The organism is Arthrobacter sp. NPDC080073 (assembly GCF_040686575.1).
Lineage (GTDB): Bacteria > Actinomycetota > Actinomycetes > Actinomycetales > Micrococcaceae > Arthrobacter.
Genome location: NZ_JBFBKR010000014.1, coordinates 28311 through 85041 on the forward strand (window position 1 = coordinate 28311; position 56731 = coordinate 85041).

At 64.7% G+C, this 56731-nt stretch carries 53 protein-coding genes, 1 tRNA gene and 2 riboswitches (1 of these 56 running past the window's edge); of the genes, 23 read left to right on the forward strand and 31 right to left on the reverse strand.

The genetic code is table 11. The features are described 5' to 3' along the window. Positions 1–112 precede the first annotated feature (112 nt). Positions 113–955 (reverse strand): inositol monophosphatase, encoded by an 843-nt coding sequence (locus AB0O52_RS15865; RefSeq protein WP_364539233.1) that lies wholly within the window; start codon positions 953–955, stop codon positions 113–115. A 33-nt stretch (positions 956–988) separates the two neighbouring features. Here AB0O52_RS15865 and AB0O52_RS15870 point away from each other — a divergent pair, with 33 nt between their 5' ends. Beyond that, a complete protein-coding gene (locus tag AB0O52_RS15870; protein ID WP_364539234.1) occupies positions 989–1615 on the forward strand; it encodes a hypothetical protein in 627 nt (208 codons plus the stop codon). A gap of 47 nt (positions 1616–1662) precedes the next feature. Here AB0O52_RS15870 and AB0O52_RS15875 read toward each other — a convergent pair whose 3' ends face one another. Next, the gene (locus AB0O52_RS15875) at positions 1663–2697 is read right to left on the reverse strand and encodes a hypothetical protein (protein WP_364539236.1); all 1035 of its coding nucleotides are present in this window, start codon (positions 2695–2697) and stop codon (positions 1663–1665) included. Positions 2698–2868: 171 nt separating this feature from the next. Here AB0O52_RS15875 and AB0O52_RS15880 point away from each other — a divergent pair, with 171 nt between their 5' ends. Beyond that, positions 2869–3165, forward strand: a complete 297-nt coding sequence (locus AB0O52_RS15880; protein WP_364539238.1) for a hypothetical protein — start codon at positions 2869–2871, stop codon at positions 3163–3165. A 76-nt stretch (positions 3166–3241) separates the two neighbouring features. Here AB0O52_RS15880 and AB0O52_RS15885 read toward each other — a convergent pair whose 3' ends face one another. The 4 genes from AB0O52_RS15885 to AB0O52_RS15900 form a co-directional block, all read right to left on the reverse strand. Further along, positions 3242–4762, reverse strand: a complete 1521-nt coding sequence (locus tag AB0O52_RS15885; protein ID WP_364539241.1) for an EAL domain-containing protein — start codon at positions 4760–4762, stop codon at positions 3242–3244. Continuing rightward, a complete protein-coding gene (locus AB0O52_RS15890; protein WP_364539243.1) occupies positions 4752–5198 on the reverse strand; it encodes a hypothetical protein in 447 nt (148 codons plus the stop codon). Before AB0O52_RS15890 ends, AB0O52_RS15885 begins: the two co-directional genes overlap by 11 nt. A 277-nt stretch (positions 5199–5475) precedes the next feature. Continuing rightward, a complete protein-coding gene (locus AB0O52_RS15895) occupies positions 5476–6240 on the reverse strand; it encodes a hypothetical protein (RefSeq protein WP_364539246.1) in 765 nt (254 codons plus the stop codon). A 10-nt stretch (positions 6241–6250) separates the two neighbouring features. After that, a complete protein-coding gene (locus AB0O52_RS15900) occupies positions 6251–6421 on the reverse strand; it encodes a hypothetical protein (protein ID WP_364539249.1) in 171 nt (56 codons plus the stop codon). On the opposite strand from AB0O52_RS15900, the gene AB0O52_RS15905 reads away from it, so the two are divergent. The 6 genes from AB0O52_RS15905 to AB0O52_RS15930 all read left to right on the forward strand — a co-directional run bounded on the left by AB0O52_RS15905 (position 6395) and on the right by AB0O52_RS15930 (position 13748). Next, positions 6395–6467 (forward strand) — tRNA-Arg (locus tag AB0O52_RS15905). The two genes, AB0O52_RS15900 and AB0O52_RS15905, sit on opposite strands and share 27 nt — an antisense overlap. A gap of 1 nt (position 6468) precedes the next feature. After that, positions 6469–6924 (forward strand): DUF6314 family protein, encoded by a 456-nt coding sequence (locus tag AB0O52_RS15910; protein WP_364539251.1) that lies wholly within the window; start codon positions 6469–6471, stop codon positions 6922–6924. Beyond that, positions 6921–7337: an NUDIX domain-containing protein gene (locus AB0O52_RS15915; RefSeq protein ID WP_364539254.1), complete on the forward strand. Its 417-nt coding sequence runs from the start codon at positions 6921–6923 to the stop codon at positions 7335–7337. Before AB0O52_RS15910 ends, AB0O52_RS15915 begins: the two co-directional genes overlap by 4 nt. 149 nt (positions 7338–7486) lie before the next feature. Continuing rightward, positions 7487–9508, forward strand: a complete 2022-nt coding sequence (locus AB0O52_RS15920) for a glycosyltransferase family 2 protein (protein ID WP_364539257.1) — start codon at positions 7487–7489, stop codon at positions 9506–9508. Further along, the gene (locus tag AB0O52_RS15925; RefSeq protein WP_364539260.1) at positions 9505–12819 is read left to right on the forward strand and encodes a response regulator; all 3315 of its coding nucleotides are present in this window, start codon (positions 9505–9507) and stop codon (positions 12817–12819) included. Before AB0O52_RS15920 ends, AB0O52_RS15925 begins: the two co-directional genes overlap by 4 nt. After that, on the forward strand, positions 12816–13748 hold the full coding sequence (locus tag AB0O52_RS15930) for a diguanylate cyclase (RefSeq protein ID WP_364539262.1): 933 nt from the start codon (positions 12816–12818) through the stop codon (positions 13746–13748). Before AB0O52_RS15925 ends, AB0O52_RS15930 begins: the two co-directional genes overlap by 4 nt. Before the next feature lie 131 nt (positions 13749–13879). Here the strand turns inward: AB0O52_RS15930 and AB0O52_RS15935 are convergent, their stop codons facing one another. Both AB0O52_RS15935 and AB0O52_RS15940 read right to left on the reverse strand, forming a co-directional pair. Further along, positions 13880–15793 carry an ABC transporter ATP-binding protein gene (locus AB0O52_RS15935; protein ID WP_364539265.1) on the reverse strand — a complete coding sequence of 638 codons (1914 nt, stop codon included), beginning with the start codon at positions 15791–15793 and terminating at the stop codon, positions 13880–13882. Next, the gene (locus AB0O52_RS15940) at positions 15790–17460 is read right to left on the reverse strand and encodes an ABC-F family ATP-binding cassette domain-containing protein (RefSeq protein ID WP_364539267.1); all 1671 of its coding nucleotides are present in this window, start codon (positions 17458–17460) and stop codon (positions 15790–15792) included. Before AB0O52_RS15940 ends, AB0O52_RS15935 begins: the two co-directional genes overlap by 4 nt. 212 nt (positions 17461–17672) lie before the next feature. Here AB0O52_RS15940 and AB0O52_RS15945 point away from each other — a divergent pair, with 212 nt between their 5' ends. The 5 genes from AB0O52_RS15945 (at position 17673) to AB0O52_RS15965 (ending at position 21662) form a co-directional block, all read left to right on the forward strand. Further along, entirely contained in the window at positions 17673–18398 is a 726-nt protein-coding gene (locus AB0O52_RS15945; protein ID WP_364539270.1) for a hypothetical protein, read from the forward strand. Continuing rightward, positions 18395–19102: a hypothetical protein gene (locus AB0O52_RS15950; RefSeq protein WP_364539273.1), complete on the forward strand. Its 708-nt coding sequence runs from the start codon at positions 18395–18397 to the stop codon at positions 19100–19102. Before AB0O52_RS15945 ends, AB0O52_RS15950 begins: the two co-directional genes overlap by 4 nt. A gap of 246 nt (positions 19103–19348) precedes the next feature. Beyond that, complete coding sequence (locus AB0O52_RS15955) at positions 19349–20167, forward strand: amino acid ABC transporter substrate-binding protein (RefSeq protein WP_364539275.1); 819 nt, start codon at positions 19349–19351, stop codon at positions 20165–20167. A 15-nt stretch (positions 20168–20182) separates the two neighbouring features. After that, complete coding sequence (locus AB0O52_RS15960) at positions 20183–20848, forward strand: amino acid ABC transporter permease (protein ID WP_364539278.1); 666 nt, start codon at positions 20183–20185, stop codon at positions 20846–20848. Continuing rightward, positions 20835–21662, forward strand: a complete 828-nt coding sequence (locus AB0O52_RS15965) for an amino acid ABC transporter ATP-binding protein (RefSeq protein ID WP_364539281.1) — start codon at positions 20835–20837, stop codon at positions 21660–21662. Before AB0O52_RS15960 ends, AB0O52_RS15965 begins: the two co-directional genes overlap by 14 nt. Before the next feature lie 26 nt (positions 21663–21688). Here AB0O52_RS15965 and AB0O52_RS15970 read toward each other — a convergent pair whose 3' ends face one another. The 10 genes from AB0O52_RS15970 to AB0O52_RS16015 all read right to left on the reverse strand — a co-directional run bounded on the left by AB0O52_RS15970 (position 21689) and on the right by AB0O52_RS16015 (position 34207). Then, positions 21689–24715: a glycoside hydrolase family 38 C-terminal domain-containing protein gene (locus AB0O52_RS15970; protein ID WP_364539284.1), complete on the reverse strand. Its 3027-nt coding sequence runs from the start codon at positions 24713–24715 to the stop codon at positions 21689–21691. Between the two features lie 145 nt (positions 24716–24860). Continuing rightward, positions 24861–25751: a formate dehydrogenase accessory sulfurtransferase FdhD gene (fdhD, locus tag AB0O52_RS15975; RefSeq protein ID WP_364539286.1), complete on the reverse strand. Its 891-nt coding sequence runs from the start codon at positions 25749–25751 to the stop codon at positions 24861–24863. A 1-nt stretch (position 25752) separates the two neighbouring features. Further along, on the reverse strand, positions 25753–28089 hold the full coding sequence (locus AB0O52_RS15980) for an FdhF/YdeP family oxidoreductase (RefSeq protein WP_364539289.1): 2337 nt from the start codon (positions 28087–28089) through the stop codon (positions 25753–25755). Positions 28090–28151: 62 nt separating this feature from the next. Next, positions 28152–29477 (reverse strand): molybdopterin molybdotransferase MoeA, encoded by a 1326-nt coding sequence (locus tag AB0O52_RS15985; protein WP_364539292.1) that lies wholly within the window; start codon positions 29475–29477, stop codon positions 28152–28154. Further along, on the reverse strand, positions 29474–29761 hold the full coding sequence (locus AB0O52_RS15990) for a DUF6457 domain-containing protein (protein ID WP_364539295.1): 288 nt from the start codon (positions 29759–29761) through the stop codon (positions 29474–29476). Before AB0O52_RS15990 ends, AB0O52_RS15985 begins: the two co-directional genes overlap by 4 nt. A gap of 31 nt (positions 29762–29792) precedes the next feature. Then, complete coding sequence (locus tag AB0O52_RS15995; RefSeq protein WP_364539297.1) at positions 29793–30485, reverse strand: NTP transferase domain-containing protein; 693 nt, start codon at positions 30483–30485, stop codon at positions 29793–29795. 37 nt (positions 30486–30522) lie between these two features. Beyond that, positions 30523–31023 (reverse strand): HNH endonuclease, encoded by a 501-nt coding sequence (locus AB0O52_RS16000; protein WP_028266173.1) that lies wholly within the window; start codon positions 31021–31023, stop codon positions 30523–30525. Positions 31024–31272: 249 nt separating this feature from the next. Further along, positions 31273–32037: an NlpC/P60 family protein gene (locus AB0O52_RS16005; protein ID WP_364539300.1), complete on the reverse strand. Its 765-nt coding sequence runs from the start codon at positions 32035–32037 to the stop codon at positions 31273–31275. Between the two features lie 4 nt (positions 32038–32041). Next, positions 32042–32224, reverse strand: a riboswitch (cyclic di-AMP (ydaO/yuaA leader). Positions 32225–32354: 130 nt separating this feature from the next. Continuing rightward, on the reverse strand, positions 32355–33173 hold the full coding sequence (locus AB0O52_RS16010) for a M23 family metallopeptidase (RefSeq protein ID WP_364539303.1): 819 nt from the start codon (positions 33171–33173) through the stop codon (positions 32355–32357). A 2-nt stretch (positions 33174–33175) separates the two neighbouring features. Further along, positions 33176–33385, reverse strand: a riboswitch (cyclic di-AMP (ydaO/yuaA leader). Positions 33386–33511: 126 nt separating this feature from the next. Then, a complete protein-coding gene (locus AB0O52_RS16015) occupies positions 33512–34207 on the reverse strand; it encodes a metal-dependent transcriptional regulator (RefSeq protein ID WP_364539305.1) in 696 nt (231 codons plus the stop codon). Positions 34208–34455: 248 nt separating this feature from the next. Between AB0O52_RS16015 and serC the strand changes: the two genes are divergently transcribed. Next, positions 34456–35586 carry a phosphoserine transaminase gene (serC, locus tag AB0O52_RS16020; RefSeq protein ID WP_364539308.1) on the forward strand — a complete coding sequence of 377 codons (1131 nt, stop codon included), beginning with the start codon at positions 34456–34458 and terminating at the stop codon, positions 35584–35586. A gap of 21 nt (positions 35587–35607) precedes the next feature. Here serC and AB0O52_RS16025 read toward each other — a convergent pair whose 3' ends face one another. The 3 genes from AB0O52_RS16025 to AB0O52_RS16035 are packed head-to-tail and all read right to left on the reverse strand — an operon-like array spanning position 35608 to position 37911. Then, positions 35608–36897 carry an MFS transporter gene (locus AB0O52_RS16025; RefSeq protein WP_364539444.1) on the reverse strand — a complete coding sequence of 430 codons (1290 nt, stop codon included), beginning with the start codon at positions 36895–36897 and terminating at the stop codon, positions 35608–35610. Between the two features lie 44 nt (positions 36898–36941). After that, positions 36942–37520 (reverse strand): DUF3027 domain-containing protein, encoded by a 579-nt coding sequence (locus AB0O52_RS16030; RefSeq protein ID WP_364539311.1) that lies wholly within the window; start codon positions 37518–37520, stop codon positions 36942–36944. A 7-nt stretch (positions 37521–37527) separates the two neighbouring features. Then, the gene (locus tag AB0O52_RS16035; protein WP_059388199.1) at positions 37528–37911 is read right to left on the reverse strand and encodes a cold-shock protein; all 384 of its coding nucleotides are present in this window, start codon (positions 37909–37911) and stop codon (positions 37528–37530) included. 242 nt (positions 37912–38153) lie between these two features. Here AB0O52_RS16035 and AB0O52_RS16040 point away from each other — a divergent pair, with 242 nt between their 5' ends. Genes AB0O52_RS16040 through AB0O52_RS16050 form a run of 3 tightly spaced genes read left to right on the forward strand, consistent with a single transcriptional unit; the run spans position 38154 to position 42535 of the window. Continuing rightward, positions 38154–38369, forward strand: a complete 216-nt coding sequence (locus AB0O52_RS16040) for a hypothetical protein (RefSeq protein WP_364539314.1) — start codon at positions 38154–38156, stop codon at positions 38367–38369. Positions 38370–38418: 49 nt separating this feature from the next. Beyond that, entirely contained in the window at positions 38419–40881 is a 2463-nt protein-coding gene (locus AB0O52_RS16045) for a helicase-associated domain-containing protein (protein WP_364539317.1), read from the forward strand. Positions 40882–40891: 10 nt separating this feature from the next. Continuing rightward, complete coding sequence (locus tag AB0O52_RS16050; RefSeq protein WP_364539320.1) at positions 40892–42535, forward strand: DNA repair helicase XPB; 1644 nt, start codon at positions 40892–40894, stop codon at positions 42533–42535. Between the two features lie 2 nt (positions 42536–42537). On the opposite strand, the gene AB0O52_RS16055 is transcribed toward AB0O52_RS16050, so the two are convergent. Both AB0O52_RS16055 and AB0O52_RS16060 read right to left on the reverse strand, forming a co-directional pair. Then, positions 42538–42765 (reverse strand): hypothetical protein, encoded by a 228-nt coding sequence (locus tag AB0O52_RS16055; protein ID WP_364539322.1) that lies wholly within the window; start codon positions 42763–42765, stop codon positions 42538–42540. A gap of 91 nt (positions 42766–42856) precedes the next feature. Next, a complete protein-coding gene (locus tag AB0O52_RS16060) occupies positions 42857–43765 on the reverse strand; it encodes a LysR family transcriptional regulator ArgP (protein WP_364539324.1) in 909 nt (302 codons plus the stop codon). 69 nt (positions 43766–43834) lie between these two features. Between AB0O52_RS16060 and AB0O52_RS16065 the strand changes: the two genes are divergently transcribed. From AB0O52_RS16065 to AB0O52_RS16080, 4 genes are all read left to right on the forward strand, one after another. Further along, a complete protein-coding gene (locus AB0O52_RS16065; RefSeq protein WP_364539327.1) occupies positions 43835–44470 on the forward strand; it encodes a LysE/ArgO family amino acid transporter in 636 nt (211 codons plus the stop codon). 81 nt (positions 44471–44551) lie between these two features. Beyond that, on the forward strand, positions 44552–45262 hold the full coding sequence (locus tag AB0O52_RS16070; protein WP_364539329.1) for a response regulator transcription factor: 711 nt from the start codon (positions 44552–44554) through the stop codon (positions 45260–45262). Positions 45263–45264: 2 nt separating this feature from the next. After that, on the forward strand, positions 45265–46746 hold the full coding sequence (locus tag AB0O52_RS16075; protein ID WP_364539331.1) for a HAMP domain-containing sensor histidine kinase: 1482 nt from the start codon (positions 45265–45267) through the stop codon (positions 46744–46746). Positions 46747–46896: 150 nt separating this feature from the next. Further along, positions 46897–47187 carry a WXG100 family type VII secretion target gene (locus AB0O52_RS16080; RefSeq protein ID WP_364539334.1) on the forward strand — a complete coding sequence of 97 codons (291 nt, stop codon included), beginning with the start codon at positions 46897–46899 and terminating at the stop codon, positions 47185–47187. 79 nt (positions 47188–47266) lie between these two features. On the opposite strand, the gene AB0O52_RS16085 is transcribed toward AB0O52_RS16080, so the two are convergent. The 6 genes from AB0O52_RS16085 to AB0O52_RS16110 all read right to left on the reverse strand — a co-directional run bounded on the left by AB0O52_RS16085 (position 47267) and on the right by AB0O52_RS16110 (position 53235). Then, entirely contained in the window at positions 47267–48346 is a 1080-nt protein-coding gene (locus AB0O52_RS16085; RefSeq protein WP_364539336.1) for a ribonuclease HI family protein, read from the reverse strand. 232 nt (positions 48347–48578) lie between these two features. Further along, positions 48579–50207 (reverse strand): chaperonin GroEL, encoded by a 1629-nt coding sequence (gene groL / locus AB0O52_RS16090; protein ID WP_364539338.1) that lies wholly within the window; start codon positions 50205–50207, stop codon positions 48579–48581. Between the two features lie 297 nt (positions 50208–50504). Next, entirely contained in the window at positions 50505–51773 is a 1269-nt protein-coding gene (locus AB0O52_RS16095; RefSeq protein WP_364539341.1) for an ABC transporter substrate-binding protein, read from the reverse strand. Positions 51774–51886: 113 nt separating this feature from the next. Further along, positions 51887–52090, reverse strand: coding sequence for a cold-shock protein (locus AB0O52_RS16100; protein ID WP_059388209.1), 204 nt, complete (start codon positions 52088–52090; stop codon positions 51887–51889). Positions 52091–52229: 139 nt separating this feature from the next. Continuing rightward, complete coding sequence (locus AB0O52_RS16105) at positions 52230–52850, reverse strand: LytR C-terminal domain-containing protein (RefSeq protein ID WP_364539344.1); 621 nt, start codon at positions 52848–52850, stop codon at positions 52230–52232. Between the two features lie 49 nt (positions 52851–52899). Then, complete coding sequence (locus tag AB0O52_RS16110) at positions 52900–53235, reverse strand: DUF3263 domain-containing protein (protein WP_028266152.1); 336 nt, start codon at positions 53233–53235, stop codon at positions 52900–52902. A 152-nt stretch (positions 53236–53387) separates the two neighbouring features. Here AB0O52_RS16110 and AB0O52_RS16115 point away from each other — a divergent pair, with 152 nt between their 5' ends. Both AB0O52_RS16115 and AB0O52_RS16120 read left to right on the forward strand, forming a co-directional pair. Beyond that, positions 53388–54155 (forward strand): uracil-DNA glycosylase, encoded by a 768-nt coding sequence (locus AB0O52_RS16115; protein ID WP_364539347.1) that lies wholly within the window; start codon positions 53388–53390, stop codon positions 54153–54155. A 15-nt stretch (positions 54156–54170) separates the two neighbouring features. Beyond that, positions 54171–55010: a siderophore-interacting protein gene (locus AB0O52_RS16120; RefSeq protein WP_364539350.1), complete on the forward strand. Its 840-nt coding sequence runs from the start codon at positions 54171–54173 to the stop codon at positions 55008–55010. A gap of 34 nt (positions 55011–55044) precedes the next feature. On the opposite strand, the gene AB0O52_RS16125 is transcribed toward AB0O52_RS16120, so the two are convergent. Together AB0O52_RS16125 and AB0O52_RS16130 are read right to left on the reverse strand one after the other, a co-directional pair. After that, positions 55045–56523, reverse strand: a complete 1479-nt coding sequence (locus AB0O52_RS16125; RefSeq protein WP_364539353.1) for a threonine/serine exporter family protein — start codon at positions 56521–56523, stop codon at positions 55045–55047. A gap of 78 nt (positions 56524–56601) precedes the next feature. Next, positions 56602–56731, reverse strand: partial view of a peptidoglycan bridge formation glycyltransferase FemA/FemB family protein gene (locus tag AB0O52_RS16130; RefSeq protein WP_364539356.1) — the end only. 944 nt of this gene lie beyond the right edge of the window; the window shows 130 of its 1074 coding nt (coding positions 945–1074); its start codon lies beyond the right edge, outside the window; the stop codon is at positions 56602–56604.

Here is a 56731-nt window from a genome sequence, read left to right on the forward strand (position 1 = left end):
GCGCATGCTCACCGGAACCCGAGCACTATGTCCACCCTTAGCACCAAGAAGAGCGCATGCTCAGCGGAACCCGAGCACTATGTCCACCCCTAGCACCGAGGACAGCGCATGCTCAGGCGAACTGCGGCACCGAGGTGAGTGCCGCGCGCAACTCGCGGACCGCCGTCGGGCCTCCCGCAAGGAACCAGTCCAGGCCGTTGACGCGTACGACGTCGGTGTCCCCGCCGGCCGCGCGGACGATCGCTTTGCCGGGGAGCCAGTCCCACTCCGGGCAGCTGTGCTGGAACCAGCAGCCCAGTTCGCCGTCGGCGACCCGGCCGAGATCGCAGGAGCCGGAACCGAACATGCGCAGGGACGCTGCGGACACCGCCGCCGCGTGCCAGGGCATGGCAGCGCGGGGATCGGCAAGCCAGGTGGGGTGGATGTAGGTCGCGGCACCGAGTTGGCCGAGGGCTGCCCCCGACGGTCCCGGGATCCGTTCGTCGTTGAGTGTCGCGGGGCGGCCTTCGCCTCCGGTCCAGAGCTTGTCCAGCTCCGGCTGATAGATGGCCCCGAGCACGACGTCGGCATCCGAAGCGGCCCCGGGTGATGCCGTGCCCTCGTGCTTCAAGGCGATCGCAGAGCACCAATACGTGGAGCCATGCAGGAAATTGTAGGTACCGTCCACGGGGTCGATCACCCAGGTACGGCCACTGCTTCCTGCCACCGAGCTTCCTTCTTCACCCACGATTCCGTCGTCCGGGCGGCAACGGCGCAGTTGCTCGAGGACGTAGGCTTCAGCCGCATGGTCCGCGGCGGTCACCACGTCCGAAACCGAGGTCTTCCGTTCTCCCTGCAAGCCGCCCATCCGCATCAGCAGGGCAAGCTGCCCGGCTTCGCGGACCAGGGCCGCAGCGAGTTCGTAGTCGTCGAGCGAAGGATCAAGTTCTGTGGCGGAGTGCCTGCCAGTGGTCATAGGTCCAGCTTATGTGGCGGGATAATGAATGACATGGCCAAGACCCCAGCCCAACGCATCAAGAAGCATGGCGCCAATGCCTCCGTCCCCCAGCACCACTTGCCGTCGGTGATCAATCCCACCACCCAGCGGTCCCCTGAGAAGGCGCAGAACAACGGCCGCCTCATAGTGATTGCCGGGGTGGTGGCCAGCCTTTTCCTGTTCTGGTACGTGCACCTGCTGACGCTGAACCAGATGACCCAGTTGTCCGGCGGCATGGCCATGCCCGATTCCCTCATCGGCGGGTTCTCCACCGACTACGTCCATCAATTGCATGGCGCCATGACGGACGACGCCCGCGGACAGCTCAGCTACATCCACAAAACCGCGGGAACCTTGTTTCCGCTGATCTTCGGCTTCACCTGGCTTCTGCTGATCGGCACCAATGTGGCCGGAAAGGCACTGCGCTGGGCCTTGTGGGCTGCTCCCCTGCTGTTCGCGGTGGTCCGTTTGTGGAGCAACGTGGCGGTTGACGCTGCGCTGGGATCCGCAACGCCCGACGCCGGCCAGGTGGCTTTGGCTTCCACGCTCACCGTTGTGGGCTGGGTGCTGTTCCTGCTGAGCCTTGTGGCTGGCGGCGCGGCTGTGTTCCTGGGGCGGCGTTCCAAGAAGAGCGCCTAACTAGATCGCACAACTAGAGCGCCTAACGAGGCCAGCGCCCCCGCGCCCTATTCAGTATCGGCCCCCGGCGCGAGCATCTCCCGGGCTTGGAGGGCCCGCTGGTGGGCGCCGGCTTTGTCGAAGCGGTCCGCCGCCTCGACCAGGCTTTCCTTCGCCGCCTCCGGGCTCCCGGTATCGGCTTGGGCGCGCGCCATCAAAAGAAATATTTCGCCCGCGATCTGCGAAGGCAACTGGCCGGCGCTGCGGCTGATTTCCTCCAGCAGCTCAAGTGCCGCCCGGGCGTCTCCTGCCAGATAGTTCCAATGCGCGCGGTTGAGGCGAAGCAGGAGAATTTCCTCTTCGCTGCCCCCGACGACATCCGTGGCAAGTTCGGCACGTTCGATGCACCGCAGGGTTGCGGCATCTGCCACTTCCGCGGCCAGCCTCATCGCTGCCGATGCCTTGTTGAATTTGGCCCAGACATCAAGGTTCCGCGAAGGGGAGAAGGTTTCCGCGGCAAGCTCATGGTAGCGGAGGCCCTCATCGATCTTGTCGCAAAGGAAGGCCACATTGCCGATGACCCAGTACGCCTTGCCGGCCAACTGGTCATCCATTTCATCGGAGATTCTTTCCGAGAGGGACAGGCATTCCTCCCATGCCTCCTCAAGTTTTCCGGATTCGCCGAACGCCGCGATCAATGCCTGCCGTGCATGGACGTCGATTTCCATGTCTGCGTCGTCGTCAACCAAGCCGACTGCCGACGCCGCAGCCTCCGTTGCCATCTCCAAGAGTCCCTCACTCCGCAGGGAGTTCGCCATCAGGATGAGTGCCCGGGCCCTGTGCTGGGGTGAGGCTGCAGCCAACGAAGCCTCGGAAAGGGATCTCGCCAGGGCAGTGCACTCAGCGAAATCCCCGGCGTCGAGAAGGTTCTCGGCCTGAAGGAAAGTCATGTTCCACCACCCCGTGGAATCACCCTCGTCGCGGGCAATATCGGCGGCAGAACGTGCGCCGTCGGCGGCCTTGGTGAACTCATGGCTGGCGCGGTGCCCCCTCGCCTCAAGCTCCACGGCAGCGTATGACGGCGCAACCTTCTTTTCTCCCATGGCTCCATTATGTCTCCGGGAACCACGTCAAAGGTGCGGGCGGACGAATAGCACGATTTTCGGAGATGTTGACAAAGGATTGATGACACGGCGTGTCGTTACTCTTATAATGAGCATGCTTCACTTCGTTCACTCCAGTCGCATCAGTCACACACCACCAGGAGCTTTCGCATGAAAAGAACTCTCGCCGCCCTCCTCGCGGCAGCAGCAATCTTGCTCGCAGGAATTACCGGCTCGGCAGCAGTGTCTGCCAGCAGCCAGAGCCCCTCGCAGGATTCGTCCATAGCCATTGGCTGGTGGCCGAACTTTGCTCAGGATTCGGCCCAGGCCATTGGCTGGTGGCCCAACGCCACCACCCAGGGTTCACCTGAGGCCATCGGCTGGTGGCCCAACGCCACCACCCAGGGTTCACCTCAGGCCATCGGCTGGTGGCCCAACGCCACCACCAACTCCACACCCTCCAACTAGCTACACCTGAAAGGCACCGGACCTGAGGTCCGGTGCCTTTCCGTTGCCTGCCTTTCCCTTACCAGGGGAGGCATGCTCAGGTGGTGCGCAGCAGTTCCGCGAATTTTTCCGCTGCCATGGGCCGGCCAAAGTAATACCCCTGGCCACTGGCGCAGCCCAGTCGGGCAAGCTCAGCCGCCTGCTCCGCTGTTTCGATTCCCTCGGCAACGGCCTGCATTCCACATGCATGAATGAGCTGGAGAACAGCCGCCACAAAGTCCCGCTCCTTGTCGTCCGCGCCCAGGCCTTGGATGAGCGAGCGGTCGATCTTGACCACGTTGACGGGAAGGTTGCGCAGATAGCTGATGGACGAATAGCCGGTGCCGAAATCGTCGATTTCCAAGCGGATACCCAGGCGCCGGAGGCCGGTCAGAGAGTATTTGTCGATGTCGCTGCCGTTCACCGCCATTGACTCCGTCAGCTCGATGACCAGTTTGGAAGCCTCTACTCCGGTTTCGGCGAGCACTTCGCGCACATGCTCGATCAATTCCAGGCTTTGCAGTTCGGTTGTCGAAATATTGACGCGCATGCTGAAGTCTTCGTCCACGCCCGGGCCGTCCTGCCACTCGCGCAATTGCTGCATCGCCCGCCGAAGAACCCAATAGCCGAGATCGATGATGATTCCGGTTTCCTCAGCCAGGGGGATGAATGCATCCGGCATCAACAATCCCCGGTCAGGGTGGTTCCACCGCACCAGCGCTTCAGCGCCTTCAATCCGGCCCGAAGCCAACTCGACAACAGGCTGGAAGTGGAGGACCAGCTGATCTGTCCGGATGGCTTCACGCAGCTCGGAGATCATGAGTCCTTGGAGTCGGCGCGCGTACAACAGGGCCGGCTCGAAAACCCTGACGCTGCTCCCCGGCTCGGCCTTGGCCGCATACATTGCCGTATCGGCTTCCATCACGAGGTCGTCCACGGACTGTCCTGGCTCGGCAACCCGGAGCCCGATGCTGGTTCCACAGATGATCCGGACTTCGCCGATGTCGATGCTCTCACCGACGGCCCGGAGGATCCGCTTGGCAACGCCCCGCGCGTGAGCCGCATTGGATTTGGGCAGCATGACGGCAAATTCGTCCCCGCCGAGCCTGGCCACCATGTCAGTGTCGCGGACCGAGGCGAGCAGGCGCCTGGCAGTGACCTTCAAGACCGTGTCCCCTGCGCCGTGCCCCAACGTGTCGTTGATCCCCTTGAATGAGTTCAAGTCCAACACGAGCAATGCGGGTGGGAGCTCGCCCCGTTCGGATTCGACGAGTTCATGGTTCAGCGCCCTTTCGAGCGCCGTGCGGTTGGCCAACTGGGTCAGCGGATCAGTGAGCGCCATCCGTTCGAGTTCGATCTGGGCCTCACGCAGCATGGCAGTTCGGCTTTCGACCCGTTCCTCGAGCTCCTGGTAGATGGCTTGGAGATCGTCTGCCATGAGGTTGATCCCGGTAATGACAGCGGCCACTTCGTCCCGCGGGCCGGAGACCGGGATCCTCGTGCTGAGGTCGCCGTCCGCGATCCGGACCACCCCTTCGACAAGGGCAAGGAGCCGAGGGTCCTGGGGCTCACGATTCACGGTGGTGCTCTCTCAACCAGTTACGGGCTTCCGCCTCGGACGTGAAGAACTGCCCCGGAAGGGAGCCCGGCTTCGCGCGCAGGAGAAAATGCGCGATCACCCGGTCCACAGGGCTCTCCCCCACGAGGGCACAGGCTGAAACGACCACGGAATTCGAGTACGTCAGGCGCGCGTCATCGGTGACGGACAGTACTCCGGTCACCCTGAGCAGGAGCGGAAGCCTTCGTCCGTCCGCAAACATGCGAACGGCCGCTGCGGCCTCACGGGCTTCCGGCGAGCGGACTACGGTGTTCGGCGGCAGGGTGACTTCGACAATCCCATCCTCCGCCAAGTCGACGGTGATCTGATCGGCAAGGGCCGGCACGTCTTCGGATGAAGCCTCCAAGGCATCATCCGGAAGCCGGGAATCCCAGGCGGGCAGGGTCTGGGCGCTCATCGCGGCGTGGCCTGCCGCCGTCGGACGATCGGCCCGTGGGGGTTCATAAGGGCGCCACCCGAGAGCTCGGAAGCTGCCCTTATCGGGAATATATCGCCTGCGTGTCCCGGACGACGCAGAACAAACTGATGAGTCATGGGTCCTATGTTCTGCCGTGTCGATCAATCTAGTCTGCGCCAAGACTGCGTGGAACCCTCAGCCCGGCGCCATTCCGGTGAGTGCACTCATGATAGTGCAAAGATTGCCCGCCCGCTGACATGAAGCTACCCGCGAAAACTCAGCGTTTTGCAAGCCGCGCCGCCGTTCGCCGTACTTCCCGGACCCTTTGCGCCACCACTAGCCCGGCGGCGGAAAATCCGATCGTGACCGGATAGGCCATCAGGCGTTCCAAGGTTCCAGGCTCGGGGACTTCCATCCTTGTCAGGCCACCGGCCACGAGGGCGCCCAGCGTCAACGTTCCGCACGCCATGATGAACCAGCTCATGGACGTGTGAGGCAGCCAGAGAAGCCCGAGGAGCAACAGCGCGAATGCTCCACCGATGAAGAACATGAGGGCGCCCGCAAGGTGGAAGGGAGAACCTAGGTCTTCCGGCACAAAACCAACAACCACAGTTCCCAGCCCGGAGATACCTGCCAGGACCCGGACCGCGACGGCGGTGGGCCACGCTTTGCGGTAGGCGGGGCCATGCAGGATGCGCACGCCAGGACGGGCAGCTATGCAGAGGAGCGCCGAACTGAGCAGCAGCGCCCCGAAAAGCATGCCGAGGCCCTGCACCACAAAAGAGGCATTCATGAGCAGATGCAAGGGCGAACAGACGTAGCGGTGCTCGTAGATCCCGCACCTAAGCGCGCCCAGATCGCTGATGAAACCGATCCGGCGATCGTAGGGCTCGGGACCGCGCCAGGCTTCGATCACCGCCGATTCGGCCACGAAATACTGCACCACGCTCAGCTGGGCCCAGCCGCCGATGTTCGAGCGGATGGTGCCCAGGTCCGGGAGGTGGTCGCCGAAGGCGGCCGGCGCCGTCATCTGCTCTCTCATGCGGGCCAGCCTAGCGCCAGCACACCCACGTGCCGTGCCGCATCCGTCGCCATGCCTGTGTTGCTGCGTCGGTGTTCGAGGGCTGCCCCGGCAGCTTGTATGCTTGTATGCGTGCCCGGCCGGCGGCTCCCAGGAGCTTCCAGCACGCGCACAGGCCCTCGTAGCTCAGTGGATAGAGCACGGCTCTCCTAAAGCCGGTGTCGTTGGTTCGATTCCAATCGAGGGCACTTGAAAGACCAGCTGCGCGAATCGTCTCCGACGCAAGACCTGCGGGCCTACCTGCTGGGCAGCTGGACCGTGGAACGGTCCCTGTGGGACCGGGCGGGCGGCACCCGCGGTACGTTCACCGGCGTCGTGCGCTATTCAGGAACTCCCGACGGCGGACTCCTCCTTCGCGAGGACGGCACCATGACCTGGCCCACGCACACGGGCCCTGCCTTCCGCGAATACCTCCTGCGCCCCTCGGACTCTCCTGCTGCCATGGATGTCTTCTTCCCTGACGGGAAACCGTTCCACCGCATGAGCTTCTCCGATCACGCCAACGAGGACAGCCACTGGTGCGATCCCGATGACTACAAAGTCAATTACCTCTGGGGCGGACAGGATGCGTTCAGCTACGCCTGGGACGTCCACGGACCCGCCAAGGATTTGCTGCTCGAATCCCGGCTCAGGAGAGAGCAATGACCCGAGACAACCCGGCCAAGGACCTGATAGTCGTCAGCGCGGTCTGCGTGTACGACGACGCCGGACGGCTGCTGACCGTGCGCAAGCGTGGCACGGACAAGTTCATGCACCCCGGCGGCAAGCCCGAACCAGGTGAAACCGCGGCAGAGACGGCATCCCGCGAGCTGGCCGAGGAAGTCGGAATCAACGTCGACGCGGCCGATCTGGAGCCCTTGGGGAGCTGGCTCGCCGTCGCCGCCAACGAGGCCGCCACGGACATCGAGGCTACCGTCTTCACCGCACCGGGCACGTGGGAAGCGCATCCTTCGGCCGAGATCGCAGAGATCCGCTGGTTGGATCTCTCGGCTGAGTTTCCGGACGATTTGGCTCCGCTCCTGACGGACCATGTCCTGCCCCTGCTCGCGAAAAAGTAGGGCCTCCCCTAACCGAAACAAAGCGGTTGGTAAACACCGCCTGAACTCCCTGTTTTCCCATGAAAATCGGTCGAGAACTGGCTATAGTGATCGCACAGTTTGTTTTAACTTGATACAGGCTGCATTGTCAGATCCAGCTGGGGGATCGCATGCAATCTCTTGAACAGCGCCGACACGCCTGGGGAGACGTCGGCGCGGAAGTCCGCGGAGTACAGCCGCAGTTCCGTGACACTCCTGCGGAGGTCAGGGCCTTCTCGACGGCGGGATTGGCCGGCTGGGCGGCGCAATTGGGTTCTCCCGCGCCCGAGGCTCCGCGTTCCCGCAGAATGGCCAGGACCGGCGGGATAGCTGCGATCGCAGCGTTGTTGCTCTACCTGACGTGGCGGATCGCATTTACCATGCCGCTTGGCGGCGGGGATCTTGTCATTGCGTGGACGCTGGTGACGTTCGAGGCCCTTCCTCTGACGGGGCTGGTCCTGAAGTCCATCACGCTGTGGAACATCGACTGTTATGCGCCGGAGCCGGTTGCCGAAGCACCCAATGGCATGAGGGTCGCCGTGTTGATCCCCACGTACAACGAACCCGTTGAGGTCCTTGCCCCCACCATCGCCGCGGCCTGCGCCCTTCAGCCGAGCCACGAAACATGGGTGCTGGATGACGGAAGCCGCCCATGGGTTGCCCAGATGTGCGCATCCTTCGGTGCAAGGGTCGTCACCCGCACCGAGCATGACCACGCCAAGGCGGGCAACATGAACCACGCATTGGAGCTCATGGCCGCAGAGGAAGCCGCCGGCAAGGACGCAATAGACATCATTGCCGTGCTGGACTGCGACCACGTACCGCTGCCGACGTTCCTGACAGCCACGCTGGGATGGTTCGCCGACGAAAAGATTGCCCTCATCCAGGGCCCGCAAGCGTTCTACAACTCCGGAGCCTTCGACGACGACGGCATCTCAGGCGAACAGGGCTTGTTCTTCAACGTCCTGATGCCTTCGCGCAACGTTCCCGGCGCAGGGCCGTTCTGGTGCGGCTCAACCTCGCTGCTGCGCGTGAAGGCGCTCCGCGAGGTAGGCGGGGTGGCCACCGAGACGATCACCGAGGACATGCACACGACCCTCAAGCTCATCCGGCGCGGATGGAAGACCGTCTACCACCACCAGACCCTGGCTGTGGGCCTGGCCCCGGCGACCGCGGATCAGTACCTGCTGCAGCGCCGGCGCTGGGGCATGGGCGCGATGCAGATCCTGACGTACGAGCGGCTCTGGGCTGCCAAGAGCTGGATGACCTGGCGAAACTTCCACGAGTACATCAACGGAACCTTATGGTGGCTGGAGGGCATTGCCACTTTGATTGCCTTCATCATTCCCATGGCCGTCATGGTCTCCGGCGCCCAGACCTCCACCGCCGGGCCGGTCGAATTCACCCTCGCCTTCGCCGCCATGTTCTGGGTCCGTTTGTGGGGCGCCAAGAGACTCATGCGCCACCAGATCCACTGGCCGACCGCGTTCGCCCTGCGGATTTTCCGGGTTCCCGTCGGGATGGCTTGCCTTTGGTGGCTTGTTTCCCGGAAGTCCCTGGAGTTTCAAGTCACACCGAAAGGCGCCGCGGAACTTCGACTCCGCGGACGGGCCCCGCGGATCCTCATTGTGCTGATCGTCATCGTGGCCGCGATTATTCTCTATGCGACCGCCGGAGTCTTCGGCTGGGTGCCTTGGCGGACAAGTCCGGGTTCCACGATTGCCGCCGGCGTCTGGCTGATTCTGGCCGGGGTGGTCCTGGTGCTGGGAACGCTCCGGATCAGAGCCGCCGAGTTCGCCACATCACGCAGGAGCGCCCACAGGGTCACAGTCAAGGTTCCTGTCACGATCGAGGGCGTGGCAGGAGAATTGCTCGACATCTCCATGGGAGGCGCCGCAGTCCAAATGGAGGCCGACGCGCTGCCCGAGACCGGTCGGGTTCACCTCGGGCTGCCTGGGGCCGCGCCGGTTGCCCTGGACATCGTTCGGGTCTGGTCCACGTCGAGGGAAGGCCGCACGGCGTCCCTGCGGGTTCGCGACGGCGACTGGAGCGCATATCGAGGACTCGCACTCTGGCTGTTCCATACTCCCGATGATGTCCTGCCCGGGTTTCCCCCTGGCGTCCCTGCCGTCGCAACCCGGGAGTCGGCATGAGCGCCCACAGCCTGCGCAAGCCCACCCTGGCCTGGACAATTGTCGTCACCGCTGCGGCGGTGGCCGTCCTGGCGATGATCCTCGGGGCAAACCAGGGGACGTCCGCGGCGCAGTCAGCCGGGGACCTCGCCATCCTGTCAGCCGCACTGCTCGCCACAGTCAGTTGTGCCCGGGCAGCACGGCGCAAAGACGAAAGCTCCCGTGCGTGGCGGGTCATGGCCTTTGCCACCTTGCTCTGGAGCATCGGCCAAGCGATCTGGACCTTCTTTGGGTTGACGCTCGACCATGACTATCCCTACCCCTCCCTGGCCGACGCCGCTTTCGTCGGCTATTCGATCCCGGCCGCGATTGCCCTCTACCTGTTTCCGCGTCCCCGGGTTTCCCGGGTTGCCTTCGTGCGTGCACTCCTCGATTCGGCAGTGATCGCGTCCGCCGTCCTGTTCATGAGCTGGGCCACCGTCCTCGGTTCCATGTACAGGGCAGAAGGCCAGGAAACCCTCGCCCATCTCACCGGCCTGGCCTATCCCGTTGCCGATATCGTGATGGTCTCCATCGTCCTCATGCTCACGTTGCGGAGGGCACCGGGAGAACGACTCAGGTGGGTCTGTCTGGGTGGCGGGCTCCTCATCCTGGCGATCACCGACAGTACCTATGTGAAGCTGACTTCCGATAACATCACGGGGCTCACCGGGACTCCCCTGGCGGCTGGCTGGATCGCGGCCTTCCTCCTGATCGCCCTCGCCCCTCTGGTCCCCTACGCCCCGCGTCCCCGGACGGACCGGCGCCTCTACACCCTGGCGTTGGAGCTCCTCCCCTACGTCCCCGTTTTCGGTGCCGTCATGGTGGCACCTATACGCGTCGGGCGTCCGAGCGACCCCTTCCTCCAGGCCGTAGGACTTACCGTGTTGGCCCTGGCCGTCACACGCCAGATCCTCATGATCCTGGAGAACATCAACCTCACCCGGGATCTCGAATCCAAAGTTGCCGAGCGCGCGGCGGAACTCGAAGGCTTGGGCGCGATCGTCAACTCTTCGGCGGATGCCATTGTGGGCAAGACCCTGGACGGTGTCATCACCAGTTGGAATCCCGGAGCTGAACGGATCTACGGATACAGCGCCGCGGAGGCAATCGGCAGGAATGTTTCCTTCATCATTCCCGACGAGCTTCGGGACGAGGAAAAAGAACTCCTGGCAGCCATCAGGGCCGGCGGGGAAACCCACAGCTACGAAACAGAACGGGTCCGCATCGACGGCTCCATTGTTCCGGTCTCGCTCACAATGTCCCCGATCCGCGGAAAGGGCGGCATCCGCGGAGTAGCCACGATCGCCCAGGACATCACGGAACGCAGGGCGGCCCAGGCCGAGTTGGTGACCGCCCGGGAAGCCGCCGAGGAAGCCAGCCGATTGAAGTCGGAGTTCCTCGCCACCATGAGCCATGAGATCCGCACACCGATGAACGGCGTGATCGGGCTGACCGGGTTGTTGCTGGACACCCCCTTGGAAGAGACCCAGCGCCAATATGCCGAGGGCGTCAAGGGCGCAGGCGAAGCCCTGCTGAGCCTTATCAATGACATTCTGGACTTCTCGAAACTCGAAGCCGGCAAGGTCGATCTGGACCCCGCGCCCTTCAATCCGCGCACGCTGGTGGAGGAACTCGCAATCCTCCTCGCCGAGACTGCACAGGCCAAAGGCCTGGAGCTGATCGCGTACTGCCGACCTGAAGTTCCTGCGATGCTGGTGGGCGACGCCGGCCGCATCCGGCAGATCCTGCTCAATCTGGCCTCAAACGCCGTGAAGTTCACTCCCGCAGGGGAAGTCGTCATTAGCGTGAAGCTCATGGAACAAGAATCCACGGACGTGCGGGTACGCTTCGAAGTCCGTGACACCGGGATCGGGATCGAGGCGGCCGACCATCTGAGGCTCTTCGAGTCGTTCTCGCAGGCCGACGCCTCAACCACCCGGCGGTACGGCGGGACCGGCCTTGGACTGGCGATCTCGCGGCGGCTTACCGAGGTGATGGGCGGCGAGATCGGGGTGGACAGCTCTCCGGGCAACGGCAGCACTTTCTGGGCCACCCTGCCCTTGGCAGTGAGCGGGCCTGCCGCAGCTCCGCCGTCGATCTCGCCCGAGCAACTGACAGGACTCCGGGTCCTCGTGGTGGACGACAACTCGACCAACCGGCTGGTGCTGCAGGCGCAATTGGCGGGCTGGCGGATGAATCCGGAGGCTGTCGGCGACGCCCAACAGGGCTTGGACCGTTGCCGCGAAGAATCCGCCGCAGGACGTCCCTTCGACATTGCGGTGCTGGACATGTGCATGCCCGGCATGAACGGCTTGGAGCTGGCCCACAAACTGAGCACCGACGTCGCGCTCGCATCCACGCGGATCATCATGCTGACGTCCACCATGAATGTGGACAAAGCCGGACTCGTGGCCGCCGGGGTCCAGGAGTGGTTGACGAAGCCCGTGCGCAGCTCCGAGTTCTACGACCGCCTCATGCGTCTCGTCGCGAAACGTCCGATCGCGGCTCCCGCGGTTTCTCCCGCAACCCCGGTGACCACCAGCCAACCTTCGCGGGGCCTGATTTTGGTCGTCGAGGACAACGAGGTCAACCAGCTCGTGGCCCGCAGCATGGTTGCGAAGCTCGGCTACGAGGCCGACGTCGTAGCTGACGGCAGCGAAGCAGTCGCCGCGACCGCGGCCACAGAGTATGCCGCGGTCCTGATGGACTGCCACATGCCCGTCATGGACGGCTTCGAGGCCACCAAGGCCATCCGTGCCCGGAACGATGGCCGCAGAAGGCTCCCCGTCATTGCCATGACCGCAGGCGCCCTGGATGAGGACCGTGAGCGCTGCCTTGCGGCCGGCATGGACGATTACCTGACCAAACCGGTGGACGTGGAAAAATTGGACCAGGTCCTCTCGCGATGGATACCCGGAACACCGACGCAAAGTGCCGGACCCGCACTCGACCCGGCGAGGCTTGACACGCTGCGTGACCTCGGCCCGGCAGACGGGCTGGGGTTGCTGCCTGCCGCGGCCCAAGCCTTCAGGCAAGACATCCAACCGAGCCTGCACGCACTCCGACGGGCTTTGGACAACGGAAGCGTAGACGCTTTCAGGCAAGTCGCCCACAAATTGAAGGGCGCCGCGGCCAACATCGGAGCCGCCCGTGCCGCCCGGATGTGCGAAGAATTGGAACGCAGCTCATCAAGCGGCAAGCCTGTCGATCCCGCACTCCTGGTGGCCCTTGAAGTCGAACTTGACCTCGTCGAGAAAGCGTTGGACCAAGCCCTGTCGGTGGCCTCGTGAAGGTCCTGGTGGCGGACGACGACTTCGGTTCGCGTCTCGTGGCGAAGGCGGCAGTGGAGCAATCCGGCCACGAATGCATCGTGGCCGCGGACGGCAGCTCCGCCTGGGAGATGTACAGGCAACACCGGCCGCAAGTGGTGGTGACCGACCTGATGATGCCCGGGCTCAACGGGCTGGAACTCTGCCGCGCCATCCGCTCCGCGGAAGAGGACTCCTACACGTATCTTGTCCTTGTCACATCGAAGGATTCACGTGAGGACGTCGTCGCGGGCATGCAGGCCGGTGCTGACGACTACGTGGCCAAGCCCCTTGACCCGTTCGCGTTGCATACCCGGCTGTTGGTGGCGCAACGGGTGACTTCGCTGCACACGGATCTTGCACGCTACCGTGCCGCGCTCGCGGAGCAAGCCCGCACCGATCCCCTGACGAAGCTCCATAACCGGCTGAAGCTCTCCGAGGACCTGGAACAGCTGCACCAGACAAGCACCCGCTACGGAACGGACTACAGCCTGGCGATCTGCGACGTGGACAATTTCAAGAGATACAACGATCTTTACGGCCACCAAGCCGGTGACCTCGCCTTGCAGTCGGTTGCGGCCTCGCTTGCCGGCGAAGGGCGCGAAAGCGACGGAATCTACCGCTTCGGCGGGGAGGAGTTCCTCTTCCTGCTGCCGGGCCAGACGGTATCCGGCGCAGAAACAAGGCTCGCACGCGCTCTCGAGGCCGTGCGGGACCTGGGCATTGCGCATTCAGGCAATCCCTCGGGCACCCTGACCTTGAGCGCCGGTCTCTCGGCCTTTGTGCCCGACCACCGGGTCAGCAGCGAACGGCTCCTCAAAGAGGCCGACATGGCGTTGTACACCGCCAAGTCCGCCGGCCGGAACCGCGTGGAAGTCGCGCCGGAAGTTCGTCAACACACCCGGAGCTGAGTCCCCCGCTTCCACCGTCACGTGGTGCAGGTTTTTGGCCGTGACCGGCTCCCGAAACCCCGGGTTTCCGGGGCTGACTCCGGCGCCGGGCGCCAAAAAGTTGCTCAACGTGACACCGTCGCCCCCGGGTCCTACAGCTCCGGAACAGCTTCCTGGGCCACAGCCGTCGCTTCTGCGAACTGCGTGTTGTACAGCTCCGCGTAGCGGCCGTCCGCGGCGAGGAGCTCGGCGTGGGTTCCGCGCTCCACGATGTACCCGTCCTCGACCACCAGGATCGCGTCAGCGGCCCGGATAGTGGACAGGCGGTGGGCAATCACGACGGCGGTGCGCCCCTCGAGCGCTTCGCCCAAGGCTGCCTGCACTGCGGCTTCGTTCGTGGAGTCCAGTGCTGCGGTGGCTTCGTCGAGGATGACGACCCTCGGCTGCTTGATGAGGAGCCGGGCTATGGTGAGCCGTTGACGCTCGCCGCCCGAGAGCCGGTAGCCGCGCTCACCCACCACGGTCTCCAGGCCGTCGGGCAGGGACCGAACCATGTCTTCGAGCCTGGCCCGCCGCAGTACGTCCCACATTTCCTCGTCGCTCGCGCCCGGCCGGGCAAGCCGGAGGTTGGAGGCAATGCTTTCGTGGAACAGGTGGCCGTCCTGCGTGACCATTCCCAAAGTTTCCCGGAGGGAATCGAACGTAGCGTCCCGAACGTCCATCCCGGTCCCCGGCCCAAAGCCGCCCAAGCGGACGGCGCCGGAATCGACGTCGTACAAGCGGGCCAACAGTTGTGCCACGGTGGACTTGCCGGCACCTGAGGAACCAACCAACGCCACGGTCTGCCCGGGCTCTACCCGGAAACTGATTCCATGCAGGACTTCCTCGCCGCCGCGGGTATCGAGCGTGGCCACGTCCTCCAGCGACGCGAGGGACACCTTGTCAGCGGAAGGGTAGGCGAAGCGGACGTCGTCGAACTCCACCGCAACGGGTCCCGGAGGCACGGCAGTAGCGCCCGGCTTTTCCTGGATGAGCGGCTCAAGGTCCAGGATCTCGAAGACCCGCTCGAAGCTGACCAGGGCGCTCATCACTTCCACCCGCGCGCTGGAGAGCGCGGTGAGCGGCGCGTAAAGGCGGGTGAGGAGCAGGGCCAGCACCACGACGTCGCCCGCTGCGAGCTGGCCGCCAAGCGCGAGCCAACCGCCCAGGCCGTAGACCAGCGCAAGGGCAAGGGCCGAAACCAGGGTCAGCGCCGTGATGAAGGTGAACTGCAGCATCGCCGTGCGGACGCCGATGTCACGCACCCGGCCGGCCCGCAGGGCGAACTCGGCGGATTCCTCGTTCGGGCGGCCGAACAGTTTCACGAGCGTCGCGCCGGGCGCCGAGAAACGCTCGGTCATTTGCGTTCCCATCGCGGCGTTGTGCTCGGCGGCTTCCCGCCGGAGATCTGCCAGCTTGGAGCCCATCCGCCGGGCGGGAATGAGGAAGATCGGCAACAAGACCATGGCGAGCACGGTGACCAGCCAGGAGGTGTGGAGCATGACGATGAGGGTCAAGGCCAAGGACACCACGTTGCTGACAACTCCGGAGAGCGTGCCCGCGAACGCCGACTGGGCGCCGATGACATCGTTGTTGAGCCGGCTGACGAGGGCGCCTGTGCGGGTCCGCGTAAAGAACGCTATGGGCATGCGCTGCACATGGTCGAAAACCCGCGTCCGCAGGTCCACGATCACGCCTTCGCCGATCACCGAGGACAACCAGCGCGTGAGCAGGCCGAGCCCGGCGTCGGCGACAGCCACCGCCGCGATAAGCCCCGCGAGGCCGATCACGACGTCCGCGCTTGTGCGGGCGATGATCGCGTCGACCACCCGGCCTGCCAGCACCGGAGTGGCGACGGCAAGGAAGGCTCCCACGATCGAGGCGAGCACGAAAGCGATCAGCTTGTTGCGATGGGGCCTGGCGAACGCCAGCACGCGCTTGATGGTTTCCTTGGAGAACGGCTGCGAGCCGCTCTTGGCCCGGGTGATGTTGTAGAGCGAACGCCAGGCGACGCCATCCATGCTCATGGCTTTTTGTTTCCTAATCCGGTGGTGTGGTGCAGTTCGGTCACGGTGCCGTTGTCGAGGTGCCAGCGGGAATCGAGCCGAACATTTTCGAGCAAGCGGCGGTCGTGCGTGACCAGCAGGAGCGCGCCGTCGTAGCTGTCGAGGGCTTCCTCAAGCTGCTCGATCGCCGGCAGGTCCAGGTGGTTGGTGGGTTCGTCGAGGACCAGGAGGTTGACGCCGCGGGCCTGCAGCAACGCGAGCGCCGCGCGGGTGCGTTCGCCCGGGGACAAGGAACCCACGGTCCGGGAGGTGTGGTCCGCCTTGAGGCCGAATTTGGCCAGCAGGGTGCGGACATCCGCGGAGTTCCATTCGACCAGGACGGATTCGACGGCGTCTGCCAGGGTGAGGTCCCCCGCCAGCAGTCCGCGGGCTTGGTCGATCTCGCCGATCGCCACGGATGCACCCATGGAGGCGTCTCCGGCGTCCGGCTGTTGAAGCCCGAGCAGCAGCCGCAGGAGGGTGGACTTTCCTGCGCCGTTGGGTCCGGTGATGCCAATCCGTTCGCCGCCGTTGAGTTGGAGGTTCACGGGTCCCAGGGTGAAGTCGCCTTGGTGCGCGACGACGTCCCGCAAGGTTGCGACGACGGCACTGGACCGCGGCGCCTGGCCGATGCTGAACTGCAGCTGCCATTCCTTGCGCGGTTCCTCCACTTCGTCAAGCCGGGCGATGCGGGACTCCATCTGACGGACTTTCTGGGCCTGCTTTTCCGAGGACTCAACGCTCGCTGCCCTGCGGATTTTGTCGTTGTCCGGGCTCTTCTTCATGGCGTTGCGGACGCCCTGCGAGCTCCATTCGCGCTGCGTCCGGGCCCGGGACACGAGATCCGCCTTGGTGTTGGCGAATTCCTCGTAGCGTTCGCGGGCGTGCCGCTTTGCCACGGCCCGCTCTTCAAGGAAGGAATCGTAGCCGCCGTCGTAGACCGCCACACTGTTCTGTGCCAGGTCCAGTTCCAGCACCTTGGTAATGCAGCGTGCCAGGAACTCGCGGTCATGCGAGACCAACACGGCGCCGCCGCGAAGGCCCTGGACGAATGATTCAAGGCGGGCGAGTCCGTCGAGATCCAGGTCATTGGTGGGTTCGTCGAGGAGCACGACGTCGAATCGGCTCAGCAGGAGCGCCGCCAAGGCAACGCGCGCGGCCTGTCCCCCGGACAAGCCCGTCATGAGCGCATCCGGACCGGATTCCAGGCCAAGTTCGGCCAACACCGCGGGGATCCGGTCCTCCAGGTCCGCGGCACCCGATGCCATCCAGCGGTCAAAAGCCAAGGAATACGCGTCGTCGGCATCGGCGGTCCCGGCTGCGAGCCCCTCCGCGCCTGCCTCCATCTCGGCCGTGGCCTGGGCGCAACCCGTGCGGCGGGCAATGTAGGCGGCTACGGTTTCGCCGGGGGTGCGTTCGTGTTCCTGGGGCAGCCAGCCCACAAAGGCGTCGCTGGGAGCGAGGCTGACCGTGCCCTCTTGGGGGCGGTCAGCTCCTGCGAGGATGCGCAGCAGGGTGGATTTCCCGGCGCCGTTGGCGCCGACGACACCCACGACATCCCCTGGCGCGACGGTGAGGGAGAGCTTCGAGAACAAGGTGCGGTGACCGTGGCCGCCGGAAAGCTCTTTGGCGACAAGCGTTGCAGTCATTGGTCTATCCTCTCACTGCTCCGCTCTTGAGCGGAAAGGCCGGCGAAAAGACCGGGGCATGGAAGAACCCGCTGGTCCGTACTTGGGGGGTGTGCGGACCAGCGGGTTCGAGAATCAAGCATAATTCAATGTGCCCGCATCGTAAAATCAACTTCGCAGGAACCGTCCTCCGGAAACCTGCCGCGCGACAAACCTTCTATCAGAAAGTGGTCATGTCCCTCCCTTCCAAGGCGTTCCAACGCTGGCTGCACGGGATCGCCCCGAACACCAGCACGGCCGATGTCTGCCGCTTTTCGGGAGTGAAGCGCACCACGCTGGCCCAGCAATTGGTGCGCGGCAAGGTGGCCGAGAGTTCACTCGTGAGCATCAGCCGGGCCTTCGACATGAACCCCTTCGATGCATTGGGCCAATTCGAGGCCTATGCGGCGCTTCGCGGGACCCCGGTTCCCCCCACTGACGCGGAACTCGTCAGCCAGGTCTCCACCATGGATCTGCTGCGCGCAGTCGTCGAGCGCTCGGACCCCCGGGACGACGTCCCGCCCTTGGTCCTGGCGGAGACCCCGCACCCGAGTTCGGTCAGGAACTGGGTGGACGCGATCGACGACGGCGAGCTGCGCCACCGGGTGAGCGCTGCGACGGGGATCGCACCCCAGAACTTCTCCGCGCACCTGACAGCCAACCGTTTGCCCCCGGAACTGGCCTTGGCGACGTCCCGGGCGGCCGGCGTCGGACCGGCCGGAGGCCTCGTGGCCAGCGGCCTCGTCACCGAAGCCGAGGCGGGATGGGCCCCCGGGGCGCGGCGGGAGGCACTGGACAGGATGACAGAAGGTGAACTGGCCCTGTTGGCCGGAGAGCGGCTGCAGGCCCTCGGCAAGGCCCTGCGCCGCCATGAGCACGAGCTCGACCACAGCAACAGAATCTGGGAGAACCTGGGATGACCACCGTGCTGGCGTGGGCCACGCTCTCCATTTGCCTCATTTTGACGGCCATTCGCATTCCCAGCGCCGTCCGGGGCGAGAACCGGATGATGTTCGTCCTGTTCGCGCTCATCACCCTGGACATCCTGCTCAGCATCGAGGGTCCTTACTTGGTCATCGACTCGTGGCTGGGCAGCTTCAACCTTTGCAACCTGCTGCTTCGGTTCATGCTCTACGGAACATTCCTTCTCATGGGCATCAAGGTGGCGAGGGCCTTTGCTTCACCTGGCGGGGAACGTGCCATCCGGGGGCCGATCGGCCTGGCGGTTTTGGGAGCGACCGCGGTCCTCACGGCTTTCTTTTTCTTCTCGATGGACACTTCGGGCTCCACTGTCGGCCTGAGCGACCTGGACCCGGGGCCAGCCCTTGATACTTATGCGGCCCTGGGCAGGTTCTACCCGGGCTACGTTGCCGTATGCCTTGTCCCGGGCATGTGGCGGTCCGTTCGAGGCTCGGGCCCCGCGTTGCTCCGGGCCGCCTCCGCGACATTGCTGCTGGGGCTCGGTTTGCTGATCGTGTCGCAGAGTTTTCCGCTCATCCCGCTATCGAATACGTGGCTGCGGCCGCTCATCAACTACTCCGCCGCTTTGGCGACTGCGCTTGGCTTGGGAGGCATCTGGCTGTCCAAAATCGTTGCCAGCCGGACTTCCCGCACGGTAACGTAAAAACATACCGCGTAACCTCTTTCATAAATCCATTATATCGTGCCATAATTATGAATGTGTGAAGGCGATGCAGCCTGACCTTTGAATCAATGAACGGGTTTCGGAGGTTCGTGGCGCGTGCGGGAGCACTTTTGGGGGGATGAGTGGTGGCGGGCTGTTGGGGACCGCCCCCACTCAGCCTTTTTAAGCGTCCTTCCGCGTAGGCCGGCAGCAACCGGGTACGGTCCCGTGACTAAGATGGCTTTCATGAAGAGCCTGCCCACTCGCCGCATCGCCCTGTCCGCAACACTTGCCGCCGTCGCGCTGGCACTGTCCGCTTGCGGCGGCGGTTCCTCACCGTCGTCGACGTCGGGCGGAGACACCTCGCTGTCCGCCATCAAGTCCAAGGGCGAGATCGTCATCGCCACCGAAGGCACGTACAGGCCGTTCAGCTTCCACGAGAACGGGGCCGGCCCCATCACGGGCTTCGACGTCGAAATCGCCCAGGCCGTGGCCGGCAAGCTCGGAGTAAAGGCAACCTTCCAGGAAACCCAGTTCGATGGCATCTTCGCGGGCCTTGATTCCAAGCGCTTCGACACTATCGCCAACCAGATCTCCATCAACCCCGAGCGAACGGCCAAGTATGACTTCTCGGCCCCGTACACGATTTCCAACGGCGTCGTCGTGACCAAGTCGGACAACAACTCGATCAACAGTTTCGCCGATCTCAAAGGCAAGACCACCGCACAGTCATTGACCAGCAACTTCTACAAGATGGCAGTTGACGCAGGCGCCAACGTCCAGTCCGTCGAAGGCTGGGCGCAAGCTGCCACCTTGGTCCGCCAAGGCCGCGTCGACGCAACCGTCAACGACAAATTGACCTACCTCGACTACGCCAAGAGCACCCCGGACTCCGGCTTGAAGATCGCCGCGGAGACCACGGACAAGACGCAAAGCGCCATGGTCTTCCGCAAGGGATCCACCGAGCTGAAGGCCGCAGTGGACAAAGCCCTCACGGACCTTCGAGCCGACGGCACCCTCGCCAAGATCTCCCAGAAGTACTTCGGCGCAGACGTTACCAAGTAGCCGGCGGCCCAACAGATGACCTTCAACTGGGACCTCGTCTGGAGTTCCTTCGGGCCAATCATCGGCGGCGCCGTCACTGGAACCATCCCCCTGACCCTGGCCTCATTCGCCATCGGCCTGGCGTTGGCGCTGCTGGTTGCCCTCTTGCGCCTGAGCCCGAACAGGCTGCTCTCGGCCGTCGCGCGCTTTTACGTCTCAGTGATCCGGGGGACTCCCCTCCTGGTGCAGCTGTTCGTGATCTTCTATGGCCTCCCGAGCATCGGCGTGAAGCTGGAGCCGTGGCCGAGCGCCATCATCGCGTTTTCCCTCAATGTGGGCGGCTACGCGGCCGAGGTCATCCGTGCAGCGATCCTGTCGGTGCCCAAGGGCCAATGGGAGGCAGGGCACACCATCGGAATGTCGCGGCCGCAAACGCTCGTGCGGATCATCCTCCCGCAAGCGGCCAGGGTTTCGGTGCCCCCGCTGTCCAACACCTTCATTTCCCTTGTGAAGGACACCTCGCTGGCTTCACTCATCCTCGTCACGGAGCTTTTCCGCAACGCACAGCAGATCGCGGCATTCAGCCAGGAATTCATGATCCTGTACCTCGAATCCGCCTTGGTCTACTGGGTCATTTGCCTCGTCCTCTCCACGGGCCAGTCCGCCCTGGAGCGTAGATTGGACCGTTATGTCGCCCACTGAGCCCAGCAACGCCCCCCAAGGGAACTCCGGGCTGGTGTTGTCCGCCCGGGACCTCGCCAAAGCCTTCGGCAGCAACGTGGTGCTGCGCGGCATCGACATCGATGTCCGCCGCGGACAGGTGGTCGCCTTGATCGGGCCCTCCGGATCGGGAAAGACGACGGTCCTGCGCTCACTCAACGGCCTCGAAGTGCCCGACGCCGGCACGGTCACCTTCGGGGACGCCGACCCCGGTACAGTCCGCGGATCCGGCGCAGGGCTGACACTCGATTTCGCCGGGACGGTAGGCAAGCGCGAGATTGCCGCCCTCCGGGACCGCAGTGCCATGGTGTTCCAGCACTACAACCTGTTCCCGCACATGACGGTGCTCAAGAACATCATCGAGGGTCCGCTGCAGGTCCAGCGACGCCCCCGGGCGGAAGTAGTGGCGGAGGCCGAGCGGCTCCTCGCCCGGGTGGGCCTCGCGGACAAACGCGATGCCTACCCTTTCGAACTGTCAGGCGGCCAGCAACAACGCGTGGGAATCGTGCGCGCCTTGGCCCTCAAACCCCAACTGCTGCTCTTCGACGAGCCTACTTCTGCCCTGGACCCGGAACTCGTGGGTGAAGTGCTGGGTGTCATCAAGGAACTTGCCGACGAAGGCTGGACCATGGTGATCGTGACGCACGAGCTTGCCTTCGCCCGCCAGGTTGCCGATGAGGTCATCTTCATGGACGGCGGCGTGGTGGTGGAACGAGGGCCGGCCGCGGAGGTCTTGCGGGATCCGCGGGAGGAACGCACCAAGCAATTCGTCAAGCGATTGCAGCACGACGTCTGAGGTGGGCACGCCAACTAGGCACGCACTCAGCGGCTGAAACGCAAGGTCACCAACTGGAACGGGCGCAGGGTCAGTTCGGCGGCACCCGCTCCGGGAGTCACCCCGGGAGCCTCAACGGGACGCTCCAGGAGGTCCACTGAATGCACCATCCGTGATTCGAAGTTGGCTGTGATGAGGCCCGTGGAGCGTTCACCCAGCGATTCGTAAAGCCTCACGATGACATCTCCGGAGCCGTCCTCGGCAAGCTTGACGGCTTCGATGACCAGGGCTTGGTTGAACACCGTGAAGAGCGGCTCCACAGGGTTCGCCCCCGCCACCAGCCTCGGTTTGAGGTTGGTCCGGTAGCCCTCTTCCACGGCGCCGCCGATGCTGGCGCCGGGCCGGATGCTCAGATCCAGGACGTGCAGACCGAGGTCGGCCCGGGGGTCCGGGAACTTTGGCGCCCGCAGCAATGACACCCGGACGTTGGTGGTGGTTCGGCCGTCGTCGCGGATGGTCCGGGTGACGTCATGCCCATAGCTTGACGCATTGGCGATGGCGACGCCGTAACCCGGCTCTGCCACGTGGATCCAGCGGTGGGCGCAGAATTCGAACTTGGCAGCTTCCCAGGACGTGTTGGTGTGCGTCGCCCGGAATACGTGCCCGAACTGGGTCTCCGAGGCGGATCGGTCGGCACGGACATCCAGCGGGAAACCGATCTTCAGGAGCTTCTCGTGCTCCTGCCAGTCCACCGTGGTGGAAATGCCGAGGGATTCCGCGCCCGCTTCGAGGGAAATGCGCTGCGTAATGGTGGAGGAGCCGACAGTCCGCTCCACCACGACGACGGCGTCCCAGCCCGCGCTTTCCAGCGTCACCGATCGCGCCTCGACTACGGAGACGACGTTCCGGCGGTAAAACTCGTCGATGTCCCAGGCATCCCATTCGTTGGGCGTGTCCCGGTGGAGTTCAAGGTGGTTGCCGAACATCCCGGGCGCAATGGCTTCGCGGCCGGTTGCGTAATCCGAGAGGGAGGTCAGCAGTCCGTTGGCGTCTAGCACCGCGCGGATGACGCCGTTGTCCAGAACATAGCCGCCGGCGCGTTCTGTGACGTTGACCGGACTGTCCTCGTGGACCGCTTCCGCAGCGGCGAGCGCGGGAACCCCGCTGCGCTCATGGGGGGCCGCATTGAGCAGGAAGATCGTGTCTCCCTCGCCCAGGAGTGCCGAAGCGGCATCCGCGATGATGCCTTCCAGCTCCCGGGCGATCGCGGCATAGTTCCGCTCCGCATCCTGGTGGACCCACGCGATGGCGCTGCCCGGCAGGATGTCGTGGAACTGCTGCAACAGCACAAGCCGCCACAAGCGCTTGAGGTCCGCCGCAGGATAGGTGAACGAACCGGAAGTCCGTACTGCCGCCGTCGAGCACCACAGCTCAGCCTCGCGCAGCAGGTGCTCCGAGCGGCGGTTCCCCTGTTTGGTGTTGGCCTGGCTCGTGTAGGTGCCCCTGTGCAGCTCGAGGTACATCTCCCCGACCCAGACCGGGAGGTTGTGGTACTCGGCCTCTGCCCGCTTGAAGAACTCTTCTGCGGTTCCCATCCGCACCTTCGGCGAGCCTTCCAGGTCCGCCGTCCGGTGGGCTGCGGCAACCATTTCGCGCGTGGGTCCGCCGCCGCCGTCGCCGTAACCGAAGGGGACGAGCGAAATAGTGCCCCGGCCGTGCTCCCGGTAGTTGCGCTGGGCATGGGCGAGTTCGCGGCCGTGGAGCTCGGAGTTGTAGGTGTCCACGGGCGGGAAGTGGGTGAAAAGCCGCGTGCCGTCGATGCCCTCCCAATTGAAGGTGTGGTGCGGCATCTTGTTGACCTGGTTCCAGGAGATCTTCTGGGTCAGGAACCACCGGGAACCAGCGGACTTGACGATCTGCGGGAGGGCCCCGGAATAGCCGAACGAGTCAGGGAGCCACGCTTCCTGGCAGTCGACGCCGAACTCCTGCAGGAAGAAGCTCTTGCCCTCCACGAACTGGCGGGCCATGGCCTCGCCGCCGGGCATGTTGGTGTCCGATTCCACCCACATTCCGCCGACCGGCACGAATTGCCCGGCCTTTACCTTCTCCCGAATCCGGATGAACAGCTCAGGATAGAACTCCTTCATCCACGCCAATTGCTGCGCGGAGGAACAGGAGAAGACGAAATCGGGATTCTCATCCATGAGGGCGACAACGTTGGAGAACGTGCGAGCGCACTTGCGGATCGTTTCACGGACCGGCCAGAGCCAGGCCGAGTCAATGTGCGCGTGGCCGGTGGCCAGAAGTTCGTGGGCCGAGGCGTAAGCGGGCCGGCTCAGGACCTCGGCGAGGGCTTCCCTGCCGGCGGCTGCAGTGCCCGCGACGTCGTCCGGGTCCATGACATCAAGCATGCGCTCAAAGGCGCGGAGGATCTCGTGCCGCCGGGGCAGTTCGAAAGGCAGCTCGTGCATCAGCCCGCTGAGGGTCCAGATGTCCTGGTGAAGGTCCCAGACCACCTCGTTGAGCTCGGCTATGGCTATGCGTCCGAGCCGGTAGCGGGGCTCGTCTCCGGAGGTGGATTTGTCCCCCAAGGGAGTTGCCGCGAAGCTCCACCCCTGGCTGAGATCGGGATTGGCGGCGGCCTCCACGTAGAAGTCCACCGAAAGGCCGCCACCCAACAGCTTCAGCGGCACGTACTGGTTGCGTGGAGAGATGGCCTTGATGATGGTGCCGTCCGGTCGCCAGGCGATGCCTTCGCACTGGAATCCCGGGACATCGTTGTTGAACCCGAGATCGACGACGATCTCCACTGCGGTACCATCGGCGGCTCCCCAACCCTCCGGTACCTCGCCTCGAAGCCGAAGCCACTTGGTGCTCCAGGCCTTGCCCCACGCGGCACCGTGTTCCTGGGGTTCGAAGACCTGGCGGAGTGCTTCCGAGACCGGAACGGGCTCTCCCGGGGCATCCCAGCTGCTCAGCTCAAGAGGCAGTGCGCGGCCATAGATGGCAGGGGCTATCCGCTCCCGGACAAAACGTTCGAGCCGCTTCTCAGTGATCAGGCGGTCGTCGTGCAATTAAAGTCCCCTTTGGCGGTGGGCTGGGTAGAGATACTCCCTTACCCGGATGAGCAGCCTACGCAAGGCCATTGTCCGGAGGAAATCGATTCCATTCGATGGATAAAATCTACGTTGTTCCTGGACAATAGCCAAGTGTTGGCGGCTATCCCTGCAAGTCCCTTGTCCCCACCGGAACAGCCACCCGGTCACTGCCCGCATAGACGTTCAGGCTGGTCCCCCGGCTGAATCCCACCAGGGTCAGGCCCGTCTCCTGCGCGAGTTCCACGGCGAGGCTGGAGGGTGCGCTGACGGCGGCCAAAACCGGGATTCCTGCGAGCGCCGCCTTCTGGACCAGCTCAAAGGATGCCCTTCCGGAGACCTGCAGGACGGTGCCGCGCAGGGGCAGCAATCCTTCGCGCAGCGCCCAGCCCACCACCTTGTCCACGGCGTTGTGCCTGCCCACGTCTTCCCGTAGGCACAAAAGCTCGGCAGTACTGCCGCTGCCGTCGTCGTGGATTCTGAAGAGGCCGGCGGCATGCACTCCCCCGGTCTTGTCGAAGACCGCCTGTGCTTCCCGGAGACGGTCAGGCAGGGACGCCAGAACCTCGGCCGGAATGCTCAGGGGGTCACCGGCGGGGCTGAAGTGTGAGGATTTGCGCACTGCCTCGATGGAGTCGGTGCCGCAGATCCCGCACGAACTGGAGGTGTAGACGTTGCGGCCGGTCTCCGGGAGGACGACGTCGGGACGCAACTGCGCTTCCACGACGTTGAAGGTCTGCACGCCGTTCTCGTCCTCGCCGGCGCAGAAACGCAGCGAAATGAGCTGGGCAGCGTCCCAAATGACGCCCTCCGACACCAGGAAGCCCGCGACGAGGTCGAAATCGTCGCCAGGGGTCCGCATGGTCACGGAGAAGGACATGTGCCCCAGGCGCACCTCGAGCGGCTCCTCGACGGCCAGGAAGTCCTCGCGGTAACGGACCGGGTGCTCCAGCGCCTGGGCGGAGCCATCCAGGACAAATTTGTGCACCTTGCGGCGCTGGGTCACCCGTCCCATCTCAGATACCCACCGCTCCGACGGCTTCCCTGTGTCCGGCGGCTTCCCCATGCTTGACGAACCGCACCGTCATGGCCTTGTATCCGGGTGTGTTGGATTCACGGGCAACGAGCTCCCGGTGGACCAGGGCGTTGGCCTCCGGGAAGTACGCAGCCGCGCAACCCTTGGCCGTGGGATAGGCAACCAGCCGGAACTTGTCCGCCCGGCGTTCCGTTCCGCGGAAAGTGGAGATGACGTCCACCATGTCCCGGTCCTCGAAGCCGAGTTCGCTGAGATCGTCCTCGTGGACCAGGATGACGCGACGGCCTTCGGAAATGCCCCGGTAGCGGTCGTCCAAACCGTAGAACGTGGTGTTGTACTGGTCGTGGCTGCGGACTGTCTGCAGGATCAGGTGGCCGCCCGGGGCTTCAAGGTACTCCAGCGGGCTCACCGTGAATCGTGCCTTGCCGATGTCCGTGGCGAAAGTGCGGGTGTCGCGTGGTGGATTGGGCAGCACGAAACCGTTCTTGCTCCGGACACGCGCGTTGAAGTCCTCGAAGCCGGGGATCACCCGGGAGATGTGGTCCCGGATGACGTCGTAGTCCTCGGCCATGGCACGCCAGTTCACCGCGTGGTCATCGCCGAGGACTGCCTGCGCCATGCGTGCGACGATGACGGGTTCGCTGAGCAAGTGCTCCGAGACGGGAGTCAGGCGGCCTTGGGTGGAGTGGATGACGGACATGGAGTCTTCCACGGAGAGGATCTGCCGACCGCCCGGGTGTTTGTCATCCGTGTCCGTTCGGCCCAGGGTAGGCAGGATCAGGGAGGTCTTGCCATGCACCACATGGGCGCGATTGGGCTTGGTGGAGATGTGCACCGTCAGCCCGGCCCGCTTGAGCCCTTCCTCCAGCGCGACGGTGTCCGAGCCTGCCGCGGCGAAGTTTCCGCCCATGGAAACGAACACGTCCACCTCGCCCTTCTCCAAGGCGTGCTGGGTTTCCACGGAGTCGTATCCGTGTGCCCGGGGAGCAGTGAATCCAAACTCTTTGTCCAAGGCTGCCAGGAAGCCCTCGGAAGGCTTCTCCCAGATGCCCATTGTGCGGTCGCCCTGCACGTTGGAGTGGCCGCGGACGGGGCAGGCGCCGGCGCCACGCTTGCCGAAGTTTCCCTGCAAGAGCAGCAGGTTGATGATTTCCCGCAGGGTATCCACCGAGTGGGGCTGCTGGGTCAGGCCCAGCGCCCAGCAAATGATGGTGCCCTTCGACGCGGCCAGCATGCCGGCCACCTTGGTGATTTCGATGCGGCTCAAGCCCGTGGCCCGTTCAGTCTCAACCCAATCCAGGGCAGCCCGGGCCTCGGCGTAGGCCTCGAAGCCATCGGTCTGCGCGTCGATGAAGGCGCGGTCCACCACTGTTCCCGGCTGCCGCTTCTCCTCCTCCAGCAAGAGGTGGCCCAATGCCTGGAACAAGGCAAGGTCGCCACCCACCTTGATCTGTAGGAATTCATCGGCGATGTCCGTGCCGCCGCCCACCACGCCGCTGAGCGACTGGGGATCCTTGAAGTTCAGGAGCCCGGCTTCCGGCAACGGATTGACCGCGACAACCTTGCCGCCGTTGTTCTTGCAATCACGCAAGGCGGAGAGCATGCGCGGATGGTTCGTGCCCGGGTTCTGGCCCACAACGAGCACGAGTTGCGCTTCGTGGATGTCTTCCAGTGAGACAGTGCCCTTGCCGATGCCGATGGTCGGGTTGAGGGCGCTCCCGGAAGACTCGTGGCACATGTTTGAGCAGTCGGGCAGGTTGTTGGTGCCCACGCTGCGTGCGAACAGCTGGTACATGAACGCGGTCTCGTTGGCCGTTCGCCCGGAGGTGTAAAAAACGCAGCGGTCCGGAGTGGTGGCATTCACGTGCTCGCCGATGAGGGCGAAAGCATCCGTCCAGCTGATCGGCGAATAGTGTGTGTCGCCGGGGCGGATCACCACAGGCTCGGCAATGCGGCCTTGGCTGCCGAGCCAATATTCGGTCTTGCCCTCAAGCTCGGCCAGGGAGTGCCGCGCCCAGAACCGGGCGTCGACCACGCGCGTGGTGCTCTCCTCGGCGATTGCCTTGGCCCCGTTTTCACAGAACTCGGCGGGGCTGCGTTTGCCGGTGATGGACTCGGGCCAAGCGCAGCCGGGACAGTCGAAGCCGTCCCGTTGGTTGACGCGGAGCATTGACTTGACGGTCCGGCTGACGCCCGCTTGGGCCCAACCGCGTTCCAATGCAACGCTGACTGCCTTGACGCCCGCGGCGGAGCGCTTGGGTGGGTGGATCTGGAGGTCATCTTCGTTGATGTCCTGCTCGGGAGCATGCCTGTTCATCTCCCCATCATTGCAAGGCCTGATCCTCTAATCCACCCGCGTCCATTCGGCGTCGGAATCTCTCAGCCCGTCAGAGCGCTCCAGTCGACCGGCCCGGAGGACGCCTTGCGCGCGGGCTTGGCAGGAGTCTTCCTGGCTTTGTCTTCCGTGGGCTTTGGCCGGGGAAGGGGCGGCCCCCACGGCAACGGAAACGCTGGCACCGTCTCCCCCAGTTGCACGCCGTGCGGTGGCACCACCATGACTCCCTCGGCGCTGGCGAGGCCGCGCATCATCCCGGGACCCGCATGCTGGGCCGGCGAGGCCAAGCCGTACACGAACCTGAAGGGAAGCAAGCGCGTGCGTCCCGGGTCGGCGTCGAGCATGGCACCGCAAGGAACCTCGCCGACCTCCGGCACCGCCCTGTGTCCCAGCCCCGCGAGAAGCGGTGCACCGATGGTGAACAGGACCATCATGGCCGCGAGCGGATTGCCGGGGAGACCCAACACGAAGCGCCCGTCCGGCAGTTCAGCCAAAACACCGGGGTGTCCCGGACGCATCGCAATTCCGTCTATCAGCAGGCGGCCGCCGAGCTCGGCAATGGCCCGCCGGAAGTGGTCCGTCCCTGAACGGCCGGTTCCCCCGGTGGTGATGACGACGTCGGCGGGTGGCGCGTCCGGCGACAGTTCGCCTTCTTCAAGGGCCGAGAGCCACTCGTCATAGGAGTCGCCCACCTTGATTTGCTCGCCGCGGATCCCGCCAAGGAGTTCGACGACGGCGCCAAGCTGGGGACCGAAGGTATCCCGCACCCGGCCCGGGACCGGGACACCCGCGGTCACCACTTCGGAGCCGGTGAGGAGCATTTTCACGAGGGGCTTGCCCAGGACGTCCAGTTCGTCCCGCCCGGCCAGGGCGGCCAGGGCGAGATGGGCAGGGTTCAAGACAACGCCCGATTTGATCAGCAGCTCGCCTGCCGAGGCTTCTTCCCCGGCGTTTCGGATGTGTTGGCCGTTGCGCGGTTCGCCCGGTTTCGCGTTGCCGCCGAGCGCGAGTACCGGCAGACCGTCTTCGTCCGTGGTCAGGACCCCGCTCTCGCTGCGGAGCACGGCTTTGGCCCCCGGGGGGATCAGGCCGCCGGTGACGATCGGGCTCGCTTGGTGCGGGGCAAGCCGATGGCCGGGCTCCGCTAGGATCCATGGGCCGCTGCCGTTGACTGCCCAACCGTCCATCGCGGAGGACGCGTAGTGAGGCAGGTCCTGCAGGGCGTGCACATCAGCGGCCAGGGTCCTGCCGAGGGCGTCCTTCAGCGCAACGGGTGCGGCGGGAATGGGAGTGGCACTATCGAAGGCTAGTTGCCGCGCCTCGGCCCACAAGTGGTCGGCATGCGGGACATGCCCGGGGGCTTCGGTCATCCGGCGCCGGTTCCCGGGTTCGTGTAGTCCTTCGCGAGAGTGCGTGCAAGGCCCATGGCGGCATCCATCGACGCGGCTTCAGTCGCTTTCCCGGAGCCCGCAGCAAGTCCGGCGGCGAAGCCCGCAATGAAAGTGGTCAAGGGAGCTGCCGGCCGGACCACGGAATGGGCTGCAACGCCTGCCAGGGACAGGATCTCGTTGATGTCGATCTCGACGTCTTCGAGCTCATAGGCTTGCAGCAGGCTCCGGCACCATTCCTCGAGCGTTTCTTCCTGGCTCTTCATGATCGGCCTCCACTGTCCGGTACAGCTGTTATCACGGCAGGTCGCCGTCCACTCCAAGCGCCGCGGCGTCGTCCCAGGTATCCACGTCATCGGTGGACCCTGCGGGTACAGGCACTGCCAGCAGATCAAGCCTAGCAAGCAGGCCGAACACCGCGATGTTGGCGAGTCCACCTTGTTCTTCCGCAGCCCGCACTTCCCGTTGCAGCGCGGATACGCGGTAGATCCCGAGCAGGGGCTGTTTCCGACCGTCGGCAGATACGGATAAGGCCCCTTCCACGTCCTGGCGGCTTGCCAGTTCCCGGAGCAGTACCGGAAGGGCGTCGGCGGCCAGGGGCATATCGCAGGCCATGACGAGTACCCAGGGCGCGTGCTTCGCGGACGGCCTCTGGCCACCCTGCGTTTCGCCGTCTTGCGCTTCGCCATCCTGCGCTTCCCCGTCTTGCGCTTCACCGTCTTGCGCTTCCCCGTCTTGCGCTTCCAGCGCGGCGAGTCCGGCGGCGATCGCGGCGGCCGGTCCGGCGTAGGGCGGGTCTTCGCGTGCGGTCAAGGTGCCGTCCGGCAAAGTGCCGGGATCCGGCCCGACGACGACGACCCTCCCGGCACCGCGCACGGCCGCCACGGCGCGCTGAAGCAGCGTGGCGCCGTCGTACCTCAACCGGGCTTTGGGCACGCCGCCGAGGCGGGAGGACTTGCCACCCGCCAATATCACCGCATCAAAGTCCACCCGCCCAGATTACCCGGGAAGCGGGCTCGATTCCGGTTCAGGCCGCCGATTCAGGCAGGAGGAAGGGATCCCATGCGGGCGCAGGTTTCTCAAGCTCCTTGATCTGCCAGATAGTCCCGGTGGGCGCCGCAGGAGTGAACCTCAGTTTCCAGCCCATTTCGGCCGGAGTGTGGTCACTCTTGGCGTTGTTGCAGCGCAAGCACGCTGCCACCAGGTTTTCCCAGGAATCCGCGCCGCCCCTGGATTTGGGGTGGACGTGGTCAATGGTGTGGGCTGCTTTCCCGCAATAGGCGCAACGGTGGCCGTCGCGGCGCAAGACGCCGCGGCGTGTAACCGCCGTGATGGTGTTGTACCTCGGCCGGATGTAGCGATTGAGCAGAATCACGGACGGACGTCCGAGAATCTCCTGTGGCCCGACGACAGGCTCGTCGCCTTCGGCCACTACGCTCGCTTTTCCGGTGAGCACAAGGACCAGCGCCCGGCGGAAGGTTACTACCGCCAGCGGTTCATATCCAGCATTCAGAACGAGTGTGCGCATGCACGTACCTCTTCACGGCCGCACCCGTCAGGGGCGCGAGGGCCGGCTGCCCTCTGCATGTACGGGCTGTGGATCGACAACCTAAGAGTAAACACCCGGAGGCCGGATCACCGAATCCTTGCGGGAGTTCAGGCACAGTGTCGGTCAAAGTTCACGTGCCGGACACGTTAGCGCATGCTGGTTAAAACAGAACATCCCCGCGGGCGGACCAGCGGGGATGTTCCAGTGAAGCTATGTAGCCGGAGCTATTTAGCCACCAACGCGGATGAAGACCGGGCCGGAGCCGACGTTGACGCTGTACAGGGCGGTGGTGCCGCCGTTCCAGCCGCCGTGGACCGCCATGCCGTTGCCGACATAAACGGCGATGTGGGCCATGCCCATGCCACCGTTCTGGTAGTAGACCAGGTCTCCCGGCTGCGCTTCAGCAGCGCTGACCGTACGGCCAAGGGAGAGGTAGTCTGCCGGCCAGCCGTGGAAGTTGATGCCAACAGCGGCCAGCGAGTTCGAAGCCAGGGCGGTGCAGTCCTGGGCAACGCCAAGCTGGGCGTAGGCTGCGGCAGCAATTGCTGCGCCCTTGCCGCTGGCAACCTTCGTTACAGGCGAAACAGCAGCGGTGACAGAAAGCGTCGAGGAGCCGGTAGCGGCACCCGTTGCAGCCTGCGGAGCCGGAGTAGCTTCCTGCGTGGCAACCGGAGCTGCGACAACCGGAGCAGCTTCGGTGGAGACCGCCGGGCGCTCGTACTTGATAGCGACGGAGGAGTCGGCGGAAATGCTTGCTTGGGCGATCGACTGGACTTCCAGGGCGGAGGTCGAAGTGGACTCGCGGGGGACGTTGGTTTCTGCAGCGTTGGCTGCGATACCGCTAGTGAGCACCAGACCGGAAGCAGCTGCGATAACGGCTGCCTGACGGCCTACGCCACCGGCATTGCTGCCGACAGTCTTAGCGATAACGGCAAGCGAGTTGGTCTTGGTGACCGCGGCACGGTGGCGCGCAACAGTAGAGCGTGAAGACACGTAAGAGGCCTCTCCCTATGCCCGCGAGGTAAGCTGTCGGATTCGGATGGGAGTCATCCGGCCACACTTCTCCCTCTCGGAAGTTGTGCGACTTAACCCCAAGGCCATCGGTGAAGATGACCAAAAGTGGGTCCCCCGCCTCTGCCAGACGATGTTTTGCGAACGGAACCTCGAGCAGTGGCAGAGCTAGGCAATCCACTCGAGTGCATCAACTCTCTAAAAGTTGATGCGTCTTAGACGGTACATGAGTTTTGGCTGAATGTCACATTCAGGTCACGGAGCGTGACAAGCATTCGAGAGGCTTCCATCGGATTGGCTTACAGCCAGCCCAGGGGGTCAACGACGTCGCCGTTGACCATGACTTCAAAATGGAGGTGGCAGCCGGTAGAGGCCCCGGTGGTGCCGCTCAGCGCAATGACATCGCCACGGCTGACCGTTTGGCCCACTTGGACGTTGAACGACGACAAATGGTTGTACGTGGTTTCCAGGCCGTTGCCATGGTCCACCACAACGCGGTTTCCGCCGCCATACGGATGCCAGCCGGCGAAAGTGACCTTTCCGGCCGCGGCGGCATGGACCTGGGTGCCGCACTGGGCCACGAAGTCCTGGCCCCGGTGGAACTCCCCCAAACCGCCCGTGATGGGATTCACGCGGTACCCGAAAGGCGAGGCCGTGGTCAGGGTGTCCAGCGGCGCGCCCAGGGTGCCCTTGGAGGACGATGTCTTGATGGTGCCGACGGACTGCGCGCTCAAGAGCTGCTTGAGCTTGCTGTCAGGATCCGCCGTGGTGGAAACCGCAGCACGGCTGAAGTCGATCGTGGCGCTTGGGGCGGCCGGAATCTCAGGCTGGGTGCCTGCAGCCGAGGCGGCCTGGCTTGAGTCGGCCGTGGCCGTCATGGCGCCGGTGCCCGGCATGGCGACCGTCAGGATGAGGCCCGTCGTGGCAAGGGCCACTCCGGCCTTCTGTCCGGCCCCGCTCGCCGCGGCGAACTCGGCCATCTGCCGGAAAGGACCCTTGCGGCGGCGAAGTTCGCGATGGGGATCGCGGGGCCGCTCGTGCTCGACGGCGTTCGTGCTCCGCAGCTCAGCAGTAGGACCGGACGCGCGCCTGCGGCCCCTGGTGTTCTGCGTGGTCAAGGTTTTCCTCTCTGGCAAGCCTGCGAAGTTAGCTGTCGGATTCGGGCCAGAGAGATCGTGGACCCGGTCCGCGCGAAGGGCGCGAAGCGCAGGTCCACCCGAAGGGGGTCCCGCACTGTTTGCACTTCCGCTGCGGACTTCACCCCAAGGCCGTCTTTCGACAGCCGATGGTGGTTCCTCCGCTTCTGCCAGTGAATGGACTAATCCACCTGATCCGCTGGCAGAACTCGGCTTCGGATCAGGTAACGCTTTGGTATCGGCGCCAGTAACAAACTATAGGGGATGAAGCCCCCGCGGTAATAATTTCGTTATCTTTGCCGGCCGCCTCGCCGGGCCGGCTAGGCGACCGTGACAAAGACGTGCGAGGCAACCTCAGGCGGCAGCTCAAGCGCGCCGTCGATATTGGGCACGCGAACGGAGATGTACTCCCCCACGCGTTCCAGGGACACCCTCGCGCCGGGGCGGATCCCGCCCTCGTCGAGCTGGAGCAGAAGTTCCGGTTCCACCTGGATCGGTTCAGCCAGCCGGCTGACGGTGACCCGGTTTTCAGGTGAGTATTCGTTCATGGCATCAACAAGGTTGACCACGCCATCCGTAAAGGCATGGGACGCGGCTCCGCCCAGCGCCTCCAGTCCGGGAATGGGGTTGCCATAGGGCGATTCCGTGGGGTGGTCCAGCAGCTCGTAGAGCCGGCGTTCCACGCGTTCGCTCATGACATGCTCCCAGCGGCAGGCTTCGTCGTGGACGTAGGCCCAGTCCAGTCCGATGACATCTGCCAGGAGCCGTTCGGCGAGCCGGTGCTTGCGCATGACCTCGGTGGCGCGTTTCCGGCCCGTTTCAGTCAGCTCAAGGTGCCGGTCATCGGACACAATCACCAGGCCGTCGCGCTCCATCCGTCCGATCGTCTGGGAAACAGTGGGGCCGGAGTGCCGCAAGCGCTCGGCGATGCGCGCGCGAAGAGCCACGATGTTCTCTTCTTCAAGCTCCAAAATGGTCCGAAGATACATCTCAGTGGTATCGATCAGATCCGTCATCCAGCTCAGCTCCTCGAGCGCAGTATCTTGCGTATTTTCGCCAGCTCCAAGCTTAGCTTATTTGGAATTACTCCGGATAATTCTCGCGCCTCGTCCAACGCCCGTGGAACAGATGCTTCCACGTGGCGGACTATGACACCTTCGGTTCTGCCCCCGCCTGCGGCGTCAGGCAGAATTGGGGAGTCGAAGGGGCAGCTTGCCACCTGCCGCGACGCATCTAGGCCGCTACTTCACCATTGGAGCATCCCGTGAGCGAGAACAGCATCACTATCCCCGCCGATTTGCTGCCCAAGGACGGCCGGTTCGGCGCCGGGCCCTCCAAGGTCCGCCCGGAGCAGATCGAGGCACTTTCCGCCGCCTCGACAACGATCCTGGGCACCTCCCACCGCCAGGCACCGGTCAAGAACCTGGTGGGCTCCGTCCGCGAGGGACTTAGCCAGTTCTTCCGTGCCCCCGAGGGCTACGAGGTCATTCTCGGAGTCGGAGGCTCCACCGCGTTCTGGGATGTCGCCAGCTTCGGCCTGGTCGAGAAGAAGGCCCAGCACCTCTCCTTCGGTGAGTTCGGTTCCAAGTTCGCTTCGGCGACCAACAAGGCACCGTTCCTGGAAGCTTCCTCCATCATCAAGTCCGAGCCCGGCACCCGGCCGGTTTCCCAGGCCGAAGCAGGCGTGGACGTGTATGCCTGGCCCCAGAATGAAACCTCGACGGGTGTGGCCGCTCCGGTCAAGCGCGTTCAAGGCAGCGACGACGGGGCCTTGGTCCTGGTTGACGCGACGTCCGCAGCCGGCGGCCTGGACGTCGATGTTGCCGAAGCTGACGTCTACTACTTCGCACCGCAAAAGAACTTTGCCTCCGACGGCGGCCTGTGGCTCGGCCTCTTCTCCCCCGCCGCCCTCGAGCGCGCCGCCCGCGTCAAGGCAAGCGGCCGCTGGATCCCCGATTTCCTGGACCTGCAGACGGCTATCGACAACTCGAAGCTCAACCAGACCTACAACACGCCGTCCCTGTCCACCTTGGTGACCTTGGATGCCCAGGTCCAGTGGCTCAACAAGAACGGTGGCCTGGACTTCGCGTCCGGACGCACCGCGGACTCCGCAAGCCGCATCTACAACTGGGCCGAGGCTTCCGAATACGCCACGCCGTTCGTCGAGAAGGCCGAGGACCGCTCCAATGTCATCGCCACGATCGATTTCGATGACTCGATCGACGCCGCGGCCATCGCCAAGGTGCTGCGCGCCAACGGGATCGTGGACACGGAACCGTACCGCAAGCTCGGCCGGAACCAGCTGCGCATCGCTACCTTCGTTGCCATCGAGCCGGACGACGTCTCTGCATTGCTCGCCAGCATCGACTATGTGGTTGGCGAACTGAAGAAGTAAGGGACTGCCGCGTTCGCGCGGTCAGGACCGGTCGGCGTCGTCCGGACCCGCGCCTTGGGACTCAATGCGGAAGAACCGCATCCCGCGGGCGCTGCTATCGAAACGGAGCCGCAGCTGGCGCGCGCGGATGATCCACACGATGCCGACGACGGCGGTGCCGGCGCCTGCCGCGGCGGCCACGGCTACAGCCCATCGGGGTCCGGCCACGTTGGACACCCATCCGACGAACGGTGCCCCGATGGGCGTTCCACCCATGAAGATGGCCATGTAGAGTGCCATGACCCTGCCGCGCATGACAGGTTCCGTGGTGGACTGCACATAGCCGTTGGCGCTCGTGATCATGGTCAGGGCGAACAGTCCGCAGGGAATCAGGGCCAAGGCAAACATGGCGTAGTTCGGTGCCAGGGCGGCCAGTCCGCTCGCGAGGCCGAACCCGCCCGCCGCCGCGAAGATGAGCCGCATCCGTGGCCGCCCGCGCCGGGCGGCCAGCAACGCTCCTGCGACGGAGCCGATCGCCATGACTGAATTGAGCAGCCCGAATGCTCCCGCGTCCATGCCGAACTCCGTGCCGACCATGGCTGCGATGAACAGGACGAAGTTCAGGCCGAACGTGCCCATGATGAAAATCGCGACGAGGACAACCACAATGTCCGGGCGATTGCGGACATAGCGAAGCCCTTCCCGGATGCGGCCCTTGCCCGCGGCGGCCCGGGGTTGGACTCGCAAGGAGGAGAGGGGGATGGCCCGGATCGCCCCAAGCATTGCGAGGAAGGTCAGGGTGTTGATCATGAATACCCAGCCCGGCCCCACAGCAACCGTCAGCGCGCCGGCCACGGCCGGACCGATCATGCGGGCAACGTTGAAGGATGCGCTGTTCAATGCAACGGCGTTGGAAAGATAGTCATCCTTGACCAGCTCCGACACGAACGTCTGGCGAACCGGGGCGTCAAGTGCCGAGACAACGCCAAGCAAGAGCGCGAACACATAGACATGCCACAACTGCGCAGCACCGCTCAGCACCAGGAGTCCCAAGCCAGTGCTCAGGACAGCCATGGCCGATTGGGTCATGACCAGGAGCCTGCGCCGGCTGTAGCGGTCGGCAAGCAGTCCGGCCCACGGGGCCAGGAAAAGCTGCGGGCCCAGTTGGAGGGCCAAGGTCACGCCCATCGCGCCGGCATCGTGGTTGCTCAGATGGGCGAAGACCAGCCAGTCCTGGGCCGTCCGCTGCATCCACGTGCCGACGTTGGAAATGAGGGCACCAATGAACCAAATGCGGTAGTTGAGGACACCCAGCGATTTGAAAGTGGACATCATTTTCCACCTTCACGAAATTCGCTCGCCGGGTCCGCCAAGTGCTAGTCAGCCTCGATGTCGTCGGCGTCGTCGTCGTTCTCTTGTCCGCCGCCGGAGGCGGCGAGGTCCTCACCGGAGGGGCCGCCGTCGTCGTCCGCGTCGAGGGGGACGCCGGCTTCCTCCGCCAATTCTCCGGCTTCGGTAGCCTCGTCCTCCGGACGGACGCGCTTTGCCCACGGCACCCATTCAGGGGCGAGGATGGAGTCCTCCGACGGCAGCAGGCCAAGCTCGCTGACCGTGACCACTTTCGAGCGCGAGTTGCGGGTCACGACCGCGTACCACTGCCAACCGCCGTAGCCGGGCAGCCTTGATTCGAACAGGTGCGTGACGACGCGTTCGCCTTCGGAGCGCGCGGCAATATGCGCTCCGATCTCACCCGGCTTGGCAATGGTTTCCACCGCGTTCCGGGCGACGTCGACGGCGGCGGCCAGGAAAGCGTCCGGCTTGCCGACGCGCCACACAGGAAGGCCGGTGCGGGGTTTCGCCATTGCCGGCTTCCGCTCAGCACCGGGACCAGCCGTTCCAGCAGCGGCATCATCTCCGGCCACTTCAGGACTGGCTTCAGCGGATTCCGATGTCATGGCAGGTTTAGGCTTCCAGCTCGTCGGCAACCTTGCGCAGGGCTGCGGCGATGGCCTTGCCCTTGGCGCCTTCAGGGTACTTGCCGGCGGACAACGTGCCGGAGAGGTTGTCCAGGACAGAGACGAGATCCTGGACTACCGGAGCGAGCTCGCGGGCGTTCATGCGCTTGGCTTTGGCGATGGATGGCAACTTGTCTAGCACGCGGAGGCCCAGCGCCTGGGCACCCCGGCGACCGTCGGCGACGCCGAACTCAACCCGGGTGCCTGCCTTGAGATCCGCTACGCCTTCGGGCAGTGCGGATTTGGGCAGGAACACTTCCTGGCCGTCCTCTGCCGCGAGGAATCCGAAGCCTTTTTCCTTGTCATACCACTTGACCTTGCCGGTGGGCACGTAATCAACCTTCTTCGTTCTGACTTGCGAGACACAGCCGGCGCGCCACCGCATCCGCAGGATACTGCGGGAATAGGGGTAACTGCCTGACCGTGTTGGTCTATTGCTTCAAGGTTATCCTGCCCGGCCACGGATTCTCGCTTTGAGACCCCGCAGGCAGGTCCCGCCGCCTTTTGTCCGCAACGAGACTGCACCCTGGCCTGCAACAGGAGATGCGGCCCGGGACTGTTAGCGTTGCTTCCATGATTCTCCGCGACTTCCGCCGCCCGCTCACGATCGCCGCCGCCGTCGTCGCAGTCCTTTCCCTGGCGGCCGTAGCGGCCGTCATGGCCGTCGCTTTCGCCAACGGCGTGGCACCGGTCTGGGTCACGTCCGCCGCTCTCTACGGGCTCCCGCTCGCCTTCATTTTGATGGCCACGTTGGTGGTTGACTCTGTCCGGGCACGGCGTCGCCAATGAGCAGCCGGAAAGCCCGACGGCGGACCCGGCTGGCGGTAACGTTGAACTGATGTCCCTTATTCGCGCGCTCAGCAAGGAACTGGAAGCGCGCAGCGATGACTCGCTGCGGGCCCTGTTTGCCGCGCGGCCCGACCTCATCTCCCCCGTGGTCCCGGACTTTGCCGCACTCGCGGCGCGGGCAAGTGCGCGGGTCAGCGTGCAGCGCGCCTTGGAACGGCTCAACAAACCGGAGATGCAGGTACTGGAGACCCTCCACCTGTGCACCAACACCGACACTGGCCACAGCGTCTCCGCGGCAGGACTGAAGAAGTGCATCAACGGCGCCACCCTTGCCGCGCTCGAGCCGATCCTTAACAAGCTCCAGGAACTGGCCCTCATCCACCGCGCCGATCCGCCGGCCACGGTGCACAATCCAGGCCGGCAGCGTTTCTACTTGCCGGTGGGCAGCCTCAAGGACGTCATCGGCATCTACCCGGCCGGCTTGGGCCGTAGCTACACCGAACTGGTACGGCTGCAACCGGCCTTCGCCCAGCGCGTGGTGCATCTCGTTGCCGAACTCCACCAGAGTGGGGCCAATATCCTGCCCGCCACGACACCGATGGACGCGGCGCTGGCGCTGCAACGTTGGACATCGACACCGGAAAACCTCCAACACATCCTGTCCGAGGCACCTGCACGGACGCGTCCCCTTTTGAACAAGTTCGGCAGCTGGGCCATGGGCGCCGTTCCCCAAGCCCAGCGCAAGGCTTCCGTGCTCCATGAAGGCCGCGACGTCGGTCCCGTGGACTGGCTCTTGGCCCGCGCTTTGCTTGTTCCCCTGGACGCCGGCCACGTTGAACTCCCGCACAGCGTCGGCCTGTCCCTGCGCGGGGGCGCGATCGTGGACCACTTCACGTTGAAGCCTCCCGTGCCGGAGCTGGGCCAAACGAGTGCTGCCTTGCGCCGGAATGCCGCCATGGGGGCCATCGCCGAAGTGCTCCGCCTGGTGGGTGACCTCCTGTACGCGGTCCGCGAGCAGCCGGTGGTTACCCTGCGCAGCGGAGGGGTCGGCGTGCGTGAACTCAAACGCCTGGCCGACAGCCTCCGCCTGGGACTGTCCGAGACCGCCCTGATCCTCGAGCTCAGTGCCTTGTCCGGATTGCTGCGCCTCGACGTGGATAGTTCCACCTGGGTGCAGCCGCCGTCGGTGGAATGGCTCACTCTTCCCCGCCAGGAGCAGTGGCTCTGGCTGGTCAACGCCTGGCTCGCCAGCGAGCGCGCTCCTTCCCTCGTGGGACAAACCCTCTCCGGACCTGCCACGACGGCACCGCGATCCGGTTCTCCGGCAGGTTCCATCAATGCCTTGTCCGCCGAGGCCCAGCGCCCTGACGCCCCGTTGGTCCGCAAACGGATCCTGGAGATCCTCGAGGAGCTCACCCTCGAGGCGGAAGCACCGGACGGCAAGGCGCCGGTACTCGATGCCGAGGCCGTCATGGAACGCGCGGAATGGGCCCAGCCCCGGATGTCCCGGCGGTTCAGCTCCCTTGTCCGCGGCATCCTGCACGAAGCCGAACTCCTGGGGCTCATGGGCTCGGGCGCCCTGACCCAGCTTGGTTCTGCGATTGCCACCGAACAGCCCGAGCTGGCGCTCAGCATCCTCGGCGAACACTTGCCCGCAGCGGTCAACCATGTCCTGCTCCAGGCCGACCTGACCGCCGTCGCCCCCGGGTACCTGGCGCCTGAACTCAGCGAAAAACTGCTCTTGCTCGCCGACGCCGAAGGCCAGGGTCCGGCCACGATCTTCCGCTTCTCCGCAGATTCGATCCGGCGCGCGTTGGACGCCGGCCAGGACGCGGAAACCATCCTCACGTTCCTGCGCACCCACTCCGCCACCGACGTTCCCCAACCGCTCCGCTACTTGATCAAGGACATCGCGTCGAGGCACGGCCGGCTGCGCGTCGCCAGCAGCCCCAGTTTCATCCAAAGCGACGATGAGGCCGCCATCGCCGAGCTCGTCCGGGAGCCGGGAGCCGCAAGCCTGGGACTCGTCCGGATCGCCCCCACAGTACTGACCTCTACGGCGAGCCCCCGGGAGACCGCGAGGGTGCTGCGCGAGCTGGGACTCTCGCCTGCCGTGCAGGAGGCGGAGACCGCCGTCGTGCGCTATAAAAGGCCGACGGCGGTGGCCGGTGGCGTCCGCCCCGTCTACACGGCGCCCCGCACCGCTCCGCCGGACGACGACGTCGACGCCCAGCTCGCGGTGCTGAGGCACCATCGCGCGGTCCACGGCGAAGTGACCGGCGAGGCGGCAACGCAACTGGGCCTCGAAACCCTGCAGAGGGCCATCCGGCTGAAGCAAGCGGTCACCATGAACGTGGTGGACGGCTTGGGGAATTCCAATACCGAAACGGTTGTTCCGGTATCAGTGTCCGGAGGGCGCGTCAGGGTGTTCGACGCCGCCAGGGATACCGAAAGAGTCCTGTCCATCCATCGCATCATCGATGTGGAGCCCGCGGGCGAGCCGCGCAAGTGAGGAAGCAATAGTGAGCGACGGTCCGCTGATCGTACAGAGCGACAAAACCATCCTGCTGGAAGTCGACCACGAGCTCGCCACCGAGGCGCGGCATGCGATCGCGGCGTTCGCCGAGCTCGAACGCGCCCCTGAACACGTCCACAGCTACCGGCTCACCCCCTTGGGCCTATGGAATGCGCGCGCCGCAGGACTGGACGCCGAAAAAGTCCTCGACACGCTCCTGCGCTACTCCAGGTTCCCGGTGCCGCACTCGTTGCTGATCGACATCGAAGAGACGATGTCCCGCTACGGCCGCTTGCGCCTCGAAAAGGACCCGCAGCACGGATTGGTCATGCGCACCACCGACTATCCCGTCCTCGAGGAAGTCATCCGGGCCAAGAAAATCGCGCCCTTGCTCGGGCCGCGGATCGACGGCGAAACCGTGGTGGTGCACTCCTCCCAGCGTGGACAGCTCAAGCAGTTGTTGCTCAAGCTCGGCTGGCCGGCCGAGGACCTCGCCGGCTATGTGGACGGCACTCCACACCTGATCGCCCTGAACGAGGACGGCTGGCACCTGCGGCCATACCAGAAGCTTGCCACGGAGAACTTCTGGGCGGGCGGCAGCGGCGTCGTCGTGCTGCCCTGTGGTGCGGGCAAGACCCTGGTGGGTGCCGCAGCCATGGCTACCAGCTCCACCACCACGCTGATCCTGGTCACCAACACTGTCGCGGCCCGGCAATGGAAAGACGAGCTCCTGAAGCGGACGTCGCTGACGGAGCAGGAGATCGGCGAGTACTCGGGCGCGGTCAAGGAGGTACGGCCAGTCACGATCGCCACCTACCAGGTCCTGACCACGAAACGCGGAGGCCTGTACCCGCACCTGGAACTCGTGGACGGCCACGACTGGGGACTCATCATCTACGACGAGGTCCATCTCCTGCCGGCTCCGATCTTCCGGATGACCGCGGACCTCCAGGCGCGGCGCCGTCTGGGACTCACTGCGACGCTCGTGCGTGAGGATGGTCGCGAGGGTGAGGTCTTCAGTTTGATCGGCCCCAAGCGCTACGACGCACCGTGGAAAGACATCGAAGCCCAGGGCTACATCGCGCCCGCCGACTGCGTCGAAGTCCGGGTGGACCTGCCCCGGGACGAGCGCGTCGCCTACGCGATGGCTGAGGATGCCGACAAGTACCGGCTCTGCGCGACGTCGGAGACCAAGACCCACTTGGTGGACCAGCTCGTGGCCCTGCACCAGGGCGAGCAGCTGCTGGTGATCGGCCAGTACATCGACCAGTTGGATGAGATCGGCGAGCGCTTGGACGCTCCGGTGATCAAGGGCGATACCACTGTGAAGGTGCGGCAGAAGCTGTTCGATGCCTTCCGCGCCGGGGACATCAAGACCCTTGTGGTGTCCAAAGTGGCCAACTTCTCGATCGATCTGCCCGAGGCCTCCGTGGCGATCCAGGTATCCGGGTCTTTCGGTTCCCGCCAGGAAGAGGCTCAACGTTTGGGGCGCTTGCTTCGCCCCAAGCAGGACGGCCGTGCTGCACGCTTCTACTCCTTGGTGGCCCGGGACACCCTCGACCAGGACTTTGCCGCCAAACGGCAGCGCTTCCTCGCCGAACAGGGCTACGCCTACCGGATCATGGACGCCAAGGACGTACCCGCCGGGTAGGGCTAGGCAACCAGCTGTTGTGCGCGCTCCGGCTGCTGCGCTGCTTGCAGCACGACGACGTCGACGACGGCCCAGGAGTCCCCGTCCTTGAGCTGCGCATCGGCGAAGCGTTCGGCGGCAAGGCGGTCGCTGAACTCCTCGTGCTCGATGCGTCCGGAGAGCGTATCCAGGTAGCTGACATGGAATTCGACGTTTTGAGTTTCGACGTGTGATTCTTGTTTGTTTTCCATGGCTCAAGTGTGAATCGGGGCTCTGACAATTTAGGACTGGGCACGCGGCGTGTTGGCTTTTAGCCGCGAACGTTGCCTCGGGGCCGCCTGTTCAGGGCCTCCGCAGCACTTCCGCGGCGGTGCTCCGGACCGCCTCGGTCACGGCGTCCAGGATCCGCGACGGTGTCCGCCACCGTTGCCAGTACAGGGGCACGTCCAGCGGCTGCTCGGGCGCGAGCTCCACCAAGTGCCCATCGGCTATGTCCCTGCCGCATTGCGGTTCAGGCAGCAGTCCCCACCCGAGCCCCAAGCGGATGGCCTCGGCAAACTCCTGGCTGGAGGGAACATAGTGCCGCGGCCCTGCCGGTTCCGTCCCACGCCCGGCACCGCCCAGGAGTTCCAGGAAACGGTGCTGGTACTCATCCTTGCGGTCGAAGTCCACGGCCGGAGCCGCGCGCAGCGAGGCGACATCGACGCCGTCGGGAAGCCACCGCGCCCTGAATTCCGCAGTGGTGACGGCACGGTACCGCATGCTCCCCAGCGGCTCCACCCGGCAGCCCTGCACCGGCTCGGGAGTCGCGGTCACGGCGGCCATCACCGTCCCGGCGCGCAGCATGGACGTTGAATACTGCTCGTCGTCCCGGTGAAGATCAAAGACGGCGTTCAGCTCCGCGGGGATCCTGGTAAGGGCCTTGAGGAACCAGACGGACAAGGAATCCGCGTTGACCACGATCGGAACCGAGACCATCGGCGATTCGCCCGGCAGGCCCAGTTCCAGTTCGGCGTCGGCCTCCAACTGGGCGAGCTGCCGCGCCAGCCTTAGCACCACGTGTCCCGACTCCGTGGCCTGCACTGGATTGCTGCGCTGCAGCAATACCCTGCCGGACGCTTGTTCAAGCGCCTTGAGGCGTTGGGAGACCGCCGACGGCGTGATGTTCAGTGATCGGGCAGCGGCGTCGAGCGTACCTTCCGTGAGCACGGCGGCGAAGGTGTGCAACTGTTCAGAAGAGAATCTCGCCATAAGGGAATCTTACGATGCCTAAGAATATTTAGCTGGACTAATGTTGAAGCCAAAACCTAGCCTCGAAGTATGAACTCCCCCGATGTCTTCCACGCTGCAGGCCTGGGCCTCGGCACAGGCCTTGCCCTCATTGTTGCCATAGGTGCCCAAAATGCCTTCGTCCTCCGGCAAGGAATCCGCGGCGAACATGTCGGAGCCATCGTTGCCGTGTGCGCCATCTCGGACGCCGTCCTCATCGCGGCCGGAGTGCTCGGGACAGGCGCCCTGCTCACCGCGGTGCCTGCCGCCGTCGTCGTTCTCCGTTATGTCGGTGCCGCCTTCCTGGTCACGTACGGGGTGATGGCCGCACGGCGGATCCTCAAACCGCAATCGCTCGTATCCGCGGAGCCCGGGTCCCCGGGCGCCGGTCGAAGCGGATTGGCGGCAGCGCTGGCAACTGTCACGGCACTGACCTGGCTCAACCCCCACGTCTACCTGGACACCGTATTGCTCCTGGGATCCGTGGCGAACGCGCAAGGGCCCGGGCTGCAGTGGTGGTTCGGCGCCGGAGCCATGCTGGGCAGTATTCTGTGGTTCTGTTCACTCGGGTTCGGCGCGAAACTGCTCCGTGGTTTCTTTGCGCGCCCTGCGTCCTGGCGGGTCCTCGACGGCGGGATTGCCGTCACCATGGTGGGACTCGGCGTCGGGCTGGCACTCGGCAGCTAACGCGGTCTACAACCACCACCCCGATAATTCTCACAACAAGCATCCAGTCAACTCCCAGAAACTGGGAGCATCATGAATGGTATGAAAAAGAACGGCCCCGAAGCCAAGCTCCTCGTCGTCGACGACGAACCCAACATCCGTGAGCTGCTCTCCACCTCGCTGCGTTTTGCCGGCTTTGAGGTCGTTGCGGCGTCGAACGGCCGCGAAGCGCTCGCTGCCGCCGATCTTCACGCCCCGGACCTCGCGGTCCTGGACGTCATGCTCCCCGATATGGATGGGTTCACTGTCACCCGCCGCCTTCGGGCCTCCGGAAAGCACTTCCCTGTCCTGTTCCTGACTGCCAAGGATGACACGGAAGACAAGGTCACCGGCCTGACCGTGGGCGGCGACGACTACGTCACCAAGCCCTTCAGCCTGGACGAAGTGGTGGCGCGGATCCGCGCCGTGCTGCGCCGCACGCAGCCGATGGAAGACGACGACGCGGTCATCCGCGTGGATGACCTGGAGCTCGACGACGACGCGCACGAGGTCCGCCGCGGCGGCACCATCATCGAGCTCTCGCCCACCGAGTTCAAGCTGCTGCGATACCTCATGCTGAATCCGAACCGGGTGCTTTCCAAGGCGCAGATCCTGGACCACGTTTGGGAATACGACTTCAACGGCGACGCCTCGATCGTGGAGTCCTACATCTCCTACCTCCGGCGCAAAGTGGATATTGACCCGGATGCCACTGCCTTGATCCAGACCAAGCGCGGCGTCGGTTACGTACTGCGGACGGCCGAGAAGCGCTGACCTTGTTCAACCGTTGGAAGTCGGCCTCCCTCAGGTCGCAGCTGGTCGCCATCATCATGGGGCTGCTGCTCCTTGCCTTGGCCGCCACGGGCGCCGGGACGCTGACGCTCGTCAAGAGCTACCTCCAGGGGCAAGTGGATGACAAGCTCAAGGCTGCCGTCCAGACCGCCCAGCAGCAGCAATCCTTTGCCAACCTGTCAGAGGCGAGCCCTGCCGTGCCTACGGACTATTCCCTGACGCTTTACGTCCAGGGACAGCCGCCCTATCCGTTCGGCGGCAGCAAGACCGATCGGCCGAACATCGCCAGCATCAGCCCGATTGAGGCCAAGGACCGCAACTACGCACCCTTCCAAGTGGGTGGCACTGCCGGCGGCAATTGGCGTGTGGTGGCGGTCAACGTCGTGGACAACCGGACCGGGCAAAACGCGGTGGTGATCGTAGGGTTGCCCCTCTCCCCCGTTGACAGAGTCATGGAACACGCCACCCTCGTAGTGGTCGGCGTCGGACTCCTGACCCTGGTGCTCGCGTTCTTCATCGCCACGTGGACTGTTGCACGTTCCTTCCGCCCCCTCGCGCGCGTCGAAAAGACGGCGGCCGCTATCGCTGCCGGTGATCTTTCACGCCGCGTCGAGGTCGAGAACCCGGTCACCGAAGTCGGCCGCTTGGGGGCGTCCCTCAACGCGATGCTCGCCCATATCGAGTCGTCCTTCGCGGCCCGTGCGGCCTCCGAGGCCAGGATGCGGCGATTCGCCGCCGACGCCTCCCACGAGCTGCGCACCCCCTTGGTCACCATCCGCGGCTTCTCCGAGCTTTACCGCCACGGCGCACTTGCCACGCCGGAAGACGTGGGCACCGCCATGGGCAGGATCGAGAGCGAGGCCAAACGGATGGGTTCCATGGTGGAGGACCTGCTGTTGCTCGCCCGCCTGGACGAACAACGGCCGTTGCAGCTCAAGCCGGTGGATCTGCACCTGCTGGCGAACGACGCCGTCGTGGACTCACTCGCGACTTCCGGCGAGCGGAAGATTTCGCTCACGGGGCTCGACGGTGGAGCGGCAGCGGCTGCCCCGGTCCACGGTGATGAGGCCAAGCTTCGGCAGGTGCTCGGAAACCTGGTGGGCAACGCCCTGAGATACACGCCCGAAGGAACACCGATCGAGCTCGCCGTCGGAGTGCGGAACACTCCCTCCGGTCCGATGTCCGTTCTCGAGGTGCGGGACCACGGCAGCGGCATTCCGGCTGAGGAACTGCCCCGGATCTTCGAGCGCTTCTACAGGGCGGACACTTCGAGAACGCGGGAGACCGGCGGCAGCGGGCTCGGCCTCGCGATTGTCGCGGCAATTGTGGGATCCCACGGCGGCACCGTCAGGGTCGAAGAGACCGACGGCGGCGGGGCCACCCTGGTTGTCAGCCTCCCCTTCCAGGACGACATGTCCGAGGTGCCTGAAGATGCCGGTGTTGCCGAGGCGGAAGTCTCCGACTAATAGTTTTCCACGCTGGGCGTCTTGATGTAGCGAGTTGTCCACATACGGAGATTCGGCTCTGCCTGGGCCATGTGAGGGCTTCTAGGCTCGTTGTGTGGACCACAAGCCAACCGCACGTGCGGACCCCCTTTAGTCGAAAGGCCACGCCCTATGAGCGTTATCTCCGTCGATACCGAATTGCTCCAGCTCAAGTCCGCCAACGTCAAAGCCACCGTGGATCGCATCAGCGCCGACGTCCAAGCGATGAAACGTGGCCTGGACGAACTCCAAGCCACCTGGAAGGGATCAGCGGCCAACAATTTCCAGGCCCTCGTCTCCGAGTGGACGTTGACCCAGAACAAGGTGGAGGCCTCGCTTGCATCCATCAACCTGGCCCTGTCCTACGCCGCGGCAAGCTACCTCCAGGCCGAGCAAGGCAACACCCAGCGGTTCAGCTACTAGGAACTGAGGCTGGGAGATCCCGGCGGGCGGCTAATCTGCTCGCCGGGATCCAGTTGTATTTCAAGGTTGCTTTCCGCCGCTACTTTTCCGGCGTCGACTGGTGGAAGCGCAACCGCCAGCGGCCGTCCTCCAGCAACCAGATCGAACTCCGCAATGCCGAGCCGGTCCGCCCGTAACTTCTGTAGTTGATCAGCATGGTGTTGCTGGAGATGCGCTCTGCGGAAATCATCTCTACCTCCGCGGTTTCGCCTGGATCGCCCTCCAACGCCATCATGAGCTCGTCGCGGGACCAGACACGTCCGGAGCTGCCAATCTCTGTGAAGTCCGGGTGGAGCAGGATCCCCGTACGCCCAAGGTCTCCCCTGACGTCGGGCCTCAGGAGCTCCTTCTCAAGAAGAATGACCGTTTCCTCGTCCGAACGCCCGCCGGGCTGGCCAAGGACCGCTTCTTCGTCGTCGCCGGCGAACAAAGTGGGCTCGATGAACGTCTCCGCCTCCGTGGACGCCGTCGGCGCGTTCGGCAAGGACGACCCGCTCAAGAGGTCCTCACCGCCGAACAACGTGAGGTCTTCATCCAGGGCATCAGCGTCGTCGTGGTCGTCGTCGAAAAGCGAGGGCGCCTCCACAGGCGCTGTCCTGACTGACGACGTGCGGACTGACGGGGTTCGGGGCAAGGATCGTGCAGCTTCCCCAGCTCCCGGATAGCCCGGACCGGCAGGAGCGGCCGTTCCTTGCTGGAACGCCGTGGCGACCGCACGGGCGCGATCGTCGGCAGCCTCGTTGAGCTCGTGCCCAGCGTGACCCCTGACCCACTCGAACGTGTACTTTCGGCCGACAATGGCCTCATCGATGTCCTTGAGGAGATCGACGTTCAAGACGGGCTTTCCGTCGGCTTTGCGCCAACCCTTGCGCTTCCATCCCGGCATCCACTTGGTGATGCAATTGATGACGTACTGGCTGTCGCAGAGAATCTTCAGCTCTTCATCGGGAACGTGTGCCGTGGACCGGAAGAGGTCAAGCACCGCCATGAGCTCGCCCTGGTTGTTGGTTCCGTGCGGCCAGCCGCCGGCCCTCCAGCAAGAGTCGTTCACGTACCAGGCCCAACCGGCGGGCCCGGGGTTGCCGAGGGCAGAACCATCGGCGGCAGCAATAATTGTCATGGTTTCCATCCTGCCAGACCACCCCGACACTCCCGGACCGCGATGCGGCGAGCGAGCGTCGGGGCAAAACCCGACATAGGTGAGCGAGCGTCGGGGCAAAACCCGATATAGGTGAGCGAGCGTCGGGGCAAAACCCGATATAGGTGAGCGAGCGTCGTTAAACGGCGACGACGGCCCCCACCTGAAGCGGGGACCGTCGTCGTGCGTGTGGCTGGTGAGCCGGCGCGGGGGCTTAGAAGCCGCCCATGCCGCCCATGTCGTCGCCGCCACCCATGGCCGGAGCGTTCTTCTCCGGCTTGTCGGCAACAACGGCCTCGGTGGTCAGGAACAGACCAGCGATGGAGGCAGCGTTCTGGAGAGCCGAGCGGGTGACCTTTACGGGGTCGTTGACGCCGGCAGCCAGCAGGTCCTCGTAAACGCCGGTTGCGGCGTTCAGGCCGTGACCCGACGGCAGGCCGCGGACCTTGTCGATGACAACGCCCGGCTCGAGGCCAGCGTTGTGAGCGATCTGCTTGAGCGGAGCGTCGATGGCAACGCGGACGATGTTGGCGCCCGTTGCTTCGTCGCCTTCGAGCTGCAGGTTGGCGAATGCCTTCGCGCCAGCCTGGATGAGGGCAACGCCACCACCGGCGACGATGCCTTCTTCAACGGCAGCCTTGGCGTTGCGGACAGCGTCCTCAATGCGGTGCTTGCGCTCCTTGAGCTCCACCTCGGTTGCGGCACCGGCCTTGATGACTGCAACGCCGCCGGCCAGCTTGGCCAGGCGCTCCTGCAGCTTCTCGCGGTCGTAGTCGGAGTCGGAGTTCTCGATCTCGGCACGGATCTGTGCAACACGGCCGGCGATGGCGTCGGCGTCGCCGGCACCTTCGACGATGGTGGTCTCGTCCTTGGTGACAACAACCTTGCGGGCGTTGCCGAGCAGTTCGAGGGTTGCGTTCTCGAGGCTGAGGCCGACCTCCGAGGAGATGACCTGGCCACCGGTGAGGATAGCGATGTCGGCGAGCTGTGCCTTGCGGCGGTCACCGAAGCCCGGAGCCTTGACGGCGACGGACTTGAAGGTGCCACGGATCTTGTTGACGATGAGGGTAGCCAGGGCCTCGCCCTCGATGTCTTCGGCGATGATCAGCAGCGGCTTGTTGGACTGCATGACCTTCTCCAGGACCGCAACGAGTTCCTTCACGTTGGAGATCTTGGAGTTGACAATCAGGATGTACGGGTCTTCGAGGACCGTTTCCTGGCGCTCTGCGTCGGTGACGAAGTACGCGGAGATGTAACCCTTGTCGAAGCGCATGCCTTCGGTGAGTTCAAGCTCCAGGCCGAAGGTGTTGGACTCCTCGACCGTGATGACGCCTTCCTTGCCGACCTTGTCCAGGGCTTCAGCAATGAGGTTACCGATTTCGGTGTCGCCGGCAGAGATGGAAGCCGTGGCTGCGATCTCTTCCTTGGTCTCGATCTCCTTGGCGGAGGCGAGCAGCTCGGTGATAACGGCTTCAACAGCCTTCTCGATGCCGCGCTTGAGGGACAGCGGGTCGGCGCCGGCAGCTACGTTGCGCAGGCCTTCCTTGACGAGGGCCTGGGCAAGCACGGTGGCGGTGGTGGTGCCGTCGCCAGCGACGTCGTCGGTCTTCTTGGCAACTTCCTTGACCAGCTCGGCGCCGATCTTCTCGTAAGGATCGTCCAGCTCGATCTCCTTGGCGATGGAAACACCATCGTTGGTGATCGTGGGAGCGCCCCACTTCTTTTCGAGGACGACATTGCGTCCACGCGGGCCGAGGGTGACCTTGACGGCGTCGGCGAGGGTGTTCAGACCCCGCTCGAGACCGCGGCGCGCCTCTTCATCAAATGCAATGATCTTGGCCATAACGGCGGTAGTCCTTTCGGGACAGTCGTTAAGAAGGTGCCTTCACTGCGGTGCCCGCGACGGACGATCCTTCACATTCGGCCTCTGTACGCCGCCTGCTCCGGATCTCACCCCAGCAAGGTTTTCTTTGTTCTCCCAGGCACCCACTGCTTCCATACGACCGGAGCCGTGTGAAGAATTAGCAGTCAGTGCTTGAGAGTGCTAATCAATAATTAGCACTCACCCGAGGAGAGTGCAAGCAGCAAGCGCAGGAAAGTGCTCGCCACGCCGAGCGAATTCGCTCCAGGCACAAGCCGATCACGGAGTCCGTGAAGCAGTCTCCTTGCCACTCACCCGCGCAGTGTTGTCGGCTCCGTAGGTGAAGACCATGTAATTGGACGAGGTAACGTCGCCGTTGGCGTCGAACCCGATGGTGCCGGACTCGCCGTCGTAATCCGGGAGCCTGGCCCCCTTCAGCAGCTCGAGGCAATCCTTGTATGACGCACAGGAGGTGCGCTCTTTCGTTGCCGCATCGCCCGACGCCGGGCGCGTCCCGCCGGACACCGTGGTGAGCCAGGCCGCGATCGAGCTACCGGCGTCGTCGCCCGCCGCTGCGGCCGCAAGCGACGCGAGGGTAACGGCGTCGTACGTTTCGGCGGCATACGTCGTGTCCTTGAGTTGGGGGTCGATCCCGGTCAGCCCGGCCTGGAACTCCGCACTCGGGAAGACACCTGGAAGAATTCCGCGTGCGCCGTCGAGGCCACCGGCACCGAGCGCTGTTCCGTATTGGCGGATGGCGCCGTCACTCAGGATCAGGCTCTTGCCGCTCAACCCCGCGTTCAGCAGCTCGGCCAGGGCGCCTTGGGCACCGTCACGGGCCACCACGACGACGGCGTCCGGCGTGCCCGACTTGATGCCCGCCGCCGCGGGAGCTGCTTTGCCCGGCGTGAATTCCGCGTTGGACACGGCGTTCATTCCAAGGCTGCGGGCGGCGTCCATGACCGCTCCGGAGACGCGCGTACCGTAGTCCCCGGCTTCGTGGAGGACGGAAATCCTCGTGGCACCGGCGTCGTGGGCCAGCTTCGCCAAGACGCTGCCCTGCGCGGCATCAGCGGCCGAGGTCCGGAAGTAGAAGCCACCGTTTTTGTAGCTGCTCAGCCCCGACGCCGTGTTTGCGGGCGAGATGAGCGGAATCCGGGCTGGAGACAACACATCGATGGCTGCGGGAGCGTGGCTGGAATCCGTCGGCCCCACAACGACGTCGGCGTGGGCCGACAGCAGCGCCTTGGCTTGTGCCGCGGCATCGGCAGTGAAGGCCGCCGCCCTGGCCCCTTGGCTAGCGCCGCTGCCTTCGCCGGCGGCCGATGACGGAAGCAACTCGACAGGGTGGCCCTTGAATCCGCCTGCGTCGTTGATCTGCTTGACAGCCAGCTTGGCCGCCGCAAGCTCGGACTCATTGAGGAATGCGGAGCTACCGGTATTGTCCAGAATCACGCCGATGCGCAGGACGCCGTCGCCGCTCGTGGTAACGGAGCTGAGCCTGGCGTTGCCGATGGGGGCCGAACATCCGGCCAGTCCGAGGGCCAAGGCTGAAAGGCCTGCAAGAAGGGAAACTACCCGGGACCGGCGTCCTCGAAGGGGCCAGGTTTCAAAAGGCCGGGTTTCAAAAAGCCACGACTGCCCTGTTGCCGCAACACCCACTAGATAAGCCGCACGCTTTCTGCCTGCGGGCCCTTCTGGCCCTCGCCCAGTTCGAAGTCGACCCGTTGTCCTTCTTCGAGAGCACGGAAGCCATCCATCTGGATGGCAGACCAATGCACAAAAATGTCGTCACCGGACTCATCCACGGTGATGAATCCGTAGCCCTTTTCGGCATTGAACCATTTGACGGTTCCCAAAGCCATGATCCCCACACTTTCAGCTAGCAGTGGCCGGCTTCCGGGATCTCCGGGCCGGCTCACAACTACTGTAACCACAGTCACGTTGCCGGGGCGCAACCTTGGGTGGGGGTAGCCGCAATGTTATTGAGGCGTAACCGAGCTGCTACTTGTAGCCGGGGCCCAGAATGACAACCACGGGCTGCTGGAATTCGGCGCTGTCCACAAGGTTGGAAATGCCCAGCAATTTGCCTAGCGCTTCGGCATTGCCTTTCTGGGCTTCGCCTTTGTAGAAGACCGACGACGTCTGCTGGGGCATGCCGCCCCAGTTTGCGACGGTTGCCAATGGCCAGCCCCCGCCTTGCACGATGCCGGCCACGCGGGCAGCCAGGCCGCCGGTGGTGGTGCCGTTGTAGACCGCGACGGCCGCTGTCTTGTCCAACGGCGCCGTACTGGGGGTCGCTGTGGTGGCCGTCGGCGGGTTGGAAGGAGTGTCGCTCGGGCTCGGCTGGCTGGATGCCTGCGCAGAGCTGTTTGCGGAAGGTGAGGCCGCGGCGCTTGGCTTGGAGGCGTCCGCGGTGACGACGGCTTGCGGCGTCGTCGACGAGGTGAAGCCAAGCTTGGGAAGGATGAGGAAGGCAACGAGGCCGACAGCCAGCGCGATGCCGCCCAGGAGCAGCACCGGCCACAGCGCGGGACGGGAAGCGGACGCGACGAGCCTGTGGACACCTTGGCGCGATGAGCTCTGCGGGACACGGTCGAATTCATCCCGGGCAAATTTGGTCATGGTGAAGCCTTGTCCTTGCTGCTTGCTTGCTGGGGGATCAGCGGGTGCTCTATGCGTCAGAACCGAGACGACGCGCTGTGCGGGCCCTCTGCCGTGACATACGTAGTCTACGCAATCTCTTGACCAGCATAGGATCGTGGGCCAATGCTTCCTCAGTGTCGATGAGGGCATTGAGCAGCTGGTAGTAGTGGGTCGCGGAGAGATCGAAGAGTTCCCTGACGGCCTGTTCCTTGGCCCCGGCGTACTTCCACCATTGCCTCTCCAGGGCCAGCATCTGCTGTTCACGCTCGCCGAGCGGCGAATCGCTGCGGAGTCCGGTGGACAGGTCTTCAAGCACCAATCCAGTTGCTTCGGACGCCATGGGTTCCCGTGCGGGTTCTGCCACGACACACTCCTTCGACGCATTGACTGAAAAATGTCCCCCGCCCATGGTAACGGGCGAATAACACCGATGTCATTTGCCCCGCCGCCTTCCCCGGTCCGCTTTCCCCGGTAGCCCATTTCCTCGAGGGGACCCAGGACAGGGACAATGGCTGGGTGGCAGGCGAAGAAGCGTTATTTGAGCTTGAATCCGAGGATGACTCCGCCGGATTCGAGGCACTCCCCGGAATGGCCCTGGAGGACCTCATGGCCCCGGACTGGGCTGACGCGCTCTCCGGCGTCGAGGACGAGTTGCGCTCGGTGCTGGCCTTCTTGGCGGACGAGGCAAGCCGAGGAACCCATGTCCTGCCTGCCGCGTCCAACATCCTTCGCGCCTTCCGGCAGCCTCTGGCAGACGTCAAGGTGCTGATCCTGGGCCAGGACCCCTACCCGACGCCGGGACACGCCGTCGGGCTCTCCTTCGCGGTTTCCGCGCCAACCCGGCCCATCCCCCGCAGCCTCTCGAACATCTACCGTGAGATGGAGTCCGATCTCGGGCTCCCGCCGCGCGTCCACGGCGATCTTTCGGCCTGGACGGGACAGGGAGTACTCCTCCTCAACAGGGTGCTCAGCGTCGCGGCCGGTGCAGCCGGCTCCCACCGGGGCAAAGGCTGGGAGGCGATCACGACGGCGGCGGTCACCGCCGTCGCCCGCCGCCGCACCGCTGCCGGGCAGCAGAGTCCGCTCGTGGCGATCCTGTGGGGCAAGGACGCAGAAGCCGTACTGCCGCTGCTTGAAGGCGCCCCGGTGATCTCCTCCGCGCATCCCAGCCCGCTGTCCGCCTCGCGGGGATTCTTCGGCTCGCGCCCTTTCAGCCGGGCCAACGCACTGCTCCGCAGGCAAGGCGCAGATCCCGTCATCTGGGAGCTTCCAGCACTGCCCTAGCTTAGGCTTGCCTACATGACATCTTTACCCGCGACGTCGTCTGCATCGCGCAATACCCGCCCCCAAGTGAACCTGACTGTGCTGCGCACGGAACGGCTTTCGCCCCACATGGTGCGCATCATTGCTGGCGGACCCGGTTTTGCCGGCTACGCGAACAACGACTTCGTGGACCGGTATGTGAAGATCGTGTTCCCGCAGCCCGGCGTCGACTATGAGCTGCCCCTTGATCTTTGGGCCATCCGCGAGACCATGCCCCGCGCACAGTGGCCGTACACCCGCACCTACACCGTCCGTTGGGTGGACCAAGCCGCACAGGAACTGGCAATCGACTTTGTGGTTCACGGCGACGAGGGCCTTGCGGGACCGTGGGCGCTCTCAGCCCAGCCCGGAGACACCCTTGTTTTCACGGGTCCCGGCGGCGGCTACAACCCGGCGCCCGACGCCGACTGGTACCTTTTCGCGGGCGACGACGCCGCGCTGCCGGCGATTGCCGCCGCGATCGAATCCCTACCGGCCGACGCCAAGGGCCTTGCTTTCCTCGAAGTCGATAACGACGCCGACATCCTTGCTATCGCGGCGCCCGACGGTGTGGAGCTACGCTGGCTGCTTCGCTCCGGAGTCCCGGCCGGATCAAGCACGATCCTCCTTGATGCGTTGGGCGATGCAGAGTGGCTGCCCGGCCGGGTCGACGTGTTTGCGCACGGTGAGCGCGGCTACATGAAAGGCTTGCGGGACATCTTCTTCAAGCAGCGCGGGCTGGAGCGTTCCCAGGTATCGCTTTCCGGATACTGGGCCCAGGGGCGGGTCGAGGACGACTTCCAGGCGGAGAAGAAACTCCCGATCGGACAGATCTAAGCGCCTGCGCTTTGGCGTTCGGTCTGCTGGCGGGCTACCGCCGACGGACGCGGCGGCGTTCGTTGCTGGCCAGTCCCTTGGTCAGCGGCCGGGCAAGGTTGTCGCCCAGCACAATCCCTGCGGCCACACCCAGCACAATCGCTCCCGCGTTGAGCATGCCGCCCGAACCCAGCAGGACATCCGCTTCCTGCACCGTCAAGACATACATGGAACGGAATATCTTCAAGCCGGGCAGCAGGATGAGGGCCGCGGGAACGGCCACCACCAGTTGCGGCGCCCCGAGCCTGAGTGCCACCATCCGGGCGAGCAGACCGATGACCACGGCGGAAATCGCCGGCGAGAGCCGGTCTCCGAAGCCAAGGTTGGAAGCCCCCCACAAGACGAAGTAACCCACCAAGCCCACAGCCGCCGTCGGGAGCAGGAGTTTGAGCAGCGTCTGTTCGGTGATGCCGATGGCAATCACCCCGATGGCGATCAGCATGGCCTGACCCCACAATGGATACGCCTCGGGGAATGTTTGCGTGACGTCGATCGCGACGCTGCCGATGAGGTCCCCCACAACCACCGCGACGGCGATGCCCGCAACGATCGCGCCGAAGGTCAGGATGGTGGACAGGAAGCGTCCGGCCGCAGTCACGGGGAATCCGTTGATGGCGTCTTGCACCGAAGAGACGAGCCGACCTGTCGGCAAGAGCAGGAGAATGCCGCCCGCCACGACGATGGACGGCGGAATGTCCGCACCGGCCCAGTGGAGCATGAGGGCGATGAACGTGACCAGGAAGGAGCAGGCCGCGGTCACGAAGAAGTCAGGAGTGCGCCACTTGCCCAATTGACGGGCCACGAGATTGACGAGCATGTTGGAGACGAAAGCCAGGGCGGATGCTCCCAGTCCCCCACCCAGCACCCCGACGAAAACAGCGGCGAAGACGCCGAATGCCATGGTGACCATCCACCGCGGGAAGGGCTTGCTGCTCCGGATGATGTCATCCAGCCGCCGCACGGCCTCAGCCCTGCCCACCCCGCCGGCCACGATGTCCGTGACGAGCTGGTGCACCTGGGCCAAACCTGCGTAGTTGTTGGTCCAGGAACGGACCACGCGGAGCAGGGTCAGGGGGGTCTGGTCCTTGGGTGCGTAGTTGATCTGGACTGACTGGTTAGTGATGTCCACTTCGATGTTCTTCAACCCGAGGGCCGCCGTGACTGCGATGATGCTGGTTTCGACTTCCAGGGCACCGGCTCCATAGCGGAACATCGATTCGGCCATGTGCAGCGCGAAGTCGATGGTCTTGCGGGCCGAAGCGTCAACGCCGCCCACGTGGATGATGGGGTTGGCATACGGGCTCCCGGCGAGGCGGTCCACGATGCTCAGGGGGGCGGTGGGAGGATTCTCGCCCTGCACGAGCCTGCGAAGCATGCGCTTGGCGTTGACGTTCTGGCGCACCTGGGATGGCTTCAGCGGCTGCGTCTTGGGCAGGCCGTCCGTGTTGGGCCTATTGTCGGGGCGGTCAGTCACGCGGGTGATCCTCCAAAGGGCGTGGTTCCTCCAAGTATGGTGTGGTGCACATCCAGCAGCCGGGGTGGTGCTGCGATTTCAGTAGAACTGCTGGCCCGTGCGGCGGGTGTAGATCTGCCGGGCGATACGTTCCCCGGCAGCGGTCCAGAGCTTGTACTTCAGCGGGCTGATGACTTGGTCGTAGCACCCGACAAAGTCGGTGACGGTC

Excerpts from the sequence above, each read along its gene's own strand:
- AB0O52_RS16040 (WP_364539314.1), top strand. The coding sequence starts at position 38,154 with ATGATTCTCCGCGACTTCCGCCGCCCGCTCACGATCGCCGCCGCCGTC.
- AB0O52_RS16025 (WP_364539444.1), bottom strand. The coding sequence starts at position 36,897 with ATGTCCACTTTCAAATCGCTGGGTGTCCTCAACTACCGCATTTGGTTC.
- AB0O52_RS15985 (WP_364539292.1), bottom strand. The coding sequence starts at position 29,477 with ATGACCGAAGCCCCCGGGCATGTCCCGCATGCCGACCACTTGTGGGCC.
- AB0O52_RS16060 (WP_364539324.1), bottom strand. The coding sequence starts at position 43,765 with ATGGCGAGATTCTCTTCTGAACAGTTGCACACCTTCGCCGCCGTGCTC.
- AB0O52_RS16065 (WP_364539327.1), top strand. The coding sequence starts at position 43,835 with ATGAACTCCCCCGATGTCTTCCACGCTGCAGGCCTGGGCCTCGGCACA.
- AB0O52_RS15945 (WP_364539270.1), top strand. The coding sequence starts at position 17,673 with ATGTCCCTCCCTTCCAAGGCGTTCCAACGCTGGCTGCACGGGATCGCC.
- AB0O52_RS15940 (WP_364539267.1), bottom strand. The coding sequence starts at position 17,460 with ATGACTGCAACGCTTGTCGCCAAAGAGCTTTCCGGCGGCCACGGTCAC.
- AB0O52_RS15890 (WP_364539243.1), bottom strand. The coding sequence starts at position 5,198 with ATGAGCGCCCAGACCCTGCCCGCCTGGGATTCCCGGCTTCCGGATGAT.
- AB0O52_RS16080 (WP_364539334.1), top strand. The coding sequence starts at position 46,897 with ATGAGCGTTATCTCCGTCGATACCGAATTGCTCCAGCTCAAGTCCGCC.
- AB0O52_RS15895 (WP_364539246.1), bottom strand. The coding sequence starts at position 6,240 with ATGAGAGAGCAGATGACGGCGCCGGCCGCCTTCGGCGACCACCTCCCG.
- AB0O52_RS15965 (WP_364539281.1), top strand. The coding sequence starts at position 20,835 with ATGTCGCCCACTGAGCCCAGCAACGCCCCCCAAGGGAACTCCGGGCTG.
- AB0O52_RS16015 (WP_364539305.1), bottom strand. The coding sequence starts at position 34,207 with ATGACGGATCTGATCGATACCACTGAGATGTATCTTCGGACCATTTTG.
- AB0O52_RS16085 (WP_364539336.1), bottom strand. The coding sequence starts at position 48,346 with ATGACAATTATTGCTGCCGCCGATGGTTCTGCCCTCGGCAACCCCGGG.
- AB0O52_RS16100 (WP_059388209.1), bottom strand. The coding sequence starts at position 52,090 with ATGGCTTTGGGAACCGTCAAATGGTTCAATGCCGAAAAGGGCTACGGA.
- AB0O52_RS16105 (WP_364539344.1), bottom strand. The coding sequence starts at position 52,850 with ATGACCAAATTTGCCCGGGATGAATTCGACCGTGTCCCGCAGAGCTCA.
- AB0O52_RS15925 (WP_364539260.1), top strand. The coding sequence starts at position 9,505 with ATGAGCGCCCACAGCCTGCGCAAGCCCACCCTGGCCTGGACAATTGTC.
- groL (WP_364539338.1), bottom strand. The coding sequence starts at position 50,207 with ATGGCCAAGATCATTGCATTTGATGAAGAGGCGCGCCGCGGTCTCGAG.
- AB0O52_RS15865 (WP_364539233.1), bottom strand. The coding sequence starts at position 955 with ATGACCACTGGCAGGCACTCCGCCACAGAACTTGATCCTTCGCTCGAC.
- AB0O52_RS15955 (WP_364539275.1), top strand. The coding sequence starts at position 19,349 with ATGAAGAGCCTGCCCACTCGCCGCATCGCCCTGTCCGCAACACTTGCC.
- AB0O52_RS15870 (WP_364539234.1), top strand. The coding sequence starts at position 989 with ATGGCCAAGACCCCAGCCCAACGCATCAAGAAGCATGGCGCCAATGCC.
- AB0O52_RS15875 (WP_364539236.1), bottom strand. The coding sequence starts at position 2,697 with ATGGGAGAAAAGAAGGTTGCGCCGTCATACGCTGCCGTGGAGCTTGAG.
- AB0O52_RS16030 (WP_364539311.1), bottom strand. The coding sequence starts at position 37,520 with ATGACATCGGAATCCGCTGAAGCCAGTCCTGAAGTGGCCGGAGATGAT.
- AB0O52_RS16055 (WP_364539322.1), bottom strand. The coding sequence starts at position 42,765 with ATGGAAAACAAACAAGAATCACACGTCGAAACTCAAAACGTCGAATTC.
- AB0O52_RS15935 (WP_364539265.1), bottom strand. The coding sequence starts at position 15,793 with ATGAGCATGGATGGCGTCGCCTGGCGTTCGCTCTACAACATCACCCGG.
- AB0O52_RS15915 (WP_364539254.1), top strand. The coding sequence starts at position 6,921 with ATGACCCGAGACAACCCGGCCAAGGACCTGATAGTCGTCAGCGCGGTC.
- AB0O52_RS15990 (WP_364539295.1), bottom strand. The coding sequence starts at position 29,761 with ATGAAGAGCCAGGAAGAAACGCTCGAGGAATGGTGCCGGAGCCTGCTG.
- AB0O52_RS16045 (WP_364539317.1), top strand. The coding sequence starts at position 38,419 with ATGTCCCTTATTCGCGCGCTCAGCAAGGAACTGGAAGCGCGCAGCGAT.
- AB0O52_RS15920 (WP_364539257.1), top strand. The coding sequence starts at position 7,487 with ATGCAATCTCTTGAACAGCGCCGACACGCCTGGGGAGACGTCGGCGCG.
- fdhD (WP_364539286.1), bottom strand. The coding sequence starts at position 25,751 with ATGGGACGGGTGACCCAGCGCCGCAAGGTGCACAAATTTGTCCTGGAT.
- AB0O52_RS15880 (WP_364539238.1), top strand. The coding sequence starts at position 2,869 with ATGAAAAGAACTCTCGCCGCCCTCCTCGCGGCAGCAGCAATCTTGCTC.
- AB0O52_RS16000 (WP_028266173.1), bottom strand. The coding sequence starts at position 31,023 with ATGCGCACACTCGTTCTGAATGCTGGATATGAACCGCTGGCGGTAGTA.
- AB0O52_RS15980 (WP_364539289.1), bottom strand. The coding sequence starts at position 28,089 with ATGAACAGGCATGCTCCCGAGCAGGACATCAACGAAGATGACCTCCAG.
- AB0O52_RS16120 (WP_364539350.1), top strand. The coding sequence starts at position 54,171 with ATGACATCTTTACCCGCGACGTCGTCTGCATCGCGCAATACCCGCCCC.
- AB0O52_RS15950 (WP_364539273.1), top strand. The coding sequence starts at position 18,395 with ATGACCACCGTGCTGGCGTGGGCCACGCTCTCCATTTGCCTCATTTTG.
- AB0O52_RS15960 (WP_364539278.1), top strand. The coding sequence starts at position 20,183 with ATGACCTTCAACTGGGACCTCGTCTGGAGTTCCTTCGGGCCAATCATC.
- AB0O52_RS16070 (WP_364539329.1), top strand. The coding sequence starts at position 44,552 with ATGAAAAAGAACGGCCCCGAAGCCAAGCTCCTCGTCGTCGACGACGAA.